48 protein-coding genes (1 of these 48 running past the window's edge) are annotated in these 57,671 nt (G+C 72.6%); 28 read left to right on the forward strand and 20 right to left on the reverse strand.

Going from position 1 to position 57,671, the window contains the following annotated elements; genetic code table 11:
* Nucleotides 1-122: 122 nt before the first annotated feature.
* From ADK52_RS23655 to ADK52_RS23685, 8 genes are all read left to right on the forward strand, one after another.
* Nucleotides 123-776: an HAD family hydrolase gene (locus ADK52_RS23655; RefSeq protein WP_053691849.1), complete on the forward strand. Its 654-nt coding sequence runs from the start codon at nt 123-125 to the stop codon at nt 774-776.
* Nucleotides 777-819: 43 nt separating this feature from the next.
* Complete coding sequence (locus ADK52_RS23660) at nt 820-2,064, forward strand: MFS transporter (protein ID WP_053691850.1); 1,245 nt, start codon at nt 820-822, stop codon at nt 2,062-2,064.
* Nucleotides 2,036-3,184 (forward strand): acetoin utilization protein AcuC, encoded by a 1,149-nt coding sequence (locus ADK52_RS23665; protein WP_053691897.1) that lies wholly within the window; start codon nt 2,036-2,038, stop codon nt 3,182-3,184. Before ADK52_RS23660 ends, ADK52_RS23665 begins: the two co-directional genes overlap by 29 nt.
* A gap of 91 nt (nt 3,185-3,275) precedes the next feature.
* Nucleotides 3,276-4,106 carry a phosphatase gene (locus ADK52_RS23670; protein WP_053691898.1) on the forward strand — a complete coding sequence of 277 codons (831 nt, stop codon included), beginning with the start codon at nt 3,276-3,278 and terminating at the stop codon, nt 4,104-4,106.
* 113 nt (nt 4,107-4,219) lie between these two features.
* Complete coding sequence (locus ADK52_RS23675) at nt 4,220-4,429, forward strand: helix-turn-helix domain-containing protein (RefSeq protein WP_158708561.1); 210 nt, start codon at nt 4,220-4,222, stop codon at nt 4,427-4,429.
* 140 nt (nt 4,430-4,569) lie between these two features.
* Entirely contained in the window at nt 4,570-4,668 is a 99-nt protein-coding gene (locus tag ADK52_RS40440; RefSeq protein WP_003948845.1) for a 30S ribosomal protein bS22, read from the forward strand.
* A 93-nt stretch (nt 4,669-4,761) separates the two neighbouring features.
* Nucleotides 4,762-5,856 carry an NAD-dependent epimerase/dehydratase family protein gene (locus ADK52_RS23680; RefSeq protein WP_053691851.1) on the forward strand — a complete coding sequence of 365 codons (1,095 nt, stop codon included), beginning with the start codon at nt 4,762-4,764 and terminating at the stop codon, nt 5,854-5,856.
* Nucleotides 5,856-6,857, forward strand: a complete 1,002-nt coding sequence (locus ADK52_RS23685; protein ID WP_053691852.1) for a lysophospholipid acyltransferase family protein — start codon at nt 5,856-5,858, stop codon at nt 6,855-6,857. The genes ADK52_RS23680 and ADK52_RS23685 overlap by 1 nt, the downstream gene beginning before the upstream one ends.
* Before the next feature lie 73 nt (nt 6,858-6,930).
* Here the strand turns inward: ADK52_RS23685 and ADK52_RS23690 are convergent, their stop codons facing one another.
* The 3 genes from ADK52_RS23690 to ADK52_RS23700 form a co-directional block, all read right to left on the reverse strand.
* A complete protein-coding gene (locus ADK52_RS23690; protein ID WP_053691853.1) occupies nt 6,931-8,130 on the reverse strand; it encodes a DUF5667 domain-containing protein in 1,200 nt (399 codons plus the stop codon).
* A 289-nt stretch (nt 8,131-8,419) separates the two neighbouring features.
* A complete protein-coding gene (locus tag ADK52_RS23695; RefSeq protein WP_053691854.1) occupies nt 8,420-9,235 on the reverse strand; it encodes an ECF subfamily RNA polymerase sigma factor, BldN family in 816 nt (271 codons plus the stop codon).
* 408 nt (nt 9,236-9,643) lie between these two features.
* Nucleotides 9,644-10,678 carry an HAD family hydrolase gene (locus tag ADK52_RS23700; protein ID WP_063783921.1) on the reverse strand — a complete coding sequence of 345 codons (1,035 nt, stop codon included), beginning with the start codon at nt 10,676-10,678 and terminating at the stop codon, nt 9,644-9,646.
* A 107-nt stretch (nt 10,679-10,785) separates the two neighbouring features.
* On the opposite strand from ADK52_RS23700, the gene ADK52_RS23705 reads away from it, so the two are divergent.
* The 6 genes from ADK52_RS23705 (at nt 10,786) to hemB (ending at nt 17,698) form a co-directional block, all read left to right on the forward strand.
* Nucleotides 10,786-11,064, forward strand: a complete 279-nt coding sequence (locus ADK52_RS23705) for a glutaredoxin family protein (protein ID WP_053691855.1) — start codon at nt 10,786-10,788, stop codon at nt 11,062-11,064.
* Between the two features lie 273 nt (nt 11,065-11,337).
* Nucleotides 11,338-12,180, forward strand: coding sequence for a redox-sensing transcriptional repressor Rex (locus ADK52_RS23710; protein WP_053691856.1), 843 nt, complete (start codon nt 11,338-11,340; stop codon nt 12,178-12,180).
* A complete protein-coding gene (locus ADK52_RS23715; RefSeq protein ID WP_053691857.1) occupies nt 12,177-13,898 on the forward strand; it encodes a glutamyl-tRNA reductase in 1,722 nt (573 codons plus the stop codon). The genes ADK52_RS23710 and ADK52_RS23715 overlap by 4 nt, the downstream gene beginning before the upstream one ends.
* Nucleotides 13,895-14,863 carry a hydroxymethylbilane synthase gene (gene hemC, locus ADK52_RS23720; RefSeq protein ID WP_053691858.1) on the forward strand — a complete coding sequence of 323 codons (969 nt, stop codon included), beginning with the start codon at nt 13,895-13,897 and terminating at the stop codon, nt 14,861-14,863. The genes ADK52_RS23715 and hemC overlap by 4 nt, the downstream gene beginning before the upstream one ends.
* Nucleotides 14,860-16,536: a uroporphyrinogen-III synthase gene (locus ADK52_RS23725; RefSeq protein ID WP_053691859.1), complete on the forward strand. Its 1,677-nt coding sequence runs from the start codon at nt 14,860-14,862 to the stop codon at nt 16,534-16,536. The genes hemC and ADK52_RS23725 overlap by 4 nt, the downstream gene beginning before the upstream one ends.
* A 160-nt stretch (nt 16,537-16,696) precedes the next feature.
* A complete protein-coding gene (hemB, locus tag ADK52_RS23730) occupies nt 16,697-17,698 on the forward strand; it encodes a porphobilinogen synthase (protein WP_053691860.1) in 1,002 nt (333 codons plus the stop codon).
* Between the two features lie 108 nt (nt 17,699-17,806).
* Here the strand turns inward: hemB and ADK52_RS23735 are convergent, their stop codons facing one another.
* The 8 genes from ADK52_RS23735 to ADK52_RS23770 are packed head-to-tail and all read right to left on the reverse strand — an operon-like array spanning nt 17,807 to nt 24,807.
* Nucleotides 17,807-18,157: a hypothetical protein gene (locus tag ADK52_RS23735; RefSeq protein WP_053691861.1), complete on the reverse strand. Its 351-nt coding sequence runs from the start codon at nt 18,155-18,157 to the stop codon at nt 17,807-17,809.
* Nucleotides 18,154-18,738 carry a serine O-acetyltransferase gene (locus ADK52_RS23740; protein ID WP_182508586.1) on the reverse strand — a complete coding sequence of 195 codons (585 nt, stop codon included), beginning with the start codon at nt 18,736-18,738 and terminating at the stop codon, nt 18,154-18,156. Before ADK52_RS23740 ends, ADK52_RS23735 begins: the two co-directional genes overlap by 4 nt.
* On the reverse strand, nt 18,735-19,724 hold the full coding sequence (locus ADK52_RS23745; RefSeq protein ID WP_053691862.1) for an isopenicillin N synthase family dioxygenase: 990 nt from the start codon (nt 19,722-19,724) through the stop codon (nt 18,735-18,737). Before ADK52_RS23745 ends, ADK52_RS23740 begins: the two co-directional genes overlap by 4 nt.
* Nucleotides 19,725-19,757: 33 nt before the next feature.
* Nucleotides 19,758-20,540, reverse strand: coding sequence for a class I SAM-dependent methyltransferase (locus ADK52_RS23750; RefSeq protein WP_053691863.1), 783 nt, complete (start codon nt 20,538-20,540; stop codon nt 19,758-19,760).
* Entirely contained in the window at nt 20,524-21,705 is a 1,182-nt protein-coding gene (locus tag ADK52_RS23755) for a pyridoxal-phosphate dependent enzyme (protein ID WP_053691864.1), read from the reverse strand. The genes ADK52_RS23750 and ADK52_RS23755 overlap by 17 nt, the downstream gene beginning before the upstream one ends.
* The gene (locus ADK52_RS23760) at nt 21,702-22,679 is read right to left on the reverse strand and encodes a formylglycine-generating enzyme family protein (protein WP_053691865.1); all 978 of its coding nucleotides are present in this window, start codon (nt 22,677-22,679) and stop codon (nt 21,702-21,704) included. Before ADK52_RS23760 ends, ADK52_RS23755 begins: the two co-directional genes overlap by 4 nt.
* Nucleotides 22,676-22,945 (reverse strand): hypothetical protein, encoded by a 270-nt coding sequence (locus tag ADK52_RS23765; RefSeq protein ID WP_053691866.1) that lies wholly within the window; start codon nt 22,943-22,945, stop codon nt 22,676-22,678. The genes ADK52_RS23760 and ADK52_RS23765 overlap by 4 nt, the downstream gene beginning before the upstream one ends.
* On the reverse strand, nt 22,942-24,807 hold the full coding sequence (locus tag ADK52_RS23770) for a WD40 repeat domain-containing protein (RefSeq protein WP_053691867.1): 1,866 nt from the start codon (nt 24,805-24,807) through the stop codon (nt 22,942-22,944). The genes ADK52_RS23765 and ADK52_RS23770 overlap by 4 nt, the downstream gene beginning before the upstream one ends.
* Nucleotides 24,808-25,155: 348 nt before the next feature.
* Here ADK52_RS23770 and ADK52_RS23775 point away from each other — a divergent pair, with 348 nt between their 5' ends.
* The 4 genes from ADK52_RS23775 (at nt 25,156) to ADK52_RS23790 (ending at nt 31,789) form a co-directional block, all read left to right on the forward strand.
* Nucleotides 25,156-28,587, forward strand: coding sequence for an ATP-grasp domain-containing protein (locus ADK52_RS23775; protein WP_107090156.1), 3,432 nt, complete (start codon nt 25,156-25,158; stop codon nt 28,585-28,587).
* A complete protein-coding gene (locus tag ADK52_RS42525) occupies nt 28,584-29,135 on the forward strand; it encodes an NADPH-dependent FMN reductase (RefSeq protein ID WP_053691869.1) in 552 nt (183 codons plus the stop codon). The genes ADK52_RS23775 and ADK52_RS42525 overlap by 4 nt, the downstream gene beginning before the upstream one ends.
* Nucleotides 29,136-29,181: 46 nt before the next feature.
* Nucleotides 29,182-30,519, forward strand: a complete 1,338-nt coding sequence (locus tag ADK52_RS23785; protein WP_053691870.1) for an ATP-grasp domain-containing protein — start codon at nt 29,182-29,184, stop codon at nt 30,517-30,519.
* A gap of 70 nt (nt 30,520-30,589) precedes the next feature.
* Nucleotides 30,590-31,789 carry an MFS transporter gene (locus tag ADK52_RS23790; RefSeq protein ID WP_053691871.1) on the forward strand — a complete coding sequence of 400 codons (1,200 nt, stop codon included), beginning with the start codon at nt 30,590-30,592 and terminating at the stop codon, nt 31,787-31,789.
* 78 nt (nt 31,790-31,867) lie between these two features.
* Here the strand turns inward: ADK52_RS23790 and ADK52_RS23795 are convergent, their stop codons facing one another.
* A complete protein-coding gene (locus ADK52_RS23795) occupies nt 31,868-33,049 on the reverse strand; it encodes a transposase (RefSeq protein ID WP_063783922.1) in 1,182 nt (393 codons plus the stop codon).
* A gap of 549 nt (nt 33,050-33,598) precedes the next feature.
* Here ADK52_RS23795 and ADK52_RS23800 point away from each other — a divergent pair.
* The gene (locus tag ADK52_RS23800) at nt 33,599-36,502 is read left to right on the forward strand and encodes an AfsR/SARP family transcriptional regulator (RefSeq protein WP_234344190.1); all 2,904 of its coding nucleotides are present in this window, start codon (nt 33,599-33,601) and stop codon (nt 36,500-36,502) included.
* Nucleotides 36,503-36,587: 85 nt separating this feature from the next.
* Here the strand turns inward: ADK52_RS23800 and ADK52_RS23805 are convergent, their stop codons facing one another.
* The 8 genes from ADK52_RS23805 to ADK52_RS23840 all read right to left on the reverse strand — a co-directional run bounded on the left by ADK52_RS23805 (nt 36,588) and on the right by ADK52_RS23840 (nt 45,260).
* On the reverse strand, nt 36,588-36,782 hold the full coding sequence (locus ADK52_RS23805) for a hypothetical protein (RefSeq protein WP_053691872.1): 195 nt from the start codon (nt 36,780-36,782) through the stop codon (nt 36,588-36,590).
* A gap of 212 nt (nt 36,783-36,994) precedes the next feature.
* Nucleotides 36,995-38,611, reverse strand: a complete 1,617-nt coding sequence (locus tag ADK52_RS23810) for an FAD-dependent monooxygenase (RefSeq protein ID WP_053691873.1) — start codon at nt 38,609-38,611, stop codon at nt 36,995-36,997.
* Nucleotides 38,612-38,627: 16 nt separating this feature from the next.
* Nucleotides 38,628-39,452: an arylamine N-acetyltransferase family protein gene (locus tag ADK52_RS23815; RefSeq protein WP_053691874.1), complete on the reverse strand. Its 825-nt coding sequence runs from the start codon at nt 39,450-39,452 to the stop codon at nt 38,628-38,630.
* Nucleotides 39,453-39,524: 72 nt separating this feature from the next.
* Nucleotides 39,525-40,547, reverse strand: coding sequence for a 3-oxoacyl-ACP synthase III family protein (locus ADK52_RS23820; RefSeq protein ID WP_053691875.1), 1,023 nt, complete (start codon nt 40,545-40,547; stop codon nt 39,525-39,527).
* A gap of 132 nt (nt 40,548-40,679) precedes the next feature.
* Entirely contained in the window at nt 40,680-42,593 is a 1,914-nt protein-coding gene (locus tag ADK52_RS23825; protein ID WP_053691876.1) for an anthranilate synthase family protein, read from the reverse strand.
* Nucleotides 42,590-43,213: an isochorismatase family protein gene (locus tag ADK52_RS23830; protein WP_030160668.1), complete on the reverse strand. Its 624-nt coding sequence runs from the start codon at nt 43,211-43,213 to the stop codon at nt 42,590-42,592. The genes ADK52_RS23825 and ADK52_RS23830 overlap by 4 nt, the downstream gene beginning before the upstream one ends.
* Nucleotides 43,214-43,297: 84 nt before the next feature.
* On the reverse strand, nt 43,298-44,068 hold the full coding sequence (locus ADK52_RS23835) for a 2,3-dihydro-2,3-dihydroxybenzoate dehydrogenase (protein WP_053691877.1): 771 nt from the start codon (nt 44,066-44,068) through the stop codon (nt 43,298-43,300).
* Between the two features lie 19 nt (nt 44,069-44,087).
* Nucleotides 44,088-45,260: a 3-deoxy-7-phosphoheptulonate synthase gene (locus ADK52_RS23840; RefSeq protein WP_053691878.1), complete on the reverse strand. Its 1,173-nt coding sequence runs from the start codon at nt 45,258-45,260 to the stop codon at nt 44,088-44,090.
* Nucleotides 45,261-45,485: 225 nt separating this feature from the next.
* On the opposite strand from ADK52_RS23840, the gene ADK52_RS23845 reads away from it, so the two are divergent.
* The 9 genes from ADK52_RS23845 to ADK52_RS23885 form a co-directional block, all read left to right on the forward strand.
* The gene (locus tag ADK52_RS23845) at nt 45,486-46,466 is read left to right on the forward strand and encodes an NADPH:quinone reductase (RefSeq protein ID WP_053691879.1); all 981 of its coding nucleotides are present in this window, start codon (nt 45,486-45,488) and stop codon (nt 46,464-46,466) included.
* A 176-nt stretch (nt 46,467-46,642) separates the two neighbouring features.
* Nucleotides 46,643-47,185 carry an SRPBCC family protein gene (locus ADK52_RS23850; RefSeq protein ID WP_053691880.1) on the forward strand — a complete coding sequence of 181 codons (543 nt, stop codon included), beginning with the start codon at nt 46,643-46,645 and terminating at the stop codon, nt 47,183-47,185.
* A 97-nt stretch (nt 47,186-47,282) separates the two neighbouring features.
* Nucleotides 47,283-48,911 carry a class I adenylate-forming enzyme family protein gene (locus ADK52_RS23855; protein ID WP_078988553.1) on the forward strand — a complete coding sequence of 543 codons (1,629 nt, stop codon included), beginning with the start codon at nt 47,283-47,285 and terminating at the stop codon, nt 48,909-48,911.
* Between the two features lie 94 nt (nt 48,912-49,005).
* Nucleotides 49,006-50,994 (forward strand): FAD/NAD(P)-binding protein, encoded by a 1,989-nt coding sequence (locus ADK52_RS23860; protein WP_053691881.1) that lies wholly within the window; start codon nt 49,006-49,008, stop codon nt 50,992-50,994.
* Nucleotides 50,991-52,427 (forward strand): lyase family protein, encoded by a 1,437-nt coding sequence (locus ADK52_RS23865; RefSeq protein WP_053691882.1) that lies wholly within the window; start codon nt 50,991-50,993, stop codon nt 52,425-52,427. Before ADK52_RS23860 ends, ADK52_RS23865 begins: the two co-directional genes overlap by 4 nt.
* Nucleotides 52,428-52,449: 22 nt before the next feature.
* Nucleotides 52,450-53,874, forward strand: a complete 1,425-nt coding sequence (locus ADK52_RS23870; RefSeq protein WP_053691883.1) for an MFS transporter — start codon at nt 52,450-52,452, stop codon at nt 53,872-53,874.
* Complete coding sequence (locus ADK52_RS23875; protein WP_078988554.1) at nt 53,867-56,134, forward strand: molybdopterin oxidoreductase family protein; 2,268 nt, start codon at nt 53,867-53,869, stop codon at nt 56,132-56,134. Before ADK52_RS23870 ends, ADK52_RS23875 begins: the two co-directional genes overlap by 8 nt.
* Entirely contained in the window at nt 56,131-57,579 is a 1,449-nt protein-coding gene (locus ADK52_RS23880; RefSeq protein WP_053691884.1) for an FAD-dependent oxidoreductase, read from the forward strand. Before ADK52_RS23875 ends, ADK52_RS23880 begins: the two co-directional genes overlap by 4 nt.
* 39 nt (nt 57,580-57,618) lie before the next feature.
* A protein-coding gene (locus tag ADK52_RS23885; protein ID WP_053691885.1) for an NAD(P)/FAD-dependent oxidoreductase crosses the window boundary here: on the forward strand, nt 57,619-57,671 show its start. The gene runs 1,159 nt beyond the window's last position; the window shows 53 of its 1,212 coding nt (coding positions 1-53); its start codon is at nt 57,619-57,621; its stop codon lies beyond the right edge, outside the window.

The following is a 57,671-nucleotide window of genomic DNA, read 5'->3' on the forward strand; positions in this document are numbered from 1 at the left end:
GCAGGGGGGACCCTGTGGGAGAGTAGGACGCCGCCGAACAATCATTGTAGAAAGCCCCGTACCGGGTATCCGGTACGGGGCTTTTCTGCGTTTACGGCCATCTTTTGCGTAGGGTCGGGGCCATGGGCTACGACCTCGTCATCTTCGACAACGACGGCGTACTGGTGGACAGCGAGCCGGTCGCCAACACGATCCTCGCCGGGTACCTCACCGAGTTGGGGTACCCCACCTCGTACGAGGACTCGATCCGCGACTACATGGGTGCCGCCGTGCACCGGGTGCACGACCTCGTGTTCGAGCGGACCGGGGAGCGGCTGCCCGCCGAGTTCGACGCGACCCTGCACGCGCGGACCTTCGCCGCGTTCGAGCGGGAGCTGACGCCGGTGGCCGGCGCCGTGGACGTGCTCGGCACGCTGACCGCGCACGGGGTGCCGTACTGCCTGGCCTCCTCCGGGAGTCACGAGCGGATCCGGGTCGGACACCGGGCGGCCGGCCTCGACGGGTGGTTCGAGGAGGAGTGGATCTTCAGCTCGCAGGACGTGGGGAAGGGCAAGCCGGCCCCCGACCTGTTCCTGCACGCGGCTCGTTCCATGGGCGTCGAGCCCGCGCGGTGCGTGGTGGTCGAGGACAGCCCGCTCGGGGTGCGGGCGGCCCTCGCCGCGGGGATGGACGTGTACGGGTTCACCGCGATGACGCCCGCCGAGCGGCTGGCCGGGGCCACCGGTGTCTTCGGGGAGATGAAAGAGCTGACGGGGCTTCTGGAACTCCCTGCGTGATCTCTCTACCCACGGGTAGCCCGCGGGCCTACGCTGTGCCGCCATGACAGAAGACGTACGGCTGCGCCGGGGGCGGGGCTCCCTGGGGTTCAGCTTCTTCGTGCAGGGCGTGACCTTCGCCCTCCTCGTGACGCGGATCCCCGCCATCCAGGACCGGTACGGGATATCCGACGGGCTGCTGCCCGCCTTCCTGGCCGCCGTGCCGATCCTCGCCGGGGTCTCCAGCGTCGCCACCGAGCACCTGGTGAAGCGGGTCGGGCCGGCCACCGTACTGCGGTGGGCGCAGCCGCTCGTCCTGCTCGCCCTGCTGGGCGTCGGGGCAGGCACGCAGCTGTGGCACGCGGCGCTGGCGCTGGGGGCGTTCGGGCTGTCGGTCGGTGCGCTCGACGCGTCGATGAACATGCTCGGCGTCAGCCTGCAGCGGGCGTACGGGCGCAGCATCATGCTCGGCTTCCACGCCGCGTACAGCCTGGGCGGGATCGTCGGGGCGTCCGCGGCCTGGGCCGGGGCGCACTGGCACCTGTCGCTGTTCACCTCGTACCTGCCGGCCGTGGTGGTGCTGCTGCCGCTCGCGTTCTACGGGAGCCGGTTCTACGTCGACCAGCAGGACGCCAAGGACGCCAAGGACGCCGAGGACGCCGTCGCGGAGAAGGGGCTCGGGGTCGGCGGGTTCCGGCTGCTGCTGCCGCTGTGCCTGGTGATGGCGTGTGCGTACATCGGGGATTCGACCGTCTCGAACTGGAGCGCCAAGTACCTCCAGGACGTGCTGGGGAGCTCGGAGCAGCTGGCGACGGTTCCGTACAACGTGTACATGGTGACCACGCTGATCGGGCGGGCCGTCGGGGACCTCGGCGTGCGGCGCTTCGGGGCGGTGGCCGTCGTACGGATCGGGACGGTGGTCGCGGCCGGCGGGTTCGCGGTGGTGGCGGCCGCGCCCGGGGCGTGGACGGGGATGCTCGGGTTCACGCTGCTGGGGATCGGGCTGTGCGTGATCGTGCCGCAGACGTTCGCCGCGGCCGGGCGCCTCTTCCCTTCCGCCTCCGACACCGCCATCGCGCGGCTGAACATCTTCAACTACGTCGGCTTCCTGATCGGGTCGCCGCTCGTCGGCGGGATCGGGGACGCCTGGAGCTACCGGGGCGCGATGCTCGTGCCGATGGCGCTGGTCCTCGTGACGCTCTTCCACGCCCGCTCGTTCGGTGCGGAGGTCGCCCGATACGGTGTCGGGCATGAGCGGCGAGCCGGTGACCGGGCTGTTGATGTGGGACGAAGCGGTAACGAGGTATGACTTCGGACCGAGCCATCCGATGGATCCGGTGCGCCTTGCGCTGACCATGGGCCTGGTACGCGCCTTCGGGCTGGACCGGGAGATGGAGGTACGGGCGGCCCGCGCGGCCGGGGACTCCACGCTGCGGCTGGTCCACCGGGAAGACTACGTGGCCGCGGTGCGCGAGGTGTCGGCGGACCCGGGGGTGGCCGACGGGTCCTACGGGCTGGGGACGATGGACGATCCGGCCTTCCACGGGATGCACGAGGCCTCCGCGCTGATCGCGGGGCAGTCGGTGGCGGCGGCGGAGGCGGTCTGGCACGGGGAGGCCGAGCACGCGGTGAACTTCGCGGGCGGGCTGCACCACGCGATGCCGGGCGGGGCGGCCGGGTTCTGCGTCTACAACGACGCGGCGCTGGCGATCGCGCGGCTGCTGGAGCTGGGGGCCGAGCGGGTCGCGTACGTGGATGTGGACGTGCACCACGGTGACGGGGTCCAGACGGTGTTCTGGGACGACCCCCGGGTGCTGACGATCTCGCTGCACGAGCATCCGCGCACGCTGTTCCCGCAGACCGGCTGGCCGGAGGAGACGGGCGGGCCGGCCGCGGAGGGGTCGGCGGTGAACGTGGCGCTGCCGGCCGGGACCGGGGACGAGGGGTGGCTGCGGGCCTTCCACGCGACGGTGCCCGAGCTGCTGGAGGAGTTCCGGCCACAGGTGCTGGTGACCCAGCACGGCGCGGACACGCATTTCGAGGACCCGCTCGCGCATCTGGCGGTGTCACTGGACGCGCAGCGGGCGGTGCAGGAGGCCTGTCACCGGCTCGCCCACGAGTACGCGGGGGGCAGGTGGGTGGCGCTGGGCGGCGGTGGGTACGCGGTCGTGGACGTCGTACCGCGGTCGTGGACGCATCTGGTGGGGATCGCGGCGCACAAGCCGGTCGATCCGCGGGCGGCGGTGCCGGACGCGTGGCGGGACGAGGTGTACGCGCGGACGCGGCAGCCGGCGCCGGCCCGGATGACGGACGGGCGGACGGTGGCGTGGCGGGACTGGGAGGCGGGCTACGATCCGGCCGACCGGATCGATCAGGCCGTTCTGGCGACCCGGCGCGCGGTGTTCCCGTTGCGTGGTCTGCTCACGTAGGGCCTGGGCCGGGCGATGCATCGTTACGCCAACGGTGGGGCTGTTGCCGGGAATTGATGATCGGTCCGGTGGTGTGCGGCAGCATCGGAGGGTGTTGAGCACCGGCGCGCTGCGTGCGCATCTGCTGGCCGCCCGGTTGGCCGGGCCTGTCGCCACGTCACGGGAGGAGAGCCTGCGCAGCTACCGGTTGTTCGCGGCGCGGGATCCGCGGGTGCTGCTGGGGCTGGATCCGGACCGGGGCTGGGGCGAGGGTGACCTGCTGAGGCTGATGGCGGACAAGTGCGGGGTCTCGGCGGATCCGGCGCACGTCAGAGGGCCGGACGTGATCGATCCGGAGCTGACGCTGGCGGGTCTGGAGGCGTTCGCGGAGCGGCTGCGCGAGGCGGCAGGGGCCCGGTCGCCCGTGCTGTTCGGGACGGGGCATCCTCACCGTCTCCTGGGGTTCTACGCCAGTTTGGCGCGGGCCCTGTCGGCGGCGGGATGTGTTGTGCTCACTCCGGCGCAGGGGGTCCGTGTCGACATGGCGACCCGGTTCGGCGTACGCAGGCACAGCATCGATTACGTACGGGGAGTCGCGTTGGTGCGGGAACCCGGCGCGCGGCCGCCGGGGAGTGCCACCGGCGTGCACACCCATTCACCCCTGCCGGTTCGGATCGCGCTGGGGGCCCTCGCGGACGCCGGCGGGCCCTTGCCGGAATTGGTGGTGGGGGATCACGGGTGGGTCTGCGGCGCAGGTCAGCTCGGTGTGGCGGCGATCGGGCTGGCGGATACGGACGACCCGGCGCTGTTCGTCGGAGAGGCGGAGGGGCGCGTGGCGGTGGCCGTTCCGCTTGATGACGCGGTGCGTGCGGACTACTACGGACCACTGATTCGCTATGTACTCGATCGGGCGAGACTGCCGGGTGCGCAGGAGTGGCCGTAGCTCCTCTTCCCCACTCGTATCACACGCCCCTACTCTGGGAGTGAGCGTGCGACGACGAGGAGTAACCGGAGGGGAAGCCGGTGCCCGTCATGCGCGGAAGGTCAAGGTGTGTCATGGCTGCTGGCGAGAGGCCTCTCAGCGAGGTCGTGTTCCTGACCGTGGCAGAGGTTGCCTCGGTGATGCGAGTGTCGAAGATGACCGTGTACCGCTTGGTGCATAACGGTCATCTGCCCGCAATCCGGGTGGGCCGGTCCTTCCGGGTCCCCGAAAACGCGGTTCACGAGTACCTCCGAGAGTCCTATGTGGGGGTGGAGTCGGCCTGAGATTGACCCGCGGTGTCCCTCGGATTACGGGCTCGGAGCTCGGGCGGGTAGGCTAGGCCGACGTAGGTCGTGTGGGCCCAGACGCCCCGCACCGATCTCCGCTAGCGCGGAGATGTTCCGAGAAGTGAGCGAGGGTAGTCGTGGGCTCTGTTATCAAGAAGCGGCGCAAGCGGATGGCTAAGAAGAAGCACCGCAAGCTGCTCAAGCGCACCCGCGTCCAGCGCCGTAACAAGAAGTAAACGGCAGCTGTACGTGTTCTCCGCAGCCCCTCCACCAGACTTTGGTGGAGGGGCTGCGGTGTAGCCGGGGACGACGAGGAAGGCGCGGAGCTCGTGGGGAAGGTCGTGCTCGTAACCGGGGCTGCCCGGCAGCTGGGGGGCCGCTTCGTGCGGCGCGTCCAGCGTGATCCCGAGGTCGATCGGGTCATCGCGGTCGACGCGGTGGCGCCGCCGCACCGGCTCGGGTCGGCGGAGTTCATCCGTACGGACATCAGGCAGTCGTCCATCGCCCGGGTGCTCGCCGAGCACGCCGTGGACACGGTGGTCCATCTCGCCGTGACCGGGGGCGGCTCGGGCGCGGGCGGCACGGGCAGTGCCGTCAAGGAGACCAACGTCATCGGCACGATGCAGCTGCTCGGTGCCTGCCAGAAGTCGCCGACGGTACGGCGGCTCGTGGTGAAGTCCAGTACCAGCGTGTACGGGGGCGCCTCGCGGGATCCGGCCGTTTTCACGGAGACCACGCAGCCCAAGTCGCTGCCCGCGGGCGGCTTCGCCAAGGACGCGGTCGAGGTCGAGTCGTACGTACGGGGCTTCGCGCGCAGGCGGCCGGACGTGGCGGTGTGCGTGCTGCGCTTCGCGAACATCCTGGGGCCGTACGCGGACTCCGCGCTCGCCGAGTACTTCTCGATGTCGGTGATGCCGACGGTGCTGGGGTACGACCCGCGGCTCCAGTTCGTCCACGAGGACGACGTCATGGAGGTGCTGCGGCTGGCGGCGGGGGAGCCCCAGCGCGGGACGCTGAACAGCGGGACCTTCAACATCGCGGGGGACGGGGTGCTGCTGCTGTCGCAGTGCGCGCGCCGGCTGGGGCGGCCGACGGTGCCGCTGCTGCTGCCCGCGGTGACATGGGTGGGGTCGGCGCTGCGGGCGGTGGGGGTCACCGATTTCTCGCCGGAGCAGATCAGACTGCTGACGCACGGGCGGGTCGTGGAGACGTCCCAGATGCGGGAGGTGCTGGGATTCAAGCCCATGTACACGACCGCCGAGACGTTCGCCGATTTCGCGCGCAGCCGGGGGAAGGGGCTGCTGCCGCCGGAGCAGGCGGGGCAGGTCGTGGACCGGGTCGCCGCCGCGCTGAAGGTGAACAGCGTGAACGTGGACACCCTGAACGTCGAGGTTGCCGGAGCCGAAGAGGGAGCGCAGCGATAGTGGCGGACGCCAAGGTCATTCCGTTCGACGAGGACCGGCCGCGCCGGCGGGGCGCCGGGACCCGCAGGGTGCGGGCGGTGCCCGCTCAGGGTGCGGCGGTGGAGGCCGTGGAGGCCGTGGAGCCGGCCGTGGCGGAGCCCGCTGCCGCGGAGTCCGGCGGGGCCGCCTGGGACCGGCGGATCGCCGGAGGGCTGGCGTTCCTGCGGCGCCGGGTCACCGGGGACTACGAGGTCGACGAGTTCGGCTACGACAAGGAGCTGACGGACCAGGTCCTGATGTCCATGATGCGGCCGCTGTTCGACAAGTACTTCCGGGTCGAGGTCAAGGGCATCGAGAACATCCCGGCCGAGGGCGGCGCGCTGATCGTGGCGAACCACTCCGGGACGCTGCCGCTGGACGGGCTGATGATGCAGGTGGCGGTCCACGACCACCACCCGGCGCAGCGGCACCTGCGGCTGCTGGCGGCGGACCTGGTGTTCATGCTGCCGGTGGTGAACGAGCTGGCGCGCAAGGCCGGGCACACGCTGGCGTGCTCGGAGGACGCGCAGCGGCTGCTGGAGGCCGGGGAGCTGGTCGGGGTCATGCCGGAGGGCTTCAAGGGGATAGGGAAGCCGTTCGGAGACCGGTACAAGCTGCAGCGGTTCGGCCGGGGCGGGTTCGTGTCGACGGCGCTGCGGGCGGGGACGCCGATCGTGCCGTGCTCGATCGTGGGGGCGGAGGAGATCTACCCGATGGTCGGCAACGCGAAGACGGTGGCCCGGCTGTTGGGGATTCCGTACTTCCCGATCACGCCGACGTTCCCGTGGCTGGGGCCGCTGGGGGCGGTGCCGCTGCCGACGAAGTGGACGATCCAGTTCGGCGAGCCGATCGCGACGGACGGGTACCCGCCGGAGGCGGCGGAGGACCCGATGCTGATGTTCAACCTGACGGACGAGGTCCGCGAGCAGATCCAGCACACCCTCTACAAGCTGCTGGTGCAGCGGCGGTCCGTGTTCTTCTGAGGGTTCGCTCCCCCCGCGTGACGCGCAGGCTCTCAACCCCGGTCGGGGTTGAGGGCCTGCGGCCGTTCGCGTGTTACTCGGTGTCCTCCGCCTGGATGCCCAGGCCCGGGAGGAGGCCCGGGAGCAGGGGCGGGAGGGTGATCTCCGGTGCCACGCGCTCCGGGGAGGACGAGGGCGCCGGGGTGTTCTGGCCCGTGGGCGGGTGGAGGAGGTCCCCCGTGCCGCCCAGGAGGCCGCCGGGGGCCGGTGAGGGCTTGCCGCCGGCGGTCGCCGGCGGGGTGGGGCTGGCCGAGGGCCCGCCCGCCGCCGGTGTGCTCTGGTGCTGCCCGGCCGGAGTGCTCGGCTTGGCCGGGGCGCCGGTGCCGCCGCGGTTCTGCTCCGGGGGCTTCGGGAGCATGCTCTGCAGCGGCGCCACGTCATCGTCTATGGCCTGGAAGACCGATTCGACCTCCCCGCCCACGTCGGTGAGCTGCGCCGGGAGCTTCTCCCGGAGCCGGCCCCACGCGTCGCGGTGGGAGCGGGAGAAGGACGACAGGGTCTGGATCGGGCCGAGCGAGCCGTCCCGTTCGTAGGCCGCCTGGAGCAGCCGGTGGCCCTCGGCCGCGTCGTGCTTCATGCCCGCGAGGGCCCGGCGGATCGCTCCGAGCGACTCGTGGTCCAGCGCGCCCGACCGGCCGCGCTCCATCAGCCTGCGGGCTTCCGACAGGCGGTTGGAGGCCTGGTCGAGGTAGAGCTCGCCCCGGTCCGCGTCCTCGTCGGCCATGCCGAGCTTCAGGTCCTCCATGCCCCGCTTGACGGGGTAGAGGGAGTCACCGGGCAGGGCGTCCGTGCTGGCAGCGGCCACGCCGCTGAAGGCCCCCGCGGCCACACCCACGGTGAGGCCGCCCGCTGCGATGCCCTTGGACCAGCGGGAGCGGGGCCGCAATTTCCGGAGCGAGGTCGCCCGGTGGGCGCCGCGGCCGGTCCGCTGTTCGGGCACTTGAGGGTCCGAGGCGGCACCGCCCCCGGCCCTCTCTTCCATCACCATGGCCTCCATGGCGGCCACGAGCTGGGCTCGTTGCACCACTTTGACCTCGGGGTCCAGCACTGGGCGCGGCATACGTTCGCCGAGCGCGCTCGCCAGGGCCAACAACCGGTCGTGGTCGGCAGGTTCGGCAGGTGCCTCGGACTGCTCGGCCGCCGGGTCCGGTTCCGAAAGGTCGGATGGGGTCCGATCCTCCAGGGCCTGGGCGAAGGCGTTCGCCCGCCGGTGCGGAGTCACGTTCGCGATCACTGGCGGCACCTCCTCTCGTCATGACGATCGACTCCCCAAGGTGTCCGGAAGGTTGCCTGCCTTGAGCACATCCACACTTTCGAGTGAGCGGCTTCGGGCAGGGCTTGTCCACAGGGAGCCTGCATTCCGCACAACGAGCGGCGCGGCACTTGGGTTACGGACGAAGGATGATCGGACCACAGCGTCATCGAGGGGTCACCGGTTGTGTGGATTGTCAGGAGGGTCGGAAGGTGTGGGGGGCGTGGGGGGTCCGGGTGGTGCGCGGGTGTGGCGGTGCGCGGCGCGGAGGTCAGCGGGCGTCGTCCGGCAGCAGGCGGGCCAGGGTGCGGACCGCCCGGTACTGGAGCGTCTTGATGGCGCCCTCGTTCTTGCCCATCACCCGGGCGGTCTCGGCGACCGACAGGCCCTGGAGGAACCGCAGGGTCACGCACTCCTGCTGCTGGGGATTGAGCTTGCGCACGGCTTCCAGCAGGGCGGCGTTGGAGAGGGACTCCAGGACCGAGTCCTCGGGGGATCGTTCCACCTCGTTCGCGTCCAGCATCTCGCCCGTGGTCACTTCCAGGCGGAAGCGACTGGACTTGAAGTGGTCCGCGACCAGGTTGCGGGCGATCGTCACGAGCCAGGCGCCGAAATCGCGGCCCTGCCAGGTGAAGGTGGAGATACGGCGCAGCGCGCGCAGGAAGGTCTCACTGGTGAGGTCCTCCGCGGTCGCCTTGCCGCCGACGCGGTAGTAGATGTAGCGGTACACCGTGTCGCTGTACTGGTCGTACAGCCGGCCGAAGGCCTCGGCCTCGCCGGCCTGGGCTCGTTCGACCAGGTCCATCATGCGGGCCTGGTCGCTGTCCGCGGTGGGGCGGCGAGCGGCGGGTGCGCTCGTTCCGGTTGCGGCGGTGCCGGCTCCTCCTCCCGCGCGACCGCGTCTGCCCACCGTCGCTCCGCCGTCGGTCAGGGCATAGCAAGGACCGGCCGGGCCGAGGCCGGCAGGGACCGCGGCGGCGAAGGCGGGGACGGCGTACGCGGTGGGGACGAAGCCGCGCAGGTGGTCGAGGACCGTTGCGCGCAGCGTAGCCAGGCCCGAGGCGTCAACCCCGACAGGTGGGTACACGGGACTCCCAGAGGCAGAGCTTCCATCACGTGCAGTGCGGGACCGTTCACCCGTCGTGGCGACAGATGGCCGGTGGCATGCGTTTGAGGAGAATAACGCTTCGTACAGGCAGCGCTACACCCAGTTGCTCAAATCACCGATTCCGACACTTCTGTTGCGTGTCGAAGGCATATTCGGTCGCAATTGGTGATCGGTTCTTGATCGGTTGGGCGCGCGGAATGGACGCTTCCACGCTGGCTCGCGACCGAGTCGGGCATGCGTGAGTGCCGCGTGGGGCGCGGGGGTAGAGGTGGGGGAATGCCTGCCGCGCACCGGGCCGGGGGGACGCGAAAAGCCGCCCGGCGGGCGGCCGGACGGCTTCGGTGCAGGCGGCGGCCGGGTGGCGGCCCCGCGGTGGTGCGCCGCGGTCTACTTGCGGCGGCGGTGCAGGGCGATGGCGGCGGCCGCGCCGCCCGCGATCGCGCCGACCCCGGCGGCGGCCGGGACGCCGACCTTCACGGCCTTGCGGCCGGTCCGATAGTCGCGCAGGCGCCAGTCGTGTGCCCGGGCATGCTTGCGCAGTTTTGTGTCGGGATTGATCGCGTACGGATGCCCGACCAGCGACAGCATCGGAATGTCGTTGTGCGAATCGGAGTACGCGGCGCAGCGTTCGAGGTCGAGTCCCTCGGCGGCGGCCAGGGCGCGGACCGCTTCGGCCTTCGCGGGCCCGTGCAGCGGTTCGCCGACGAGCCGGCCGGTGTAGATGCCGTCGACGGACTCGGCGACCGTGCCGAGCGCCCCGGTCAGGCCGAGGCGGCGGGCGATGATCGTGGCGGTCTCCACGGGCGCCGCCGTGACGAGCCACACCTTCTGGCCGGCGTCGAGGTGGGCCTGGGCCAGGGCGCGGGTGCCCGGCCAGATCCGCTCGGCCATGTACTCGTCGTAGATCTCCTCGCCGATCGCCATGAGTTCGCAGACCTTGTGGCCCTTGACGATGGAGAGGGCGCTGTCGCGGGCGTCCTGCATGTGCTCGGGGTCCTCGACCCCGGCGAGCCGGAACCAGGCCTGCTGCCAGGCGAAGCGGGCGAGCTCGCGGCGGTGGAAGAACTCCCGCTTGTAGAGGCCGCGGCCGAAGTGGAAGATCGCGGCGCCCTGCATGACGGTGTTGTCGAGGTCGAAGAAGGCGGCGGCGAGGTCGTCGCCGGCGACGGGGAACTCGGGCTCGGCCCGTTCCGCTTCCTCGGCCTCGCGCTGGGCCGCCTCCGCCGCCTCGGCGGCCGCCCGGCCGGCGGCCTCCTCGGATTCGGCCGGTGGTCCGGCGTCCGCGTCGATGCCGTCGATGCCGTCGATGCCGTCGAGGGCCTGTGCGGTCTTGCGGGCGGCCTCGGCCGAGGCCTCGCCTGCCAGCACGCTCCGCGCGGTTGCGGAGCGCCTACGGGGGGTGAGCCATCCCAGAGCGGCCATGACGCGAGCATAGCCATTGTGTTCGGGAGTTCCCGAACCCGCGGGATGCCGGGGGCGTGAACTCTTCGGTGCCGTGGTGTTACGAGGCGGCGCGGGAGAATGGGGACATGAGTCCTTTGCTGCGTCGTAAGGAAAAGAAGCGTCCCGGCGAGCGGTTGGTGACGCTCATCGGGAAGCCGGGGTGCCATCTGTGCGATGACGCCCAGGAGGTGATCGAGGAGGTCTGCGCGGAAGTCGGAGCGCAGTGGGAGAAGAAGGACATCTCGCAGGACGAAGAGCTCTACCGGCTGCACTGGGAGCAGATCCCGGTGGTGCTCGTGGACGGCGAGCAGCACACCTTCTGGAGGGTGAACCCGGACCGGTTGCGCCGGGCGTTGGAGGCCTGAGTCTCCCGCCGGTTACCATCGTGGGCGATTTGTGGGGTCTCGGGGGCGTATCGATGAGGAGTGTGTACCGTTTTGCCCGGCTCGGGATTTGAACGGGTTCGGCGTGTTGTGGGTTCCCGTTCCGCACGCCCGGGCCGCGTGACCCCGGTCACTTTGCGCGGACAAAGCGGACACAATCTTTGTGCACGCGTTCACAAAGACATAGCCTGCATTCGACGGGGCGGTCTTGGGACAAGTGACCGCCTGCAGCCCCGCTCATCCCGCAGGAGCATCGTGGCAACTGGCCGAACTCACCGACCGGCGACCCGCAGCCGAGGTATTCCCGAGGCCACTGTCGCCCGGCTTCCGCTGTACTTGCGCGCACTCACCGCGCTCTCCGAGCGATCGGTGCCCACGGTGTCCTCCGAGGAGCTCGCGGCTGCGGCCGGAGTCAACTCCGCCAAGCTCCGCAAGGACTTCTCCTACCTGGGTTCGTACGGGACGCGCGGCGTCGGCTACGACGTCGAGTACCTCGTCTACCAGATCTCCCGCGAACTGGGCCTGACCCAGGACTGGCCGGTCGTGATCGTCGGCATCGGCAACCTCGGTGCGGCCCTCGCCAACTACGGCGGCTTCTCCGCGCGCGGGTTCCGCGTCGCGGCGCTCATCGACGCCGACCCCGCGATGGCCGGAAAGCCGGTCGCGGGCATGCCGGTGCAGCACACCGACGACCTCGAAAAGATCATCGAGGAGAACGGTGTGTCGATCGGCGTCATCGCGACCCCGGCGGGCGCGGCCCAGCAGGTGAGCGAGCGGCTGATCGCCGCCGGTGTCACCTCCATCCTGAACTTCGCGCCGACCGTGCTGTCGGTGCCGGACGGCGTGGACGTACGCAAGGTCGACCTGTCGATCGAGCTGCAGATCCTGGCCTTCCACGAGCAGCGCAAGGCGGGGGAGGAGGCGGCCGCGGCCGGCGCCGGTGCCCCCGTCCCCGACGACGCGGACCTTGCCGACGTCGCGGGCCCCGGTTCCGGTGCGGCCCCCGCCGCGGCCGTCGAGCCGCCGGCCGGGCGGGCCGCCGCCGTCGCGCGCAAGAACGGCCCCGAGGGCGACGTCCCGGCGGTGATGCCGGCATGAGTCTGCTCGTCGTAGGGCTGAGCCACCGCAGTGCGCCGGTGAGCGTGCTGGAGCGTGCCTCGCTGTCCGCCGATGCCAAGGTCAAACTGCTGCACGACACGCTGGCCGCGGAGCCGGCGACGGAGGCGGCGGTGCTCGCCACGTGCAACCGGATCGAGCTGTACGCGGACGTGGACAAGTTCCACGCCGGTGTCGCCGAGCTGTCGACGCTGCTCGCGCAGCACAGCGGGGTGGCGCTGGAGGAGCTCACCCCGTACCTCTACGTCCACTACGAGGACCGGGCCGTCCACCACCTGTTCTCGGTGGCGTGCGGGCTGGACTCGATGGTGGTCGGCGAGGGCCAGATCCTCGGGCAGATCAAGGACGCGCTGGCGCTGGGGCAGGAGCTCCACACGGCCGGGCGCCTGATCAACGACCTCTTCCAGCAGGCGCTGCGCGTCGGCAAGCGGGCGCACTCGGAGACCGGGATCGACCGGGCCGGGCAGTCGCTGGTGACGTTCGGGCTGGAGCAGCTCGCCGTGCACCTTCCGGTGGACGTGTGGGCCAAGGACAAGCGGGCCCTGGTGATCGGGGCCGGGTCGATGTCCTCGCTGGCGGCGGCGACGCTGGCGCGGGTCGGCGTGGCCGAGGTCGTGGTGGCGAACCGGACCGCCGAGCGGGCGGAGCGTTTGGCCGAGATTCTGGTTGCCTCGGGCACCGGGGTGGCGGCCAGGTCCGTTCCGATGGCGTCGGTGGTCGACGAGCTGACACGAGTCGATGTGGTGGTGTCCTGTACCGGGGCCACCGGGCTGGTGCTGACCGGCGAGGACGTCGCGGCCGCTGTGGAGGGCCCCGCAGGGCTCGTCCCCTCTCCGTTCCTTCCCGGTTCCCCGGGGCTCGGTGCCCAGGCCCCCGCGCCTCACGCGCCGGCGGGGCCGGACGGGGCCGGTGCCGGGCTGGTTGACGCCGAGGTCGTGGCGCGGCTGGTGGCCGCCGCCGCGGCCGGGGTGCGGCTGGCCGACGGCGGGGTCGCGCGGACCATCGCGCCCCAGACCGGTGAGCGGGACGGGTGTCCCGTGGACGTGCCGGCCGGGGACGGGCGGGCCGCGCTCACCGGTGTCGACGCCAGCTCCCTCGAACTGCACGGCACCTGGGCCGACCAGGGCGAGGCCGCCGCGCAGCGGCAGCCCCGCAAGGGCGCGCGCAGCCAGGTCGACGTGGCACCCGTACGGCTGGCCCTGCTGGACCTGGCCATGCCGCGCGACATCGACGCCGCGGTGCACCGGATCCCGGGCGTGCGGCTCGTCGACATCGAGTCGCTCGCGGAGGCTTCGGCCGACGCGCCGATGGCGGCCGACGTGGACGCCGTACGCGGGATAGTCGCCGAAGAGGTGGCCGCGTTCGGCGCCGCGCAGCGGGCCGCGCACATCACGCCGACCGTCGTCGCCCTGCGGGCGATGGCCGCCGAGGTCGTGGCCATGGAAGTGGCGCGGCTCGACGGGCGGCTCCCGGACTTGGACGAACGGCAGCGGGCCGAGGTCACCCAGACCGTGCGCCGCGTCGTCGACAAGCTCCTCCACGCGCCGACGGTGCGCGTGAAGCAGCTCGCCAGCGAGCCCGGGGGCGCCGGGTACGCGGAGGCACTGCGCGAACTCTTCGATCTCGACCCGCAGACGGTGGCCTCCGTCAGCCGGGCGGATGCGGCAGACAAGAACGACGACTCAGGACGGGCATCATGAATCCACGTCTCGACCAGCCCCTGCGGCTGGGCACGCGACGCAGCAAGCTGGCCATGTCCCAGTCCGGCCATGTCGCCGACGCGGTACGGGCGATCACCGGCCGGCCCGTCGAGCTCGTGGAGATCACGACGTACGGTGACGTGTCCCGTGAGAACCTCGCGCAGATCGGCGGCACCGGCGTGTTCGTCACGGCGCTGCGCGACGCGCTGCTGCGCGGCGAGGTCGACTTCGCCGTCCACTCGCTGAAGGACCTGCCGACCGCGCAGCCCGAGGAGCTCGTGATCGCGGCCATGCCGCTGCGCGAGGACCCGCGCGACGCGCTCGTCGCCCGTGACGGGCTGACGTTCGAGCAGCTGCCCGACGGCGCCCGCATCGGTACCGGTTCGCCGCGCCGCACGGCGCAGCTGAACCACTACGCGCGCGCCCTCGGCAAGCGCATCGAGACGGTCGCCATCCGCGGGAACGTGGACACGCGGATCGGTTTCGTGCGCGACGGCGAGCTGGACGCCGTCGTCCTCGCCGCCGCCGGGCTGAACCGGATCGGCCGCGGTGACGAGGCGACCGACCTGCTGTCCGTGGACAGCGTGCTGCCGGCTCCGGGCCAGGGCGCCCTGGCCGTGGAGTGCCTCGCGTCCGACGCGGAGCTCATCGCCTCGCTCGCCGAGCTCGACGACCCGCACACCCGGGCCGCCGTGACCGCCGAGCGTTCCCTGCTCGCCGCCCTGGAGGCGGGCTGCAGCGCACCCGTGGGCGCGCTCGCCGATCTTCTGGCCGACGGCCAGGTTGTCAATGAAATGCGCCTGCGCGGCGTCGTCGGAACCCTCGACGGCTCGACGCTCGTGCAGCTGTCCACCACCGGTCCCGTGCCCCAGTCGTACGACGAGGCCATGGCGCTCGGCCGCGAACTCGCGGACGAGATGCTGGCCAAGGGCGCGGCCGGTCTGATGGGGGAGCGATCGCTTTGAACCCCTCACGTCCGACCACCTCCGCTTTTCCGGTCGTCGCCGCACACGGGCACGTCACCTTCCTCGGTGCCGGCCCCGGTGACCCGGGTCTGCTGACGCTCCGCGCCGTCGAGGCGCTCGCGGCCGCGGACGTACTGATCGCGGAGCCCGAGGTGCTCGAGGTCGTACGCACGCATGCGCGCGCGGGAGTGGACACGCCACAGCTGACGATTGCTGACGAAGTGTCAGCAGCCGCCGGTGTCCCGGTGATCCGAGATGCCGCCAATCTTGTCATGGAGGCCGCGCGCTCCGGCAGGCGGGTCGTCCGTGCCGTCACCGGCGACCCCGGGCTCGACGGCAACGCCGCCGAGGAGATGCTCGCCTGCGCGACCGACGGCATCCCCTTCGAGGTGGTGCCCGGTGTCGCGACCGCCGTCGGCGTGCCCGCGTACGCGGGTGTGCCGCTTCGGGGCGGCCGGGGCGACGCGGGCACGGACGTGCGCTTCGTGGACGCGCGCAACGCCTCCGCGCGCTGCTGGAGCGAGGTCGGCGCCAGCGACGGCACCCTCGTCGTCTCGGCGACGCTGGAGACCGTCGCGAGCGCTGCCGCCGAGCTGGTGTCCGCCGGCCGCAAGCCGGAGACCCCGCTCACGGTGACGGTCGCCGGTACGACGACCCGCCAGCGGACCTGGAACGCCACCCTCGGGAGCATCGCCCAGGTGTTCAAGCAGGGCAAGGTGCTCCCGTCGCCCGAGGGCGCCCGGCCGGTCATAGCCGTGGTCGGTGAGCAGGGCGCCGCCGCGCGGCGCGAGGAGCTGGCCTGGTTCGAGTCGAAGCCGCTGTTCGGCTGGCGGGTCCTCGTACCGCGCACGAAGGAGCAGGCCGCTTCGCTCTCCGACCAGCTGCGTTCGTACGGTGCGGTGCCGCACGAGGTGCCGACCATCGCCGTGGAGCCGCCGCGCACCCCGCAGCAGATGGAGCGGGCCGTGAAGGGGCTCGTCACCGGACGCTACGAGTGGATCGCCTTCACCAGCGTGAACGCGGTGAAGGCCGTCCGGGAGAAGTTCGAGGAGTACGGGCTCGACGCCCGGGCCTTCGCGGGCATCAAGGTCGCCGCCGTGGGCGAGCAGACCGCCGCCGCGCTGGTCGAGTTCGGCGTCAAGCCGGACCTGGTGCCGAGCGGCGAGCAGTCCGCGGCCGGGCTGCTGGAGGACTGGCCGCCGTACGACCCGGTCTTCGACCCGATCGACCGCGTCTTCCTGCCGCGGGCCGACATCGCGACCGAGACGCTGGTCGCGGGCCTGATAGAGCTCGGGTGGGAGGTCGACGACGTCACCGCCTACCGGACCGTGCGCGCGTCGCCGCCGCCGGCGGACACCCGCGAGGCGATCAAGGGCGGCGGCTTCGACGCCGTTCTCTTCACCTCGTCGAGCACCGTGCGGAACCTCGTGGGCATCGCGGGCAAGCCGCACAACGTCACCGTCATCGCCTGCATCGGGCCGGCCACGGCCAAGACGGCGGAGGAGCACGGCCTGCGGGTCGACGTCCTGTCGCCGGAGCCGAGCGTGGGCAAGCTGGCGGAGGCCCTGGCCGAGTACGGCGCGGCGCGCCGCGAGGCGGCCAAGGAGGCCGGCGAGTCGGTGTCCCGGCCGAGCGAGCGCCGGCCGGGGGCACGGCGCAGGCGCACCACCTGAGCGGTGGACTTCGGAGCAGGGGGCAGGGGCCCGGACGCCGAGCGTCCGGGCCCCGCCCGTATTCCGGGCCGGGCGGGCGGGCGGGTGGGGCGCGGGGCGCGGACGGGCACGGCCTACGCTGGATCCCGACTGTTCTCGAAGCTCGAAGAGGCGACTGAGTATGAGCGCGTACGGATCCTTCCCCGGCTCGCGGCCCCGCCGGCTGCGCACCACCCCGGCGATGCGGCGGATGGTCGCGGAGAACCGGCTGCACCCCTCGGACCTGATCCTGCCGGCCTTCGTGCGGGAGGGCATCAGCGAGCCCCTGGCCATCTCGGCCATGCCGGGCGTGGTCCAGCACACCCGTGACACGCTGCGCAAGGCCGCGGCCGAGGCCGTGGAGGCGGGGGTCGCGGGGATCATGCTGTTCGGCGTTCCGGCCGACGAGAACAAGGACGCGCTGGGCACGGCGGGCACCGAGCCGGACGGGATCCTGCAGCTCGCGATCCGCGACGTGAAGGCGGAGGTCGGCGACGACCTCGTCATCATGTCGGACCTGTGCCTGGACGAGTACACCGACCACGGGCACTGCGGGGTCCTGGACGCGAACGGGCGCGTCGACAACGACGCCACGCTGGAGCGGTACGCCGAGATGGCGCAGGTCCAGGCGGACGCGGGCGTCCACGTGGTGGGCCCCAGCGGGATGATGGACGGGCAGGTCGGCGTCATCCGCGACGCGCTCGACGAGACCGGGCACGAGGACGTCTCGATCCTCGCGTACACGGCGAAGTACACCTCGGCCTTCTACGGGCCGTTCCGCGAGGCCGTCGCCTCCTCGCTCCAGGGCGACCGCAAGACGTACCAGCAGGACCCGGCGAACGCGCGGGAGTCGCTGCGGGAGCTGGCGCTCGACCTGGAGGAGGGCGCGGACATGGTGATGGTCAAGCCGGCCGGCCCGTACCTGGACATCCTGTACCGGGTCGCGCAGGCGGTGGACGTCCCGGTGGCCGCGTACCAGATCAGCGGCGAGTTCGCGATGATCGAGGCGGCGGCGGAGAAGGGCTGGATCGAGCGCGACCGGGCGATCCTGGAGACCCTGATGGGCATCAAGCGGGCGGGCGCCGACACGATCCTCACGTACTGGGCGACCGAGGTCGCGGGCTGGCTGCGCGAGGCGCGCTGACGTCCCGGACGGGGGCGGGGGCCGGAGCCGGGCCGCGGCTGACCGGCCGCGGTCCTGGCTCCGGCCGCGGTCCTGGCTCCGGCCCCGGTCCTGGCTCCGGCCCCGGTCCTAGCCCCGGCCCCGTTCCTGGCCGCGGTCCCGGTCCTGGGCGCGGCGGTTCACCGACGCGAGCAGGGCCTGGGCCGAGGCGAGGGCGGCGGCGTCGCGCCCGTTTCCCGCGAGGCTGTACGTGATCTCGGCGAGCAGGACCGAGAGCCGGCCGTCGTTCACCCGGGCGAGCGGCTCGGAGCCCTCCCACACGGCGTCCCGTACGGCGTGCTCGGTGATGCAGCCGACCGGGTCGGAGGCGGTCAGCAGCCGCTGGGCGATGGTGCGTTCCAGGTCGGTGGGGACCCAGTCGCCCGTGTCGAGGTCCTTGGCGAGTTCGAGGGTGCGCTCACGGAGTGCGGTCGGCGTCATGAGGTGCTCCTTGAGGGGTGGGCGGCTGCTCGGACGGGGGAGAGGCGGATCGCCCTGCCGGGGGCGGGGAGGTCCCTGAGCACCAGCGAGTGGGCCCGGATCCGGTTGCCGGAGGCGATGGTGACCGGGCCGAGTACGGAGGCGCCGACGCCGATGAGGACGTCGTCGCCGATGACGGGGTGGCGGCGCACGCCGGGTTCGCCGGCGCGGGACCAGCCGCGCGATCCGAGGGTCACCCCGTGGTAGAGCGTCACGTCGTCGCCGACGCGGGCGGTCTCGCCGATGACCACGCCGAAGCCGTGGTCGATGAAGGCCCGCCGGCCGATCCGCGCACCGGCGTGGATCTCCATGCCGGAGAGCAGGCGGCCCGCGAGCGTGAGCAGTCCGGCGGCGAACCGGTGGTCGCGTACGTGGAGGCGGTGCGCGATCCGGTGGAGGGCCAGCCCGTGCCAGGGCGAGTGCAGCAGGGCGTCGCGGCGGCGCGGCCGGGAGGGGTCGCGGGCGACGACCGTGTCGAGGTCTTCGCGGATCTGTCCCAGGAGGGAGATCCGCCGCGGGGTCCCGCGCCCGGCGGCGGTCACGGCCGGCCCGCCGTGGCGTGCGGGGCGGACCGGGAGCGCCGGGAGCGCGGGGCGTGCTGGGCGTGTTGGGAGTCCAGCCGGTTGATCCGGTACATCGTGCGCTGGAACAGGTCCTGCGCGGTTAGGGCCGGGTACCGGTCGGGCTCGCCGTCCGCCGTGCAGCCGCGGAGCGTGGAGAGCACCGTCCACGGGGTGGGGTGGCAGAACTGCACGATGGAGAGCCGGCCGCCGCTCTGCCCGGGTGCGGCGACGACCCGGTGGACGGCGGCCCGGGCCCGGCCGCCGGTGAGCCGTTCCAGGACCATGCCGACGTTGAGGACGGTGTAGCCGTCGGGTGCCCGGACCGGGGTCCACTCGCCGTCGATGAGGACTTCGAGGCCGGCGGCGGTGGCCCGGGGCAGGGCGGTGATCAGGTCGAAGTCCTGGTGCTCCACCATCCATACGTGGTCGGCGGACGGCGCCCGCTCCATCGGCGGGTACCAGGTGGCGCGGTTGACGACGGGGCCGTCCTCCAGCATCTCCTCGAAGTAGCCGGGGGCCGCGCCGAGCGCCCCGGCCAGCCGGCGGACCACGTCGAGCTGGAACCGGGCCGTCCTCAGGTGGAGTTCGCCCAGCGCCGCGCCGATCCCGGGGACCAGGTGGTCGGGGAAGTACGGCTGCGGGTAGCGCGCCGGGTAGCGCTCGCGCAGCGGGTGGGCGGCGGGCAGCGGGGCACCCCAGTGGAACAGCTCCTTCCAGTCGGGGGTGCGGCCCTTCTCGCCCTGCTCGACCAGGGGTGGGAGGTACCCGGACTGCCCGTTGGAGCCGGTCACCCGGCAGTCCGCCTTGACCTCGGCGGGCAGTTCGAAGAACGCGCCGAGCATGGCGTACGCCTCGTCCAGCAGGCCCTCCGGCACCGTGTTGCGCACCAGGAAGAATCCGTCGCGCAGGGCGCTTCGGACGTGCTGGTCGTCGCCCCGGTGGTCGAGTGCGATCTCCTTGAGCATCTCCGGTCCCTCCTCTCTCTCCTCCCGCGCCGCTCAGACCGCGACGAAGGACAGGGTCAGGTACTTGAGCTGGTGGCCCTCGTACGCGAAGTGGCGGTCGATCTCCAGGCTGCCGGTGAAGCGGAAGCCGTTCGCCTCGTAGAGCTCGGTGACGAGCTGCTCGGTGAGCCACCAGTTCAGCCGCCCGTCCGCGAGCGGGTGCGGGGTGATCTCCCCGTCGGGGCTGAGGAACACGCTCACCACCCAGACCCCGCCCGGGCGCAGCATCTTGCGGCCGTGCTCCACCCAGGGGGCCCAGTCCTCGCGGCGCTGGTGGTGCAGGCAGCCGTTGTCGACGAGCAGGTCGAGGCCCTCGGCGTGGAAGGCGAGGAAGTCGCCCTGGTGGAAGCGGATCGAGCCGTGCGCGACTTCGGGGGTGTCCCACACGTCGAGCAGGTCGAGGCCGGTGACCTCGGCCTCCAGCCATTCGGCGAGGGAGGCCGTCTGGAGACCGCGGCCGCAGCCGATGTCCAGGACCCGGGCGGGGCCGGAGCCCGGCTGGTGTTCGTCGGTGGGGGCGGCCGCGATCGCGAAGTGCGTGACGCGGTCGTTGGTGGTCGTCCCCGACCAGGAGTCGCGGTTGTTCTTGTACCACTGCTTGAAGGAGTTGCGGACGACCTCGCGGTAGCCGCAGTAGTTCCGTTCGGCGTGCTCCGCGTCCGCGGCGCTGTGGCCGGGGCCGGGGGCCGTGGCGGTGGCGGTGGCGGTGGCGGTCAGGGCCGCGGGTGTGTCACGGCCCTGAAGGTCACGGTCTTGAATGTCACGCTCCTGCGGCATGCTCCCACTCCTCGATTGTTCCGCGGCTTGCGACGACCGCGACTGCGTTGCGCCCTCGCGGGCCTTGGTCGACTTCCGCGGATGCGGCGAGCCATGCGCCCGCGCCGCTGCCGGAGACGGCGATGCCGTGTTCCCGGCGCAGGTGGCGCATGGCCTGGAGGGCCTGCGGATAGGCGACGGCGGTGAAACTGAAGAAGTCCTGCGGGAACGCGGCGATCAGGGGCTGGCGCAGGCCGTGGCCCAGTCCGCCCGTGCCGCTCATCCGGCGGGCGCCGTCGGGGGCGCGCTCGTCGCCGTAGACGGCCTCGGTGGGGAAGACGGCGAGGGGGCGGCAGTGCGGCCAGGCGCTGCCGAGGGCCATGGCGGTGCCGGCCAGGCTGCCGCCGGTGCCGACGGCCGCGGCCAGTGCGGCCGGTTCGACCCCGTAGCCGGAGAGCTGGCCGATGATCTCCGCGCCGGTGTGCTCGCGGTGCAGGGCGGCGCCCGCGGCCGCGCAGTGCTGGAGCAGCAGGTGCCGGTCCTCGCGTGCGGCGACGCGGACGGCCTCGTCCATCGCGCCGAGGAAGCCGGTGCCCTCGCGGGCCGTGGTGATCTCGGAGCCGTGGCGCCGCAGCTGGTCCAGCAGCCGCGCGGAGGCCCCGTACGGGACCACCAGGTGCAGGTCCAGGCCCAGTTGTCCGCACAGCTCGGCCAGGGCGACGGCGAGGCTGCCGCCCGAGTACTCGGCGAGCCGCAGCCGGGGGGTGCCGGCCGAGGCCACGGCCGCGCACAACAGGGCATACGCGGTACGGGACTTGACGGATCCGGAGGTGTTGGCGGCCTCGGTCTTGAGCCAGACCGTGCCCCGTCCCGCCCGGCTGGGTACCGGGACCAGCGGGGTGGCCCCGATGCCCGGGCGCAGTGCGGCGAGCCGGGGCAGCAGCCGGTGCGCTTCGGCTTCCAGCGGTGCGAAGGCCCGGGTGATGTCGGCCAGGGTCGGGGCCCGGTCGGCCAGGGCGCGGCGGATGTCGGCGAAGCCGGGGTCGGGGCCGGCGGGGTCGGTACCGGCGGTTCCGGGACGGGCGGGGTCGGGGCCCGCGGGTTCGGGGCCGGCGGTTACGGGGCCGGCGGTTACGGGGCCGGCTGCGAGGGCCGGTCCCGGACCGGGGCGGACGGCGGTCGTCATGAGGGCCGCTCGCCGGTGGCGAGGCGGAACCCGACGGGGTACAGCGGCCCGGGGAAGGCGCCGTGGCGGCGCCGGGTGCGGGTCAGGTCGCCGAACCGGGAGAAGGAGCCGCCGCGGGCGATGCGGTAGCTGCCCATCGACTGCACGAGGTGGTCGGCCACGTAGGGACCGTCCGGGTACGGGGCGTACTCGTCGGCGGTGAACTCCTCGACGTTGCCGCCCATGTCGTGGACGCCGTACGGGGAGCGGCCGGCCGGGAACGCGCCGACCGGGGTGGTGGTGTGCACGCCGGACTCGCGGGTGTTGGCCGCCTCCGGGTCGAAGCCGCCGGGCCAGGGGTAGGGCAGGCCGTCGGGGCCCTTGGCGGCGTGCTCCCACTCGGCTTCGGTGGGCAGCCGCCAGGGGTGTCCGGTGCGCTCGGTGAGCCAGGCGGCGTAGGCGTCGGCGTGCTCGGGGCGGATCCCGGCCACCGGGTGGTTGGAGCGGTCCCACGGGTAGGCGCCCAGGTACCAGGTGGTGGGGCGCTCCTCCAGGCCGGTGTCGGCGAGGAAGGCGCGGTACTCGCCGTTGGTCACGGGGTAGGTGGCGATCCAGAAGTCGGCGATCTCCACGGTGTGCTCGGGGCACTCCTTGAGGATCCAGGACTCCTCCACGCCCACGTGCGCCCAGGCGTTGGTGACGTATCCGGCCTCGTTCTCGGGGAGGCCGATGCGGATCCGGCCGCCGGGCACGTGGCGGGTGGCGGGGCCCGCTCCGGTGGTGGGGGAGGGGATGCGCGGGTCGCCGAGCAGGCCGAGGACGTGGCCGGCGGCGAGACGTTCGGCGGTCGGCAGGTCCGGGTCCTCGACGGCGGCGGCGAGCTCCTCGGGGGTGCTGCCGGGCAGCCGGGCGGGGTGCAGCCTGCCGGGGTCGGCGAGGCCGGCGTGTTCCTTGAAGTGCGGGGAGTCCGCGAGGTCTTCGATCGAGAGCGTCATGCCGCGGCCTCCTGGAGCAGCGCGATGGTGTGGCCGGAGAGTTCGGCCTTGGCGGACGGGTAGCGGGAGTTCTCCGCGGTGACGTACGCGCCGGTGGGGATCACCTCGGTGATCTCGATGGCGTGCGCGCGCAGTTCCCGCACGTTGTCGGGGTCGTTCGTGAGCAGTCGGATCCGGGTCAGGCCGAGGGAGTGGAGCATCGCGGGGGCGGCCTTCGTGCCGGCTCGCGACGTGCCGGCTCGCGATGTGTCCGCCGAGGTCGTCATGCGGCCACCTGCTTGCGGTCGGCGCTCTGCGCGATGTCGTCGATGTGGAGGGTGTGCTGGATGTGGGCGCCGTACGCGTCGACGGCGACGAAGACGATCCGGCCGTCCCATCCGGCCACGGCGACGCGCCCGTCGGCGAGCTGGAACATGCAGGACAGGCCCTGGCTGAACCCGGCGAGGACGCGGCCGGAGGCGAGGGTGCCCGCCGAGTCGGCCCAGTCGACCTGCCAGGAGTAGAGGTTGAAGTCGTAGGAGCCGGCGAGGACGGTGGGCTTGCGGGTGTCGCCCAGCAGCGAGACGCACTTGACCGACTCGTCGGAGCCGAGCAGCGTCTGCGGCGCGCCGGTGCTCCAGCCGCCGTCCTCGGTACGGGTGACCCGGCCGACCTTGACGGTGTGGTCGCGCGAGGCGCTGGCGACGACGGAGCCGTCGGGGCCGTGGAGGCCGGCGACCGCGTTGACGAGGTTGCCGTGCTCCCACAGCTTGGTGCGCCCGTGCACGGCGCCCGCCTCGATGGTGCGGTCGGTGGCGGCGGACAGGAAGCCGCCGTCCGGGATCGGGGCCAGGGACTTCACCGATCCGCCGTGCGCCTCGACGCGCTCTTCGAGCCGGAGCGTGGCCGGGTCCAGGACGAGGAACTCGCCGTTGTAGGTGCCCGCGACCAGCCGGCCCCCGTCGACGGTGAGGGAGGGGATCGGCGCGCCGAGGCGCTCGCTGGAGGTGCGGGTGCCGTCGTAGCGGATGACGTGGCCGGAGTAGGTGCCCGCGTAGATCGTGTCGCCGTCGGTGGCGAGGGACAGGATCGGGCCTTCGGTGAGCTCGATCGGGACGGCCCGCCGCTGGGCGCCGTTCTCTATGCGGACGGCGAAGACGGTGCCGGAGTCCCCGCCGATGAGGAGCTCGTCGCCGCGCGCGGCCAGGGCGTTGGGGCCGTGGGTGGCGCGCTCGGGGCCGGACAGTTCGGCCGCCGTGGCCATGTCGTACAGGTGCGGGGCGTTGCGGAAGGAGCCCGCGGCGACGAGGCCCTGGGCGGCGGCGACGGAGCGCGGCCACACGCGGAGGTCGGCGACGGTGTGCCGGCGTTCGCCGGAGCGGTCGAACCAGTGGAGGGAGCCGTCGTAGGCGCCGACGACGAACGCGGAGTCGTCCTCGGCCCAGTCGACGGCGCGGGCGGCGGAACTGGAGACCTCGACGGTCAGTACGTGCTCCAGCTCGCGGGTCAGCAGGTCGACGCGGCCGTCGTCGCGGGCCACGGCGAGGAGGTCGCCGGCCCGGGACCAGGCGCAGCCCTCGATGGAGGAGTCGTAGTGGCGCTTGCGCGCGGGGCCGGAGCCGGAGGCGGGGTCGCTGACGGCGACCAGGCCGTCCTCGCCGACCGTGGCGGCCAGGCCCTCGACGCTGACGGAGACCATCATGCAGTGCGCCTCGTGCGAGCCGACCTCGGTGAGGAAGGTGCCGTCGAGCACGGACCACAGGGTGGCGCGGCCGTCCTCGGAGACGCAGATCAGGCGCTCGCCGTCGGGCAGCCAGGCGACCGAGTTGATGTCGTCGGTGTGCCGGGCCAGGACGTTGACCAGCGTGGCCGGGCCCTCCTGGGGGACGCGCCAGATGCCGACCGTCTTGTCGGCGGAGGCCGTCGCGAGGAGGGTCGGGTCGGCGGGGTTCCAGGCGGAGGAGTTGACGAGGCGGCGGTGGCGCAGCGTCGCGGTCTCGGTGGGGTGGGCGGGGTCGGCGGTGTTCCAGACGATCACGGTTCCGTCGTAGGACGAGGTCGCGAGGCGGGAGCCGTCCGGGCTGAAGGCCACGTGGGTGATCGGGGCCGCGTGTCCGGTCCCCGATTTCGGGATGGAGATGGTGCGCACGCTGTCTCTGTCCTTTTCTTCGGTGACCGGGAAGGCCGTTTATGAGGCGAATGGAGAGGTGGGTGTCCAGTTTCCTGTATGCACACTAATTGCTGCCGCAAGGAGCTTCGAAGGGCTGTCGGGCAATGTGGGAAGTCGTGCGACCTGATGGATTCGAATTCTTCTATTTGACATGTCGTGGCAGGTCAGGGTGGGTGTCACCGGTATCGGGACGGGAGCGAAACGGGAACGGAACAGGATTGAAAAGGGAAGACGTGATGGAGTGAGCGGGATTATCCGGCTGTCGCTTGCCCTGTAGTCCGCGCCCCCCGATGCTTCGATGAGAAGAGGACTCAAGGGGCTGAGCTCATGCATGTTGTTCTGTTGGAGACGGCATACGTCAGAGGCTTTGACGTCGTGGCGGACATGGCCGGCGACGGGATCGAGGTCACCTTCGTCACGGAGCGCCTGGACGCCTACCGCGCCAATGCCGGGTTCGAGCTGCTCGAACGCGCGGCGCGGGTGGTGGAGGTGCCGGACCTGTCCGGCGGCCAGGACCTGGCCGCCCTGCTGCGCGGACGGCTCGGTCCCCACCCGGTCGACGGCGTGATCTGCCGCGACGAGAACCTCCTGCACGGCGCGGCGCGGTTCGCCCGCGACCTGGGCCTGCCCCACGAGTCACTGGAGGCGGCGCGGCTGCTCGGCGACAAGTCGGCCGTACGGGAACGGCTCGGGAAGGCCGGGATCGGCAGCCTGCGCTGGCGCCGGGCGGTCACCGAGGAGGAGGGGCTGGCGGCGGTCGACGAGATCGGGCTGCCGTGCGTGATCAAGCCGCCGTCCGGCCGGTATTCGGTCGGGGTCACCGTGGCGTGGACCCGTGAGCAGGCCGCCGCCGGGCTGGCCGCGGTACTGGGGGCCCCGTACGGAGATGGCGACGGTGGCGGTGGCGGTGGCGGTGGCGAGCGCCCCGTCGCGCTCGTCGAGGAGTACGCCGTCGGGCGCCACGTCAGCGCCGAACTGCTCGTCCAGGACGGGCGCGTGGTCCTGTACGGCTTCGCCGAGCGCATCCCGGCGGCCCCCGGCACCACGGCCGAGCTCGGCGGGCACTTCCCGGCCCGCTTCCCGGGCATGGGCGCCGCACGGCGGTTCGTCCTCGACACCGTGGAGGCGCTCGGGGTCCGGGCGAGCGCGCTCCACGTGGAGCTGCTCGTCACGCCGACCGGCCCGGAGCTGATCGAGGTGAACGGCCGGATCGCCGGGCACGTGGTGACCCGGCAGATGTCGCTGGCCCTGGACCGCTCGGTCGCCCGCGACCTGGTCGCGCTCGCCACCGGTGCGCCGGTCGAGGACGCGGCCCCGCCGGTGACCACCGTGGCCCTGCACGCCCTGTGGAGTGCGGCCGACGGGATCGTGCGCGGCACGGTCCCCGCGTTCCGCGAGCTGCCGGCCGGGGTGGTCGACTGCGAGGTGACCGTCGGGCCCGGGGACCGGGTGCCGGCGCTGGGCACCAACCATGACCGGTTCGGGTACCTGATGGTGCGCGGAGCCGACGCGGCGACGGCCGTGCGGGTCGCCGCGGAGGCGGCGGCCCTGGTGCAGGAGTCGCTGCGCATCGAGCCGCTCGCCGCCGCGGAGCGGGAGCCGGCGCCGGAACACGACTCCGCCGGCGGCGAGCACGTGGTGCTGCTGCTGGACGGAGGGGACCCGGTCGAGCGGATCGTGGCCGCGGCCGGGGCGGTGACCGCGCGGCTGACCGTACTGCGGCGCGACGAGCTCACCTTCGACGCGGTGCGCGCCCGGTTCCTGGCGGAGCACGAGCGCCGGCCGGTGGCCGCGGTCCTGTCCTGGTCGGGCGCGTACGAGCGCGAGGCGCGGGAACTGCGCGCGCTGGCCGCCGGAGCCGCCCGGGCCGGCGGGGCGGGGAGCGAGGAACTCGGGGAGCTCGACGGGCTGCTGGAGGAGCTCGCCTTCGTCAGCGACCCCGTGCGCACCGTGCTGGCCCTCGCGGCCGCCGGAGGCCGGGTGGACGTACTCGCCTCGATCGACGAGAGCGGCGACCACGCCGCCGAGGACGGCAGCTCCGAGCGGCGCCTGACCGCCGGCCCGGTGCCCGCGCGGCTGCTGGCACGCACCGAGGAGGCCGTGCGCGACGCCGGGATCGAGGGGCCCGCCCGGGTCGTGTTCGGGGCGCGCGACACGCGCCCCCTGGTCCTGCCCGGCTTCGACCGGCAGGTCCTCGACCTCTACGACGCCGCCCACCGGCGGAGCCTGGTGACGGCCGCCGCCGAGAGCGCGCTGGGCCGGCCGGTGCGCGCCGCCCTGCCCGACGCGGGGCGGGTCGCGATCCAGCGCCACGTCCTGTCCGGGCCGGGCCGCTTCCGCGTGGTCGCCGCGACCGCAGCCGAGCAGCTGTACGACACGCCCGAGCTGGCGTCCGTACGGACCCCGCTCGATCGCGAGGGCGTCCACAGCGGGCCGGTCGTCCGCCTGGAGTACACCGTGGCGGCGCCGGACACCGTCCGCGCCGAGCAGGCGGTGGCCCGGATCGAGCGCTCGCTGCTGTGGAAGACCGAGCCGGCCGACCGTACCCACGTCCTGCTGCTGGACCGGATCGGCCCCCGGGTGTGGACCCGCGACGACGGCTCGCCGCTGCTGGACCCGGACCGCTTCCGGGTCAGCGTGCTGAGCTCGGCCGCGGGCAACACCACGGGCAGCGCCGCCGACTTCGCCGCCCGGACGGACGTCTTCGATCCGGACGGGGTACGGGCCCTGGCGGGCGCGGTGCACGCGCTGTACCCGGTGGACCGGGTCGCCACCGTCTCCGAGCGGCTGCTGGAGCCGGCCGCGGAGCTGCGCGCCCGGCTGGGCACGCCGGGCAGCGACCCGGCCACCGCGCGCAAGTTCGTGGACAAGGCGGTGATGAAGCGCATCGCCCGGCGGGCGGGCATCCGTGCCGCCGAGGGGCACCTCGTCCACACCCCGGAGGACGTCACCGACCTGTTCGCCCGGCACGGCCGGGTCGTGGTCAAGCCGCGCGACGGTTCGGGCTCGTTCGGGGTGTCGGTGCTCACCGACGCCCGGCAGGTCGAGCGGTGGGTGCGCGAGGAGTTCAGCCCCGGCACCCACCTGTGCGAGGGGTTCGTGGCGGGCGACATGTGCCACATCGACGCCGTCGTCTACGAGGGCGAGGTGATCTGGGACGTGTCCCGGTACGTGAGCGACACCCTGGCGGTGTCCCGGGTGGAGCCGCTCTCCTCCGTCTCGGTCGCCGACCCGGCCGTGCGCGCGGCGGCCCGCGAACTGCTCGGCCAGGTCGTCGACGCCTGGCAGGTCTCCGCCGGGGTGCTCCACCTGGAGGCCTTCCTGGACGAGTCCGGGTTCACCTTCTGCGAGGTGGCCGGCCGCCCGGGCGGTGCGGGCGTCCGCGAGGCCTTCCTGGCCACCACCGGCATCGACCTCTTCCACGCCAAGATCCTCACCGACGTGGGCCTCGACCCGAGGGCCGGCCGCCTCGCCCCGGTGGGCGCGTACGCGGGCTGGACCGTGCACTTCACGGTGGGCGGGATCCTGCTGGACTTCGACGACTCGGCGGTGGCGCAGGACGCGTACTACCGGAACGTGCCGTACCGGATCGGGGACGTGGTCCCCGCGCAGCCGTTCTCGGGTACGGGCGCGAGCACGCACGTCTTCGCCCACGACTCGCACGAGGAGGTCCAGCGGCTGGTCGCGCGCGCCGAACGCGAGGTGCGCCTGGTGATCGGCCTGGAGCCGGAGCCGGGGTCCGCGGGGGCCGGGCGGTGATACTCGGCATCCTCGGCAGCGCCTCCGCGGACTCGGTGTCGCGCCGGGTCCTGGAGCTGGCCGCCCAGCGGATCAGGGCGGCCGGGGCGGCGTACGAACTCCTCGACCTGAGCGTCGAGTTCCCCGGGCGCCACCGGATCGACGACTACGACGACCCGCCCCCCTACAGCCAGACGGCGGCGATCCGCGCCCGGATCGCCGGGGCGAGCGGCGCCGTCATCGCCACGCCGGTCTACCACGGCTCCTACAGCGGGCTGCTCAAGAACGCCCTGGACCACCTCACCGGCGACGCGCTGGCCGACCGGCCCGTGGGGCTGATCGCCGCGGGCGGCGGTCCGCGCGGCGCGGGGACCGCGTGCGACCAGATGCGGGCGGTGGTCCGGGCGATGGGCGGCTGGGCCGTGCCCACCCATGTGGCCTCCGCCCGCAGCGACTTCACTCCGGGGCGCCCGCTGGAGGAGCTGCACATCCGGTTGGACCGCCTGGTGGGCGAACTGCTCTCGTTCCGCTCCGCCCGCCGCATCCCGGCACCGCTCGTCAGCCACTGACCCCCTACTCCAGCGAAGCGAAGCCCGTCACACGAAAGGACGCGCCATGACCCCCCGCTCCGCCCGCCCGTCCGCCGGCTCCGAGGACCAGCCGCACCTGCTGCTGATCTCGGGCATCGGCGGCCACCCGCCCGCCGAGGCGCTCGACTCCCTCTCCCGGCTCAGCCCGGCGGTCTCCGTCGTCCACATCGCGGCCTGGGGCGACCCGGAACCGGTGCGCGCCGACTGGGCCGCCCGCGGACTGCGGGGAGAGTTCCTGACCGCGGCCGACCTCGACGACGCGGTGGCCGTCGGCCTCGCCCTCCACGGGCGGTACCCGCTGTCGGGGGTGGTCACCTACTCGGAACTGCTGCTGCGCCCGCAGGCCGAGCTGGCCGAACGCCTCGGGCTGCCGGGCAACGCGCCGGAGGCGGTGACCGTCGCCCAGTCCAAGTCCCGGCAGCGGCAGGTCTTCGCCGAACACGGCGTGCCCTCCCCGCGGTTCGCGGAGATCCGGGAGGAGGGGGATCTGGCGGAGGCCGCCCGCGGCATCGGCCTGCCGGCCGTCTTCAAGCCCTCGCTCGGCGCCGGCAGCCAGAGCGTGCGGCTGGTGCGCACGTACGAGGAACTGCTGGAGGCCTACCGCGACGGCCGGGCCACCGTCTCGGCCTTCCTCCAGAGCGAGGACGTCTTCCTGCTGGAAGAGCGCCTCGAACTGGAGGCGGACGGAGACAGTGGCTGGGCGGCGTACTGCAGCGTGGAATCGCTGCTCGCGGCCGGCGAGCGGCACCACCTGGCCGTCTCCGACCGGCTGGAGCTGCGCCACGGCTACGCCGAGGAGGGCGCGTCGATGCCGTCGAGGCTCGACCCCGCCGTCCAGGCGGCCGCCGTCGACTGCGCGGACCGGGCGATCCGGGCCATCGGGCTGACCACCGGGGCCGTGCACACGGAGATCGCGCTGACCCCGCGGGGGCCGCGCGTCATCGAGGTCAACGCCCGTGCGGGCGGACCGATGCCGGTCATGTTCGAGGTCGGCGCCGGGTACGACTACGCCGAGCAGATCGGCCGCAGCGCGCTGGGCCTCGCGCCGGACACCGTGCCGGAGTTCACCCGGACGGCGCTGCTGAGGATGGTGCCGATCCCGGCGGGCGAGTGGCTGGTGGCCGCGCAGACCCCGACGGAGGAGCTGATGGCGGCCTTCCCCGAACTGGCCTACGTGAAGCCCCGGTTCGGGCCGGGGCAGCGGGCGAGCCGGAGCCGGACCCTGCACCTGGCGACGTTCATGATCGGCGCGCCCACGCCCGGGCGGGCCCTGGAGCTCGCCGAACGCGTCGAGCGGGCGCTCGGCATCGAACTCGTGGAGGCCGGCGCGCCGTCCGAGCCCGCCCCGGTCCGGGCCACCTAGCCGTGGACGGACCCACCCACCCCGGCCCGACTCCGCAATCCCGCCTACTCATGACGTGGGGATCGCTCCGATGAAGAAACGCATCTACGCCACTGGACTCTCCGACGCCGTCGGACTCGGAATGTACCTGTCCCTGTCCGTCCTCTTCTTCCACAAGGCCGTGGACCTGCCCAACGCCGAGATCGGTCTGGTCCTCGGCGTCGCCGGCGTCACCTCGCTGCTGGGCGCCATGCCCATCGCGCGGGCCGCCGAGCGCTTCGGCACCCGTACCGTGCTGACCGTCCTGTTCCTGGTCCGCGCCGCCGCCTTCCTCGCGCTGGCCACGGCCTCCTCCTTCATCGCCGCCCTGCTCGCCTCGGCGGTCGCCGGGGTGCTGAGCCGGGGCATCAGCCCGCTGATCGAATCGGGCCTGATCGCCCGTGCCAGCAACGAGGAGGCGGTCGGAGCGCTCGCCCGGCTCCGCTCGCTGCGCAACGCCGGCATGGCCGCGGGCGCGCTGCCCTCCGGGGCGGCCATCGCGATCGGCGAGGCCTGGGCCTACCGGGCGGTGATGGTGCTCTCCGCCGCCTTGTTCATCGGCTGCGCCGTGGTCTGCCGGACCTTCGGTGACGGCGGGCGCCCGGCCGGGGCCGCGCAGGGCGGCCCCTCACGCGGCAGCGTCCTGCGCGACCGGGCCTTCCTCCGCATCACCGTCCTGTACGGGGCCCTGACCATGTCGGCGCTCGTCCTCGGACTCGGCGTCCCGCTGTGGGTGGTCCAGCAGACGCAGGCTCCCGCCTGGACCGTGACCCTGGTCCAGGTCCTCAACACCGCCGTCGTCGTCGCGCTCCAGGTCCGGATCAGCAAGGGGTCCGAGGACTTCGCCACCGCCCGCAGGATGATGCGGCGCGGCGGGCTGCTGTCGGCTCTGGCAGCGGGGGTCGTACCGCTGACGGCGTTCGGCGGTACGACCACGAACCTGGCCCTGGTGGTCGCAGCCGCGCTGCTCTTCTCCCTCGGGGAGCTGTTCATCGTGTCCGGCACCACCGGCGTCGCCCTGCTGCACATCCCCGAGGGCCGCAAGACCGGCTACCTCGCCGCCTTCAACCTCGGGTTCGCCGTCACCACCGTCGTGGGACCCCCTCTCATCACCAGTTCCGTCGGCTGGGGCGGCTGGGCCTGGCTGGGCTGGGCGGTCTACTTCACCGCCGTCGCCCTGGCCACGACGCGCCTCCCGCAGCCGGCCCCGGCCGCCGGGAAGGCGCCGCAGACCGCGGGAAGCCCCGCGTGATGCGGGCCGAGGGAGCACGGGAGCGGGCCCCGAACATTCCCCTCTGCGCGGCGTACCGTCATCCTCGGACGACACGCCTCAGCCCATCTGCCGCTGCGGCCGGTTCGCCGACGGAGTGCCGGACGAACTCTCCGCCCGAGTGCGGCCAGCGGCGTGGTCGGCGGCGATCGCGACGCTGTGGGCGGCCGAGGAGAGCGTGAGGTGGCGGTGCCAGCCCTTGAAGGAGCGGCCGGCGAAATCGCGCAGACCGGCCCGCTCGCCGGTGTCGGCGCTGTCGAAGGCCGTCCGCCGGCTGAGCTTGGCCAGCCGCATCAGCCCGTCGAGCGAGGTGGTGGTGAGGTCCGTGAGCCACAACTCGCTCGGCGGGCCGTTGCGGTTGGTCCACTCGCCCATCAGCAGCCACTGCTGCGGACCGGAGGGCGAGCGGCGCGGCTGCGGCAGCTCGACGCGTATGCCCGCGACCAGGGTGCTGCGCACGACGGGCGTTCCCGAGGAGGGGTCCAGCCATTCGACGGGCCGGCGCAGTCCGCGCACGTGCTGGAGCATGTCCGACACCGGTATGGGGCCGGCGCCGTACCCGGGCATCGCCGTGTCGGCGACCCGCAGCTGGTCCATGGCCCGCATCCGGGCCATGACGGGAACGCCCGCGGCGTGGAAGCGGCTCAGCACGGCGCTGCTGACGAAGTCACGGGAGGGCAGCACCACCGGGCGGCGCTCCACCCCGCCCCAGGCGAGGACTTCGAGGGCGGAGGCCGTGGCGCACTCGCCCGGCGACTCCTCGTCGACCCAGTCCGGGATGTCCGCCCGGCGGCGCTTCTCCTCGTCCTGGAGCCAGGAAGGGGAGAGGTACAGCCGCCAGTTGACCGGGGCGCTCATCGCCTCCGAGGCCATCCACAGGCCGAAGGAGTGCTGGCCGTGCACGGAGTGCCCCAGCTCCGGGACGAACCGGCGGTCTATGCCCGCCGACTGCTCGCCGGCCTTCTGGATCGGCATGGACTGGACGACCCAGGCCTTGGGCTGGACCATCTCCTCCGCGTACCGGGCGAGCGCGGCGCGCATCGGGGCCCAGTTCCAGGTGGATTCGCTGATGAAGTGGTGCAGCGACTGCTCGGTGCCCGCTCCGCCGACGACTCCGGCCATGTTGCGGATCGACTTGCGTCCGTCCGCGTAGAGGAGTCCCCGCAGGTACTGCTCGCCGCGGGCGCGCTGGTCGCTGCGGCGCAGCGACCTGAACAGCTGGGGGGCCAGTTCCGAGATCATCGCTTCGACGATCTGGGCTCTGTGGTCCGCCGTCGTGGTCGACGGAAGGACGGGTGGGGAGTGGGGAGCCTGTGCCGGAGGGGTGGCTACAGGTGCTTGGTAGGCGCTGTGCGCGGCGGCAGGCCGGGTGCCGGAATGGTTCGCCGCGCGCCGCACGGTCCGCCGGCTGGCGCCGAGGCCGAAAGTCTTCATCGCTGCTCCTGAGTCCGAGTCAGGACGCAACTGTCGGAGGTGTCGTTCCCGCTTCGTTCCCGCTTCGCTACCGCTTCCCCCCGTAAGCTCTTAGGATCCTGCTGAAGGCTCTTCAGCAGGGGGCATTGAGGGGGATGGGGCAAGGAGGCCATGGCTAATTCGGTGGAAAGCCAGGTGCGTTTCAATATTCTCGGACCGCTTGAAGGGTGGACAGCAGGGCACCGGTTAAAGCTCGGCGGCCAAATTCACGAACGAGTTCTTGCCACTCTGCTGCTCGAACCGGGAAATATTGTCCCGGTTGTCCGCCTTGTGGAGGCGGTGTGGGATGAGGAACCGCCGGTAACCGCTTCCCACCAGGTGCGCAAGGCCGTCGCCGACCTGCGGCGCCGGATCCCGGGGGGCGGGAAGCTGATCGTCACGGACGGTCCGGGCTACCGCGTTCAGGTGACCCGCGATCAGCTCGACCTGCTCCTGTTCAACGGGCACATCCGGGAGGCCCGGCACGCCGCCTCCGGGGACCGCCCCGAAGCCGCGGCCGACGAACTGCGTGCCGCCCTGGCCCTGTGGCGCGGCCCGGTGATGTCCGGAGCCGGCGGCTCGGTGGTCGAGGCCGCGGGCGCGGTACTGGAAGAACGCCGGCTGGGCGCCGCCGAGCAGCTCTTCGAACTGCGCCTGGCACTGGGCGAGGCCGGTGAACTCATCGGCGACCTGCGCACCCTCATCGCACAGCACCCGCTGCGGGAGTCGCTGCGCGGCCACCTGATCCTGGCGATGTACCGCTCCGGGCGGCAGGCCGAGGCGCTCGCCGAGTACGCCAAGGTCCGCGAACTGCTCGTGGAGGAACTCGGCATAGACCCCAGCGCGCAGCTCACCAAGATGTACGAGGACATCCTGCGCGCCTCCCCCGACCTGGCCGGCCCGGCCACCCGGTCGGTCCCCGTGGCCGGCCCGCCCGCGTCCCGGTCCCCGGCGCCGGACGCGGAAACCAGAGGATCCGCGCCGTCCGGGCTCGGGAGCAGCCGCTACCCGACCCTCGCCTCACTGCACGGCGCCCCCTGCACCCTGCCGCCCGGGGTTCCCGACTTCACCGGTCGCGAGCGCGAGCTGGCCGAGGTGCTGGAGGCGTGCCGGCAGGACGCGGGGGAAGGGCCCCGGGTCGTCGCGATCGACGGCATGGGCGGCTGCGGCAAGACCTCGCTGGCGGTGCGGACGGCCTACCAGCTGGCCGAGGAGTACCCGGACGGCCAGCTCTACGCCGACCTGCGCGGCTTCACGCCCGGCGAGAAGCCGCAGCGGCCGGCCGCCACCCTCGGCGGCCTGCTGCGCACCCTCGGAGTGGCCGCCGACAGCATTCCCGACGACGAGGCGGGCCTGATAGGCCTGTGGCGGGCCACCCTGACGGGCCGCCGCCTGCTGTTCCTGTTCGACAACGCCCTGGACGCCGGCCAGGTGCTGCCCCTGCTCCCGTCCTCGACCGAATGCCTGGTGCTGGTCACCAGCCGGGCCAGGCTGCTCGATCTGGACGGCGCGGACTGGATCTCGCTGGGCGTGATGGAGCCGGAGGAGAGCCGGCTGATGCTCACCGAGCTCCTCGGCGACGACCGGGTGGCCCGGGAGCCGGAGGCCGCCGCCGAACTCGCCGATCTGTGCGGTCACCTGCCGCTGGCCCTGAGGCTGGCGGTGGCGCGCCTGCGCAACCGCCCGCGCTGGACCGTCCGCTACCTGGTCGAACGGCTGGAGGACGAGACCCGGCGACTGGACGAGCTGAGCGCGGGCGAACGCAGCGTCGCGGCGACCCTGAGCCTGTCGTACAAGGCCCTGGAGCCGGAGCTCCAGGGCGCGTTCTGCCTGCTCGGCCTGCACCCGGGAGCCGAGGTCGACGTCTATTCGGCTGCGGCCCTGCTGGAGACGGGGGTCCGGGACGCGGAGGACATGCTGGAGGACCTCCTCGACATGCACCTGCTGGTGCAGAACGACCCGGGGATGTACGCCTTCCACGACCTGGTGCGCACGTACGCGCTCTCGCTCGGCGAGGGGAGGAGCGGGCGGGAGGCCCGGGAGGCCGACGGCCGGCTGCTCGGCTACTACACGGCGGCGACCGAGGCCGCGTGCACGCTGCTGTTCCCCAGCCGCCGCAGCATGCACGTGGATGCGCCCGACACCGCGTACGCGCTGCCGCCGATGCGCCGCGAGGACCGCACCCTGGAGTGGTTCGACCGGGAGTCCGCGGGCATCCAGACCCTCCTGGCGCGGGGCGGCCACGAGGAGAGTCCGCGGCTGGTGTTCGCCCTGGCCCGCAACGCGTCCTTCCACCTGAACCTGCGCGGACGGTTCGCCGAGTTCGAGGCGGTGTGCCGGGCGGGCCTCGTCGCGACGCGCAGCATCGGCGATCCCCTGCTCATCTGCCAGACCCTCAACAACCTCGGGGTGGCGTGCTGGAAGCTGGGCCGGCTCAACGAGGCCGTGGAGGCCGCGGAGGAAGCGCTGGACTGGGCCAGGAAGGCCGGCGGCCCGGACGATGAGACGGTAGCCCTCGGGCTGCTGGGGATCGCGCACTACGCGCTGGGGGACCTGGCGAGCTCGTACGACTACACGACGCAGGCGGTGGGGGAGCTCAAGGGAGGGGACCGCACCAAGCTTCCGCAGCAGCAGGCGGAGGACCTCAACAACGTCGGCACGGTCTGCCTGGCGCTCGGCCAGTACGAGCAGGCGCTCGAGGCCGCGCGACAGGCGATCGAGCTGTGCCGTGCCTTCCGGTTCCCGGAGCAGGAGGCCCTGGCTTGGACGACTCTGGCCCTGGCGTACTGCGGTACGTGTGCGTTCGATGAAGCGGAGTCCAGCCTCTCGCGGGCGCGGAACACGGGCTCTTCCTGCCCGGACGAGGTTCTCGTACTCATCTGCGCTGTTTCTTCGGACCTCTGCGACCGGCGCGGCGACGCGCGGCGGTCGCAGGAGCAGGAGGCCACGGCCCTGGAGCTGCTCAACTCGACGATCTCACCGCAGCGGCGCTCCAGGGTGGACAACGTCCTGGCGCTCAAGCACAACCGCAACGGCCGGTACGAAGAGGCCTTGCGTCTGCACGAGCGCGCGTTCACGTGTGCCGAGGGCATGGGCTACCGGGTCGAGATGGCCCACGCGCTGGACGGGATGGCGGTCGCGGCCGGGGAGCTGGGCCTGCCGAACGCGGCCCAGTACCGGGAGCGGGCCGACGCGCTCTTCGAGGCCATGGGGGTGCCGCCCGAGGGGCGGCGCACCCTCTGACCGCAGCGCGGGTGCGCCGGCGGTACGGCAAAAGCAGTGGGCCCCGTCCGTTTCGGACGGGGCCCACTGCTTGCGCGGGGGTGGATCAGGCACCCGTGGGGGTCGCCGGGGGGGTGGTCGGAGGGTTGGTCGGGGCGACGCCCGGGCCCTTGGTGTCGGCCAGCACGGAGTGCCCCCCCTTCGTGCCGTCGGCGTGGTGGTCCTGCTCGACTGCCGCACCCAGGCCCAGGGCGAGGGCGACCGCGAAGATACCGACCAGACCAGCGAGCTTGCCGCGCATTTCGAACCCCTTGTTTGTGTGGAAATCCCGTGTCGCTTTCGACATGACAGAGATTCGCAACGGGGCTTCCTGCTCCAGTCCCTCTCCGTTCCCGCTTGAGTGGGCGGTGGTATGGGAACGGAACGGGAACGGGCAGTCTAACGAGAAAACCGGGGGGCTATCCGGTATTTCTTTGGCCGGATATCGTCGTTCGGATATCGGTGGATTGTCATTCAGGAAAGGGAGAGTCGAAGTTCCGCTTCGAGTCGTCCCAGATCCCGCGCATGGCCGTGGGCAGCGATATGACCGTCCGGCCGGATCAGGTAGTACCCCGCGGAGCGACATCCGGCCTGCGCGGCGGCGTCGCGGCGGCGTACCGTCACTTGTCGCAACAGAGGCCATTGCGCCACGATGTGGCCCAATTCCTCCTCCCAGGCCCTGTTCCCGTCCGGGACGACCACCAAGTTCCAGCCGTGCGGATCCGCGGCCGGTCCGGAGATCCCGTAAGCGAGCGCCAGACGGCGCGGGAAGACCGCCCCGACCTCCAGGGCGCCGGGCAGCGAGCGCCGTACGCGGCAGCCCGTCCAGCCCGAGGGCTGCTGGGTGTCGCGGACCGGCGGGTACGAGAGCCGGCGGCCGGCCATCACCGGGGCGTAGAACTCCGAGACGATCCCGGTCCGGTCGAGGAGCCGGAACGCGGCGTCGCGCGCCGCCACCGAGGCCTTGGACTTGAACAGCCAGGCCCTGGTCTGGAAGTCGGTGTCGCGCACCAGCTGCCGGGTGACCTCCGCCCGCTCCTCGCCGTAAGAGGCGAGCAGCGAGGAGGGGGACTCGCCCCGGATCACCGAGGCCAGCTTCCAGGCGAGGTTGTGCGCGTCCTGGAGGCCGTTGTTCATGCCCTGCCCGCCGGCCGGGCTGTGCACGTGGGCGGCGTCGCCGGCCAGGAAGACCCGGCCGCGCTGGAACTCGCTCGCCCGCCGGGCGTGAACCCGGAACACGGCCTTCCAAACCGCCTCCTTGATCCGTACGCCGCGCGGCCCGCGCTCGTCGATGACGGCCTGCATCATCGCGGTGTCGACCTCGCCGCCGCCCTGGGGCATCACCGACAGGAACCTGAAGATCCCGCCCGGGATGGGCACGATCACCAGCGCCCCGTTCGCGGACTGGTAGAAGTGGCACTCGTCCGGAGGTAGGTACCCATCGATGCGCGCATCAATGAGTGCGAAGGCCATCTCGTACGTCGATCCCTCGAATCCGACGCCGAGCTGGCCCCGGACGGCGCTGCCGGCGCCGTCGGCGCCGACGATGAACGGCACCTTCAGCCGCTGCAGCCCCTCGGGGGTCTCCAGCACCGCCGTCACGCCGTCGGTGGCCTCGATCCGGCCGGAGTAGTCCAGCCCGTCCAGGGCCAGCAGCCGCACCCCGCGCTCGATCTTGCCGCCGAGTGCCTGCAGCCGCTCGGTGAGCAGCCGCTCGGTGACGTGCTGGGGCAGGGTGCGGCACGCCAGGTCGTCGGAGAACCCGAAGGAGGCCAGCGGGCGCCGTTCGGAGAAGTAGCTCAGCGTGTTGATCCGTACGGACTCCTCGTCGACCACGCCGCCCAGACCGGTGTCCTCGAGGATGTCGAGGGCGCGCGGCCAGACGGACAGGGCCTTGGGGGTCAGCATGGGTTCGACGGCACGGTCGATCACGCGGACCCGGATGCCGCGCCGCAGCAGTTCGACGGCGGTCAGCAGGCCGGTGGGGCCGGCCCCGACCACCAGGACGTCCAGGTCGGACGCCCCGGCGGCGGCGGGTACCGCTTCGCCCTCTCTCGTGGGCCGGCTCTCGCCGGCTATCAGGTCAGCCATGGCCTCTGGGACTCTCTCAGTCGGTGCGGACGCCGGTGGTGGTGGAGTTCTCCGGCTCGGTGGGCAGGCGGTCGAGGCTGATGCCGAAGTGGGTCTTGTAGGCGGCGATGACCTCGGCGTCGTCCTGGAGGACGGTCTTCGAGCGCTGGTCGCCGTCGACGACGTTCAGGTGGCGGCCCTTGAGGGTCACCAGGCCGGTCTCGGTGCGGATGGAGCAGAACAGGGCCTGCATGAAGGAGGAGTCGGGCGCCGTGCGGTACCACCACAGCGACGGGCCGTAGTCCTCGATGCGGACCGGGGTCTCGACGACCTGGTACAGCGGGCGGCCGCCGAGCCACAGGTCCACGGTGCCCGGCTGCCCCTCGACGTCCTTGAGCTGGTACTCGCCGTGCGGGTCGCTCTGGACCTCGCGGCTGGTGAAGTCGAGCGGGAAGCGGCTGTTGCGGCCGAAGCCGGTGTCGACGAGGTACACCTTGTCGCCGATGGTGACCTTCAGGGCGAGGTGGCCGAGGAACGGGCCGAGGCCCTCCGGCCGGTGCACGCGGCCCGGCAGGATGTCGACCTCGTAGCCCAGGGCCTCCAGCACGAAGCCGAGCGCCGGGTTGACCTCGTAGCAGCCGCCGCCGCGGTGGTCGATCGCCACCTTGTCGACGGAGCGCTGATCCATGTGGATCTCGCGGCCTTCGAGGTGGTAGTCGAGGTTCTCGAACGGCACGGACAGCACGGCGCGTTCGGCCAGGTGCCGCAGTCCGGCGAGGTCGGGCTGCGCGGGGCGGCTCGCGCCGATCCGGGTGAGGTAGGCGTCGACCCGGGCGTCGTCGATCGGGGTTGCGTCCAGCATGGAATCTCCTTGAAGGGTGTCGCCCCCCGGGGGAGCGGGGGAGGGCGGGGAGGGAGGGGTCCGCGGGAGGGGCTACCAGCGGACGAGCGACAGACCCAGGGCCATGCCGCCGCCGAAGCCCGCGAGCAGGACCAGGTCGCCGTCGGCCAGCCGGCCGGAGCGGGCCGCGCGGTCGAGGGTGATCGGGACCGAGGCGGCGCCGGTGTTGCCGTACCTCTCGTACGTCGTCCAGGTGCGTTCGGTGCCCACTCCGATTTCCTCGGAGAGGTTTTCCAGCATGTGTCCGTTGGCCTGGTGCGGAACGAAATGCGCGATGTCCGCGGTGGTGAGGCCGCGCTCCGAGAGGAATGCGTGGATGGCGGGCGGGACGTTCGCGGCGACGAAATCGCGGACGCCCCGGCCGTTCATGGTGAAGTACTGAAGTCCCTCGGCGAGGGTTTCGGCGGTGGTCGGAATGCGGCTGCCGCCGCCGGGGACCTCGATCAGGTGCCGGTCGGCCGCGAAACTGGCCAGCCGGTTCGCGAGGATGCCGCGTCCTTCCCCGGCCGCCGGGCCGAGGACGACCGCGCCGGCGCCGTCACCGAACAGGATCGTGGTGCGCCGGTCCTCGCGGTTGAGGATCCGGGAGTACACGTCGGCGCCGATGACCAGGGCGTAGCCCTCGCCGGTCGAGGCCGCGAGCATGCCCTGTGCCGTGGTCAGGGCGAACAGGAAGCCCGTGCAGACGCCGTTGACGTCGAAGGCGGCGGTGCCCTGGTCCGCGCCGAGCTCGCCGGCGACCACGGCCGCCGTCGGCGGCTGGGGCTGGTCGGGGGTGGACGTCGCCACCACGATGAGGGACAGCTGACGGGCGCGGATCCCGGCGCTCTCCAGTGCCGCCCGCCCCGCGATCACCGCGAGATCGGATGTTGCTTCATCGGGCTTCGCCCAACGCCGTTCGCGTATTCCCGTCTTGCCGAGTATCCATTCGTGATCGACTCCGGCCGGCGCTCCGACTTCTTCGTTGGAAACGACATGAGCCGGTACGTACGACCCCGTACCGAGCACGCCCACCGAAAAAGCATTGCGCGCACCGTGATTTCCCGTCGTGATCATTTCTACGACTCCTCAACACTGCGTGAAACTCATGGTTCCGTCCCGGGGAAATGCCGACAACGGCGTCCGTGGGACCTTGTCAGGTACGGGGTCGCGGGGCGGTCCGGGCGGGCCGGACCGCCCCGCGCCGCGTCAGGCGGCGAGCATCCGCGCCGTCAGCGAGGACAGGAGGTCCCCGGTGATGCGCGGTCCGTTCTGGGTCAGCACCGACTCGGCGTGGAACTGCATCGACGCGAAGTGCGGGCCGCGCAGCGCGTGCACCTCCCCGGTCTGCGGATCGCGGCTGATGTCCACGAGCCCGACACCGGGGACGACGGCCGAGTCGACCAGGGAGCGGGCGGCGAAGGTGTTGTAGAAGCCGACCCGTTCCGGTCTGCCGAAGAAGTCGATCTCCTTCTGCACGCCCTGGTTGGGCTCGCCGCGGCGGACCAGATCGAAGCCGAGCGCGGTGGACAGCACCTGGTGGCTGAGGCAGACGGCCAGGAAGGGCCGCCGCTCGTCCAGCAGGTTCCGTATCGCCGTGCGCAGGTGGTCGATCTTGGGGTGGGAGCCGTCCCGGGGGTCGCCCGGGCCGGGGCCCATCACCACCAGGTCGTGCCCGTCGAACGAGTACGCCTCGTCGTAGCGGCGGATCGTCACGTCCAGGCCGATGGAGTCCAGTTGGCGGGCGATCATCGCCGTGAACGTGTCCTCGGCGTCCACCACCAGCACCGTTCGGCCGGCCAGCTCGGGATCCACGGCCGCCCGGTCCTGGTCCTCCTTGAGCCAGTAGCCGGCGATCGTGCGGTTGCGGTCCTCCAGTGCGGCGCGGACGGTGGGATGGGTGGCGAACCGGGTCGGGCCGCCCCCCGATTCGAGGGCCGCGAGCAGCCCGGCGGCCTTGGCCGCGGTCTCGGCCACCTCCGACCACGGGTCGGAGTGGCGCACCAGGGTGGCGCCGACCCCGATGCGGACCTCGCCGCCGGCGCCGATGTCGGCCGTGCGGATCAGGATGGACGAGTCCAGCGCGTCCCCGCCCTGCTCGTCGCGGCCGATCAGCGCCAGTACGCCGCTGTAGTAACCGCGGCCCTGGGGCTCGTACTTGGCGATCACCTGGGCCGCGCTCTCCAGCGGGCTGCCGGTGACGGTCGGGGCGAACAGGGTCTCGCGCAGGATCTCCTCCGGGGGGCGCGTACTGCGGCCCTCGATGAAGTACTCGGTGTGGGCGAGGCGGGCCATCTCCTTGAGGTACGGCCCGTCGACGCGGGCACCGCCCTCGCAGATCCGGGCCATCATCTTCAGTTCCTCGTCCACCACCATGTAGAGCTCGTCGACCTCCTTGGTGTCGGCGAGGAAGTCCATGACCTCCGGCAGCGAGGGCCCGGCCGCCGGATAGCGGTAGGTGCCGCTGATCGGGTTCATGACGGCGGTGCCCTCGCGGAGGCTGACGTGCCGCTCGGGACTGGCGCCGACGAGCGTGCGCTCGCCGGTGTGCACGACGAAGGTCCAGTACGCGCCCGACTCCTTCTCCAGCAGCCGCCGGAAGAGGGTCAGCGCGTGGCCGGTGGAGTACGCGCGGATGCCGGTGGTCCAGGACCGCTTGAGGACGAAGTTGGCGCCCGCGCCCTCGCCGATCTCGTCCGCGATCACCCGGCGCACGGTGTCCGCGTACTCCTCGTCGGAGACGTCGAACGCTCCTCCTTCGAGTTCGATCGGCAGGTCGGGGATCCGGGAGAGCGCCTCGACGAGCGAGATCCGCTCCTGCCCGGTGACGGTCATCGCGACCAGCGGGGTGTCCTCGTCGGGGGCGGCGAAGCCCCGCTCGGAGATCTGCCGGTACGGGATCAGCGCGAGCACCTCGTGCCGGGAGCCGCCGGCGGCCGGAGCGGCCGGAGCGGCCGCGGCGTCCGCGGCACCTGACGCACGCAGCTGCGCCAGCGAGTCCACGGTGGCGCTCTCGCCGATGATCACGTCGAGGATCCCGGGGCCGGTGGCCTCGGGGCGGTAGAGGAGGGCGAAGGGGGGCGGGTTGGGGCCCAGGACGCGGGCCAGCAGCGGTGAGGTCATCCGGCGATCTCCTTGGCGGTGGTGACGACCGCGCACCGCTTGGACGCGTAGTCGATGGCCAGCCGGTGCTCCAGCTCGCTGAAGTCGCCGATCGCGTCCGCGACCAGGAAGGTCTGGATGTCGTGGCTGAAGGACTCGATGGCCGTGGTCAGCACGCCGACGTGCGCGTAGACACCGCAGATGACGAGCTGGTCCCGGCCGGCGGCGCGCATGCGCTCCAGCAGGTCGGTGTTGAAGAAGGCGCTGTAGCGCCACTTGGTGCAGACCCAGTCCTCGGGGGCGGGGGCGAGCGCGGGGACGACCTCGCGGTCCTCGGGCGTCGTACGCATACCGGGACCCCAGATGTCCGCGAGCAGCCCGCGCTGCTCGGGGGTCATGCCGCCCGGCTGGGCGGTGTAGGCGACGGGCGCGCCGTGGGCCTTGAAGTGCTCACGCAGCAGTACGGCGTTGTCGGTCAGCTCGGCGCGCAGTCCTTCGGGGAAGGGTGCGAGGAAGTAGCGCTGCATGTCGTGGACGAGCAGCACGGCTCGTTCCGGGTCGAACGACCACTGCGGTACGGACGGGGGGATGTCTCCCGCGGTCGGGAGGGGATAGGGCTCGATGGTCGGTATGCCGGCCATGAATGTCCTCTCGGATGTCTGTTCCTCAAAAGGGCTGCGCTGGGGCGGAAGGGGGGACGGGTGGGCGTGCCGGGCGGGTCGGGCTCAGGCGCCGAGCGTGGCTCCGCCGTCCACGGTGAGGACGTGCAGGGTGATGTGTGCCGCGCGGTCGGAGAGCAGGAACAGCACGGATTCGGCAATGTCGTTGGTCCGGGCGAGCTTGCCCAGCGGGATGCCGACCTTGAAGGAATCGGGGCTGCCCGCGATGGTCCTCGCGGGGCCCTGCTCGTCCTCCCACATGGAGGCGAGCATCGCCGTGTCGGTGGATCCGGGGGCGACGACGTTGCAGCGGATGTTGTGCTTGGCCACTTCCAGGCCGAGCGTCTTGGTCAGCATGGTCGCGGCGGCCTTGGACGCGCCGTAGGCCCCCATGGCGGTACGCGGGGTGCCCGACGCGTTCGAGGCGACGGTGACGATGGCCCCGCGGTTGCGGGGGATCATCCGGTTGACGGCGGCGCGGGACAGCCGGAAGACGCCGCTGACGTTGACCTCGAAGGTCTGCAGCCAGTCCTCGTCGCTGAAGTCCCGTACCTCGCCCAGGCGCAGGATCCCCGCCGTGTTGACGAGGAAGTCCAGCGGGCCGAGTTCGGACTCGACCGTGTCCACCACGGCCTCGACCTGCTCGGTGACGGTGACGTCGGCCGGGTGGGCGTGGACGTCCAGTCCGTCGGCGGCCAGCTTCTCCACCGACTCCCGCAGCCGGTCGGCGTCCCGGTCCACGGCGGCCACCGTCGCGCCCTCCTCGGCGAGCAGGCGGGCTACGGCAAGGCCGATACCTCCCGCGGCTCCTGTGACGAGGGCGACCTTGTTCTCCATGTCCAATCTCCCTGCTGGTTCAGGCTCGCCACTGCGTCACCACGGCGTAGGCCTGGTTCGGATTGAGGCGGGGGTCGCACAGGCTCGTGTACTTCTCTCCGACCGTGTCCAGCCGGTCCTCACCGGTCGCGCACTCGGTGACGTCGTCCGGGGTGGTCTCCAGGTGGAGCCCGCCCGCGATCCCGCCGCCCTGGGCCACGGCCGTCTGGAAGCCCTGGATCTCCTTGACGACGGTGGTGACGAGACGGGTCTTGTGACCGCCGGGGGCGGAGAAGGTGTTGCCGTGCATGGGGTCGGTCAGCCAGATCACGGGGTGTCCGGCCTGCCGGACCGCGTCCACGAGCGCCGGCAGGCGCTCGGCGACCAGGTCGGCGCCCATGCGGGCGATCAGGGTGAGGCGGCCGGGCTCGCGCCAGGGGTCGAGGCGCCGGCAGAGCTCGATGAGCTCCTCCGGCTCCATCGACGGGCCCACCTTGCAGGCGACCGGGTTGACGACCCCGGCCAGCATGTCCACGTGGGGGCCGTCGATCTGGCGGGTGCGCTCGCCGATCCACGGGAAGTGGGTCGAGGTCAGCATCGGGCTGCCCTCCTCGTCCCAGCGCATCATGGGCAGTTCGTAGTCGAGGAGCAGCGCCTCGTGGCTGGTCCACACCGGCGGGCAGATGCCGGAGCGGCGGGCCGGGTCGGTCCAGCCGAGGTGGGCCATGGCCTGCGCGGCGGCGCGGTAGCCGGAGAGCAGGCGGAAGGGGTCGGGCAGGCGGTCGGCCAGGCCGGCGTCGGGGCCGTTGACCATGTGGCCGCGGTAGACGGGCAGTTCGACCCCGTCCACGACCTCGGTCGGGCGCGAGCGCGGCTTGGCGAACTGGCCGGCGAGCCGCCCGATCCGGACCACCGGCTTGTGCGTGATCATCTTCAGGGTGCCGGCGAGCATGTCCAGGAGGGCGGACTTGCGCGCGATGTAGCCCGCGTCGCACTCCGCCGGGTCCTCGGCGCAGTCGCCCGCCTGGACGATGAAGGCCTCGCCGGCGGCCACCCGTGCGAGGTGGGAGCGCAGGCGGCGGACGTCTCCGGCATTGACCAGAGCGGGACGCTGGGAAAGGTCGTCCTTTACTTTGGCCAGGTCGGGGAAATCGGCCCAGTCGGGCTGTTGGAGGGCCGACGCTTTTCTGACGGTGAGTGAAGCTGTAACCACAGGAAACTCCCAGGAAATGGGCCCAAGTCTGGCGTATGGGCAGAACTGAGGGGTGGCGGATTATCGATGCTGCTGGGTAATTGGGGCGGCACCCACCGGGCGATGGTCACTCCGTCAGGTGGGGCGGCCGCACCTGACAAAGCCGCCGGTGATCGGTTAACTCACACCTGACTGAAAAGCGGCACGGGGTTTCCTGTGGCGGCCGCTGCGAACAGAATCCGAACCATGCATGCCGCCTATATCGAACAGCTGGGTCCCGCGGAGCTCATCCGCTTCGGTGAGCTGCCCGCTCCGCAGCCGGGGCCGTCCGACGTGCTCGTCGAGGTCGACGTCGTGTCCGTCAACCACGTCGACACCTTCGTCCGCTCGGGTGCCTGGCGCACCCCGCTCGCCTTCCCCTTCGTGATCGGCAGGGACCTGGTCGGTACGGTGCTGGCCGCCGGCCCCGAGGTCGCCCACCGCTTCGCGCCGGGGGACCGGGTCTGGTGCAACAGCCTCGGGCACGACGGCCGCCAGGGCGCGGCCGCCGAGCAGGCCGTCGTCCCGGCCGACCGGCTCTACCCGCTGCCCGAGGGGGTGGACCCGGTCGACGCGGTGGCCCTCGCGCACCCCGCCGTCACGGCCTACCTGGCCCTCTTCGACCAGGGGCAGATCAGCGCCGGCGACACCGTGCTGGTGCTGGGGGCCGCGGGCAACGTGGGCAGTGCGCTGGTCACGATGGCCGCCCAGGCCGGAGCCCGGGTCATCGCCACGTCCTCGCCGCGCGACTTCGACTACGTACGGGAGCTCGGCGCGGCCGAGGTCATCGACTACAACGACCCCGACGTGCCGGGCCGGATCCGGGAACTCAGCCCGGACGGGGTGGACATCCACGTCGACACCTCGGCCCGCAACGACCTGGACACCGCGGTGGACCTGCTCGCCAGCCGCGGCCGGATCGTGCTGCTCTCGGGGATGCGGACCCGTCCCGTGCTGCCGGTGGGACCGCTCTACCTCAAGGACTGTTCGGTCCGCGGGTTCGCCATCTCGCACGCCACCGCGGGCCGGCTGGCCGCCGCCGCGGCCCACGTCAACAAGCTGACGGCGGCCGGGCTGCTGCGGCCGCGCGGCACCGAGGTGCTGCCGCTGTCGGAGGCGGCGCAGGCACACCGCCTGCTGGACGAGGGCAAGGTGACGGGAAAGCTGGTGCTGCGCGCCCGTTCCTGACGTAAAAAGCTACGGGAAAAGCTGCGGAAATAAGCTTTCGGCGGCGCCGTGGAACCATTATCCCGGCGCCGCTCCCGCATGTCTTGAATTTCCTTGTGCAATACACGGGTAAAAGACCTGATGGACCCGCGATAAGAGCCTTGAGCGGTGAATGCGCGAGCAGCAGTATTTCGGCCATGACGAACTCCATCATCGACTCGACCCCGCTTTTCGAGGTCCGCGCGGACATTCCCGTCGCGGCCACCGCGCAGGAGATCTACGACGTCGTCAGCGACCTGACCCGGAGCGCCGAGTGGAGCCCGGAATGCCAGGGCGGCGAGTGGATTTCCGGTGAACCCTCCAGCGTCGGCGCGATTTTCCGCGGCGAGAACCTGCGCGCCGAGGACGTCGTCGGCTGGGCCCCGCTGGTCCGCGGCACCTGGTACACCGAGGCCCGCATCACGGCGGCCGAGCCCGGCCGCACCTTCCGCTGGGTGATGCTGACCCACGCCCAGGAGGACCAGGAGTCCATCTGGGGCTTCGACATCGAGCCGGCGCAGCAGGGCTCGGTCCTCGTCCACCACTTCCGCATGGGCAAGGCGACGGCCGGCATCCACAAGATCGTCGCCGACCTCGACGAGGTCCAGCGCAAGCAGTTCATCACCGACTGGACCGAGAAGCTCGAAGGGGACCTCGACGCCACCCTCGCCCGCATCCGCGACGTCGTCGAAGGCCGCTGAGCCTGCGTTGTCGCACCCGGACGCCGGCACCGGCCTCCCACCCGGTGCCGGCCCACTCCCCGTACGCCATCGAAGACACTCTTGAGAGAACGAGGCCATGCTTCTCCAGCGCATAGGAAACAAGGGCATCCGGCTGGGTACGCTCTTCGACCGAGCGGCCGCCCGCACCCCCGCGGGCCTCGTGGTCATGGACCACGACCTGGACATCGCCCCGCAGCTCGGGCGCCGCCCCACCTTCACCGAACTCGCGGACCTGATCGACGACTTCGCCTCCCGCCTGTGGTCGGTCGGCGTACGGCCCAACCACCACGTCGTCGTGCACAAGTCCGACGGCTTCGACATCTCCCTGCTGGCCTGCGCGATCGCCCGCATCGGCGCGATCCCGGCCCTGCTGTCCCCGAAGCTGGACGGCGAGACGGTCGCGACGCTGGTCCGCCGCATCGACCACCCCTTCCTGATCACCGACCAGGAAAAGCTCGACCACAACCTGCCGGCCGAGATCTTCGACATCACGGCCGAGGTGCTGCTGACCACGGGTTCCTTCGGCAAGGCCATCGAACTGGCCTCGCTCGCGGGTGCCACGCGCGTCCCGGCCATCCCGATGCCGCCGGACCACCCCACCCTGATCACGCACACCTCGGGCACCACCGGAACCCCGAAGCTCGCCGTCCACACCGGCCACACCTTCGAGGCCCGCTACCGCCCGCAGGCCACGGTCTTCTCGGCCGTCGCCAAGCGCGAACCCGTCGCCGTGCACGTCTCGTTCGTCCACTCGCGGATGTTCACGGCGATGCCGATCTCGATCCTCCAGGGCCACACCCTGATCGTCCTCAAGGAGGACGACCCGGAGACCGTCGGCGACATCTTCTCCCAGGTCCCGCCCGGGTTCATCGAGGCCCACCCCAACACCTTCCTGCGCTGGGAGGAGCTGGCCGAGGACCCCCGCGGGCCCCTCGCCAACGTCAAGTACTTCAGCTCCACCTTCGACGCGATCCACCCGCGCACGGTCAGCATCCTGCTCAAGGCGAGCAAGCGGAAGAACGCGCTCTTCGCCCAGGCCTACGGCCAGAGCGAGGTCGGCCCCATCGCGGCCCGCACCTACACCCGCAAGGGCGGCGCGGACTTCGACGGCCGTTGCGTCGGATCCCCGTTCCCCGGCATGACCGGCGTCCGCGTCGTCAGCCGCGACGGCAACCCCGTCACCAAGACGAACCCCGGCTTCATCGAGATCAAGTCCGACGGCCGCATCATCACCTACCTCTCCGAGCACGAGCGCTGGGAGAAGCAGGTCCACGACGGCTGGTGGCGCATGGGCGACCTGGGCTACCGCACCAAGTGGGGCTGCCTGCACCTGCTCGACCGCGAGGTCGACGAGATCCCGGGCATCGGCTCGACCCTGGAGATCGAGGACAAGCTCTTCACCCGGCTGCACGAGCTCATCGAGGTCATCATCATCCCCGGCGCCGACGGCGTCCCGGTCCCCGTCGTCTGCACCCGCGACGACAAGCCGCTCGACCTGATCGCGTGGAAGTCCGCGGTCATCGGCCTGCCGAAGCTCGCCGCCCCGGTCCAGTGGCGCCTCGAGGACGTCCCGCAGACCGCCACCACCAAGATCAAGCGCCTCGAACTCGCGCGACTGGTCGCGGGCGGGACGGACGGCGAGACCGGAACCGACACCGAGGCCGCAACCGCAACCGGAACCGAGGTCAAAGCCGACGCCGCCTGAGCGCCCCGGTGAAGCCCGCCGCGCCACCGCGCCCGGCCCGCCACCGCACAGGCCCGGCTCCCACCCTGCATACCCACAGCATCGGAGATATCGCATGAGCAGCTCGTCCGTAGAGATAGCCGTCGTCGGCGCAGGCCCCCGCGGCCTGTCCGTCGTCGAGCGCCTGGTCGCCAACGAGCGGGAGAACCCCGTCCACGACTCGGTCGCCATCCACGTCGTGGACCCGGCCGCGCCCGGCGCCGGCCAGGTCTGGCGCTCCGGCCAGTCCCGCCACCTGCTGATGAACACCGTCGCCTGCCAGATCACCGTCTACACCGACGACAGCTGCAAGATCGACGGCCCGATCGAGCCCGGTCCGACCCTGTTCGAGTGGGCCAAGTCCCTCTCCGTGCTGGGCCAGTTCGGCGACTACGACGAGGGCACCCTCGCCGAGGCCGCGGCCATGGGCCCGGACACGTACCCGACCCGCGCCTTCTACGGGAACTACCTCAGCGAGTGCTTCCAGCGCGTCATCGTCGGCGCCCCCAAGCACGTCACCGTCCACGTCCACCGCTCGCGCGCCGTGGCCATCGCCGACACCCTCGGCATCTCCGGCGGCCCGCAGGGCGTCCGGCTCCAGGACGGCACCCGCCTCAACGACCTCGACGCCATCATCCTGGCCCAGGGCCACGTCCCGGCCCGGCTGACCCCGCGCGAGGCGCGCACCGCGTCCCTGGCGCGCATCCACTACCTGACCTACCTGACGCCGGGCAACCCCGCCGACAAGGACCTCGCGGCGATCAAGCCCGGCCAGACGGTGCTCGTCCGCGGCCTGGGCCTGAACTTCTTCGACTACATGGCCCTGTTCAGCCACGGCCGCGGCGGCTCCTTCGTCCGCGACGAGGACGGCAAGCTCACCTACCAGCCGTCCGGGCAGGAACCCCGGCTCTACGCCTTCTCCCGGCGCGGCATCCCGTACCACGCCCGCGGCGACAACGAGAAGGGCGCGTACGGCCGCTACTTCCCCAAGCTGCTGACCCCGGACTACGTGCGCGCCCTGCGCGAGCGGGCCGCCTCCGGCGGCCGGGTCACCTTCAAGGAAGACCTGTGGCCCTTCATCTCCCTGGAGGTCGAGAGCGTCTACTACGGCGCCCTGCTCGCCGCGAACGGCCAGCCGGAGGAGCGCGAGGCGTTCACCGAGCGCTACCTGGAGACCGAGGACAACGAGGCCCGCGGCTGGCTGCTCGCCGAGTACGGCATCCCCGAGGAGCAGCACTGGAGCTGGGAGAAGCTCTCCGTCCCCTACGGCGACAGGCAGTTCGCCGACCGTGACGACTTCCAGAGCTGGCTGGTGGGGTACCTCGCGGCCGACGTCGCCGCCGCCCGCCAGGGCAACATCAGCGGCCCGGTCAAGTCGGCCCTTGACGTCCTGCGCGACCTGCGCAACGAGGTCCGGCTCGCCGTCGACCACGGCGGCCTCGACGGGGACTCGCACCGCGACGACCTGGAGGGCTGGTACACCCCGCTCAACGGCTTCCTCTCCATCGGCCCGCCGGCCACCCGCATCGAGGAGATGATCGCCCTCATCGAGGCCGGCATCCTGACGATCACCGGCCCCGGCACCCAGGTCCGCATCGACACCGACGCCCAGACGTACGTGGCCGCGTCCACGTCGGTGCCCGGCCCGCAGATCAAGGCGCAGGTGCTCATCGAGTCCCGGCTGCCCGAGCCCGACCTGCGGCGCACCTCCGACCCGCTGCTCCAGCACCTGCTGGACACCGACCAGGCCAAGCCGTACGTCATCTCGGGCGAGCAGGGCGGCTACCAGACCGGCGGCCTCGCGGTCACCGAGCGCCCGTACCGGCTCATCGACGCGCGCGGCACCGCCCACGCGCGCCGCTTCGCCTACGGGGTGCCGACCGAGTCCGTGCACTGGGTCACGGCCGCCGGCATCCGGCCCGGCGTGGACTCGGTGACGCTCGGCGACTCCGACGCCATCGCCCGCGCCGTCCTGGCCCTGCCGCCGCTCGCGAGCCTGCCGGCCGGGATCCGCGCGGTGACCAACGTGTCGGCCGACGACACCCTGCCCGGCGTGATCGTATGACCGACGAGGGTCTTCTCGTGGACGCCGGCCTGCTCTCTCCGGTGCGGGCCGGCACCGCGGTCGAGGCGGCCGTCGGCGACCGGGCATGGCTGCAGGCCATGCTCGACGCCGAGGCCGCCCTGGCCCGGGCCCAGGCGAGCCTCGGCACCCTCCCGGGGGAAGCCGCGGCCGTCATCACCGAAGCCGCCCGGGCCGAGCGGTTCGACCTGAGGGCCCTCGCGCTCGCCTCGCGGGAGACCGCGAACCCGGTGGTGGGCCTGGTCCAGGCCCTCACCGCGGTGGTCCGCGGCATCGATCCGAAAGCCGCGGACTTCGTCCACCGGGGCTCCACCAGCCAGGACATCTTCGACACCGGCGCCATGCTGGTGGCGGCCAGGGCCCTGCGCCTGGTCCGGGCGGACCTCGCCCGGACCGCGCAGGCCCTGGCGGGCCTCGCCCGCACCCACCGCGACACCCTGATGCCGGGCCGCACCCTGGCCCTGCACGCCGTCCCCACCACCTTCGGGCTCAAGGCCGCGGGCTGGCGCGCCCTGGTCCTCGACGCCGACGCCCGCCTGGCCCGCGTCCTGGACGAGGGCCTGCCGGTCTCGCTCGGCGGGGCCGCGGGCACCCTCGCCGGCTACCTCGAGTACGCCGACATCGACCGCCCCGACGTGGCGGCCGACACCGCCCACCCCTACCTCGACCGGCTCGTCGACGCCTTCGCCGCCGAGACCGGACTCGCCCGCCCGGTGCTGCCCTGGCACGCCCTGCGCACCCCCCTCGCCGATCTCGCCGCCGCGCTGGCCTTCACCGCCGGCGCCCTCGGCAAGATCGCGGTCGACGTGCAGGCGCTGACCCGGACCGAGGTGGGCGAGGTCGCCGAACCCACCGCGGCCGGCCGCGGCAGCTCCTCGGCCATGCCGCACAAGCGCAACCCGGTGCTCGCCACGCTGATCCGGTCGGCGGCCCTCCAAGTTCCGGTGATCGCCGCCGGACTGACCCAGTGCCTGGTCACCGAGGACGAGCGCGCCGCCGGCGTCTGGCACGCCGAGTGGCAGCTGCTGCGCGAGTGCCTGCGGCTGGCCGGCGGCGCCGCCCACACCGCGGTGGAACTCGCCGAGGGGCTGGAGGTCCGGTCCGGCCGGATGCGCGAGAACCTCGACCTCACCGGCGGCCAGGTGGTCTCCGAGCGGATCGCCGCCCGCCTCGCCCCGCGCCTGGGCAAGGCCGCCGCGAAGCAGCTGCTGACCGAGGCCTCGGCCACCGCCGCCGCCGGCGGGCAGCCCCTGGGCACCGTGCTCACCGGGATGTCCGCGTCCGGGCACGGACTCGACGCGCAGTACATCGCGCAGCTCTGCGACCCGGCCGGGTACAGCGGCGCCGCCGGCGCCCTCGTCGACCGCGCGCTGGCCGGCGTACCCCAGTCGCCACCCCGCGGACCAACCGTCTGACAGACAAGGGAGAAACCAGGTCATGAGTGCCGAGAGAGCAGCCACGCGATCAGCCAAGGGGCGCTGGATCGAGGACTGGGACGCCGAGGACGAGCAGTACTGGGAGCGGGGCGGCAAGCGCATCGCCCTGCGCAACCTCTACCTGTCCGTCGTCTCCGAGCACATCGGCTTCTCCATCTGGAGCATGTGGTCGGTCCTGGTGCTGTTCATGACGCCCAGGATCGGCCTCGGCTTCGCGCCCGACGAGAAGTTCCTCCTCGTCGTCACCCCCACGCTCGTCGGCGCCCTCCTGCGCCCCTCGTACAGCTACGCCGTCACCCGGTTCGGCGGCCGCAACTGGACCGTCTTCGCCTCGGCGATCCTGCTGGTGCCGGCCACGCTCACCGTGTTCTTCATCCAGCGCCCCGGCACTCCGCTCTGGGTGTTCCTGCTGATCAGCGCACTCGGCGGGGTCGGCGGCGGCAATTTCGCCTCCTCGATGACCAACATCACCGGCTTCTTCCCGCGCCGCCACCAGGGCTGGGCCCTCGGCCTCAACGCGGGCGGCGGCAACCTCGGCGTCGCCGCCGTCCAGCTGCTGGGCCTGCTCGTCATCTCCACCGCGGGTGACACCCACCCGGCGTACATCGCCGCCTGCTACCTGCCGCTCATCGTGCTCGTCTCCCTCGTCTGCGCGTTGAAGATGGACAACATCGCGACCGTACGGACCGACCCGGGCGCCCAGCGCGAGGCCCTCGCCCAGCGCGACACCTGGCTCATCTCCCTCCTCTACATCGGCACCTTCGGCTCGTTCATCGGCTACGGGTTCGCCTTCGGGCTGGTCCTGCAGACCCAGTTCGGCTCCACTCCGCTCCAGGCGGCCTCGTACACCTTCCTCGGCCCGCTGCTCGGCTCCTTCTCCCGCCCCCTCGGCGGCTGGCTCGCCGACCGGTTCGGCGGCGCCCGCATCACCCTCATCACCTTCGCCGGCATGGGAGCCGGCACCGGGGTGCTGCTCCTCGCCTCGGCGCGCGACTCCCTGACGATCTTCATCGCCGGATTCACCGCCCTCTTCGTCCTCAGCGGCATCGGCAACGGCTCCACCTACAAGCTGATCCCCGCGGCCTTCACCCGCCAGGCCGAGGCCCGCATCGTGGAAGGCCAGGACGCCACCCGCGCCTTCGCCGCCGCCCGCCGCCTGTCGGGCGCCGCCATCGGCATCTCGGGCGCGATCGGCGCGCTCGGCGGAGTCGCCATCAACCTCGCCTTCCGCGGCGCCTACAGCGGCGGCGCGAGCAACGGCACCCCCGCCTTCCTGTCCTTCCTCGGCTACTACGCCCTCTGCGCCGCCGTCGTCTGGACGGTGTACGTACGCCGCGAGCGGGCCGGCGCCCCGGCCCCGCAGCAGCAGCCGCAGCAGCAGACGGCGGCGGCCGCCGCCACCCGCCCGGAGAACGTCCGTGTCTGACCGTCCCGGGCCCGCCGACGCCGACGAGTCCGGGACGGTACGGACCCACTGCCCGTACTGCGCCCTGCAATGCGGCACCCTGCTGAGCCGCGCCGACCCGGCGGGCGGAGCAGAGGTCCGGCCCGACCCGGAGTTCCCCGTCAACAGCGGCGGCCTGTGCCAGAAGGGCTGGACCGCCCCCGCCCTGCTCACCACCCCCGACCGGATCCGGACCCCCATGGTCCGGGACGCCGGCGGGACCCTGCGCCCCACCGACTGGGAGACCGCCCTCGACACGGTGGCCGCCGGCCTCGGCCGGATCCGCGCCGAGCACGGCCCCGACGCCGTCGGCGTGTTCGGCGGCGGCGGCCTCACCAACGAAAAGGCCTACCTCCTCGGCAAGTTCGCCCGCCTCGCCCTCGGCACCAGCCAGATCGACTACAACGGCCGCTTCTGCATGTCCTCGGCGGCCGCCGCCGGGAACGCCGCCTTCGGCCTGGACCGCGGACTGCCCTTCCCCGTCACCGACTTGGCGGCCGCCGACACGATCCTGCTCGCCGGGGCCAACCCCGCCGAGACGATGCCCCCGCTGATGCGCCACCTCAGCGCCGCCCGGCTGATCGTCATCGACCCCCGCCGCACCCCCACCGCCGCCCGCGCGGCCCTGCACCTCCAGCCGCGCCCCGGCACCGACCTGGCCCTCGCCCTCGGCCTGATGCACATCCTCGTCGTCGACGGCCACGCCGACCGGGCCTACGTGGAGCGCCGCACCACCGGCTTCGAGGCCGCGTGGAAGCGCGCCGCCTCGTGGTGGCCCGAGCGCGTGGAGAAGGTCACCGGCGTACCCGTCAGCGACCAGCGCGAGGCCGTGCGGATGCTCGCCGCCGCCGACCGCGCGTACGTCCTCACCGGACGCGGCGCCGAACAGCACAGCAAGGGCACCGACACCGTCGCCGCCTTCATCAACATCGCGCTCGCGCTCGGCCTGCCCGGCCGCGAGGGCGGCGGATACGGCTGCCTCACCGGCCAGGGCAACGGCCAGGGCGGCCGCGAGCACGGCCAGAAGGCCGACCAGCTGCCCGGCTACCGGATGATCACCGACCCGGCGGCCCGCGCGCACGTGGCGCAGGTCTGGGGCGTCGACCCCGGACTCATCCCGGGCCCGGGCCGCAGCGCCTACGAACTCCTCAGCGCCCTCGGCACCGACACCGGCCCGCGCGCCCTGCTCGTCTTCGGCGCCAACCCGGTGGTCTCCGCCCCGCGCGCCGACCGCGTCGCCGAGCGCCTGGCCTCCCTGGACCTGCTCGTCGTCGCCGACTTCGTACCCTCCGAGACCGCGCGCATGGCCGACGTGGTGCTGCCCGTCACCCAGTGGGCCGAGGAGGAGGGCACCCTGACCAACCTCGAAGGCCGCGTCCTGCGCCGGCGCCGACTGCTCGACCCGCCGCCCGGGGCCCGCTCCGACCTCGCCGTCCTGCGCGCCCTCGCCACCCGGCTGGGCGACCTCCCCGAGCGCTACCCGGACGAACCCAGGGCCGTCTTCGAGGAGTTGGGCCGCGCTTCCCGGGGCGGTCCCGCCGACTACTCGGGGATCAGCTACGAACGCCTCGACGCGGGCGAGACCCTGCACTGGCCCTGCCCCGGGACCCCCGACGGCGAGCCCTCCCACCCCGGCACCCCCCGGCTCTTCCTCGACCGGTTCGCCCACCCCGACGGCCGGGCCCGCTTCGCCGAGGTGGAACACCGCCCGCCCGCCGAGGAAACCCACGCCGAGCACCCGCTGTACGCCACCACCGGCCGGGTCCTGGCCCAGTACCAGTCCGGTGCGCAGACCCGCCGGGTGCCCCAGCTGACCGCCGCCGCCCCCGAGGTGCACGTCGAGGTGCATCCCGACACGGCCGCCCGGGCCGGCCTGACCGAAGGCGGCCACGCCCGGGTCAGCTCCGCGCGCGGCACCACGCTCGCCCGGGTGCGCCTGGACCCCACCCTGCGCGCCGACACCGTCTTCCTGCCGTTCCACTTCCCGGGCGCCGGCCGGGCCAACCTGCTCACCAACGACGCCCTCGACCCGCGCAGCCGCATGCCCGAGTTCAAGGTGTGCGCGGTCCGGATCGAACCGGCGGACCTCGAATTCCCCGAGACGGACGCCGAGAGGGGCTTCGAGGACGACGGAATCCAGGACGACGGCACCGCCACCGACGGCATCGGCACCGGCGTCGTGCTCGCCACCGCCACGGCCCCCGGCCACGGCCCCGCACTCCTCCAGGACGCCCGCCCATGACCACGCACTCCACCGCGCCGCTCCTCGTCATCGGCAACGGCCCGGCCGCCCACCAGATCCTCGACCGGCTGCGCCACTTCGGCTGCGAGGACCCCGTCACCGTCCTCGGCGCCGAGGACACCCCGGCCTACCACCGGGCCCTGCTCACCTCCGCCCTCGACGGCAGCCTGCCGGTCGAGGCGATGGAGCTGCCCCCGCCGCCCGGCGACACCACGATCCGCACCGGCGTCTGCGCCGTCCGCATCGACCGGGTCCGCCGCCGCGTGCACACCGCGGACGGGGACGTCTTCCCGTACGCCCGGCTGATCCTGGCCACCGGAGCCACCCCGCGCGTTCCCGGCCTGCCCGGCCTGCGCACCCCCGACGGGAGCCCGGCCGCCGGGGTCGCCGTCCTGCGCACCCTCGCCGACTGCGCGCGGCTCACCGCCCCGGCCGTGGTGGCCGCCCGGGCCCCCGTGACCATCCTGGGAGCCGGATCCCTGGGCGTGGAAGCCGCGTTCGCGCTGGCCCTCAAGGACCGCCCGGTCACCCTCGTCCACCCCGGCCCCTGGCCGATGGACCACCTCCTGGACGCGGCCGCGGGCGCCCTCGTACGCGACCGGCTCAGCGCCGCCGGCGTCGAGCTCGTCGCGGGCAGCCCCGCCACCGCCTACACCCCCGCCACCGACCGCGCCCCCGCCGCCCTCACCCTCGCCGACGGCGCCACCCTGCCCGCCGACACCCTGCTGCTGTGCACGGGCGTCCTGCCCGAGACCGGCCTGGCCCGCACCGCCGGCCTGGCCGTCCGCACCGGCATCCTCGTCGACGACTGCATGCGCACCGACGACCCGCTGATCCACGCCATCGGCGACTGCGCCGAACACCGCGGCAACCGCGGCGGATCCCTGGCCTCCGGCTGGGCCCAGGCCGAGGCCCTGGCCCGCCACCTCGCCTCCGGCGCCCGCGGCGTGGCCCCGGCCCGCCGCGTCCTGCGGCCCCGTATCGCAGGCCCCGGCCTCGTGGTCCTCGGCCTCCCCGGCAGCGCCCCCTGCGACGAGACGATCACCCTCAACGACCCGGCGAACGGCCGCTACGCGCGCCTGGAGCTGACTGGCGAACGCATCACCGCCGGGGTCCTCCTCGGGTTCGACCGGGCCATCGCCACCACGACCGAGCTGTACGTCCACGACGCGCCCGTCCCGCGCGACCGGCTCAGCCTGCTCCTGGGCCGCGCACCCCGCCTGGCCAAGGCCGGCTCCGCCGAGATCACGCCCGAAACCGTCGTCTGCCTGTGCAACAACGTCACCCATCAGGACCTCACCCGGGCCTGGCACGCCGGAGCGCACGGGCTCGCCGAGCTCGCCGACGCCACCCGCGCGACCACCGGCTGCGGTGGCTGCGCCCGCCAGGTGGAGTCACTCTGCACCGCCCTGGCCTCCAGCAGCGCTGCCGCGACCGGCAGTTGACCCCGCGCGGAGGCCCTCACCCCGCAAAGGACACCACGTATGACCACCCGAACCCTCGTCGTCATCGGACACGGCATGACCGGCCACCGCCT

Source organism: Streptomyces sp. WM6372, assembly GCF_001279655.1.
In the GTDB taxonomy this organism is placed as follows: domain Bacteria; phylum Actinomycetota; class Actinomycetes; order Streptomycetales; family Streptomycetaceae; genus Streptomyces.

Coding starts and splice junctions, on each gene's coding strand:
- ADK52_RS23655 (WP_053691849.1), top strand. CDS start 123: ATGGGCTACGACCTCGTCATCTTCGACAACGACGGCGTACTGGTGGAC.
- ADK52_RS23660 (WP_053691850.1), top strand. CDS start 820: ATGACAGAAGACGTACGGCTGCGCCGGGGGCGGGGCTCCCTGGGGTTC.
- ADK52_RS23665 (WP_053691897.1), top strand. CDS start 2,036: ATGTGGGACGAAGCGGTAACGAGGTATGACTTCGGACCGAGCCATCCG.
- ADK52_RS23675 (WP_158708561.1), top strand. CDS start 4,220: ATGGCTGCTGGCGAGAGGCCTCTCAGCGAGGTCGTGTTCCTGACCGTG.
- ADK52_RS23700 (WP_063783921.1), bottom strand. CDS start 10,678: ATGGCCGCTCTGGGATGGCTCACCCCCCGTAGGCGCTCCGCAACCGCG.
- ADK52_RS23705 (WP_053691855.1), top strand. CDS start 10,786: ATGAGTCCTTTGCTGCGTCGTAAGGAAAAGAAGCGTCCCGGCGAGCGG.
- ADK52_RS23715 (WP_053691857.1), top strand. CDS start 12,177: ATGAGTCTGCTCGTCGTAGGGCTGAGCCACCGCAGTGCGCCGGTGAGC.
- hemC (WP_053691858.1), top strand. CDS start 13,895: ATGAATCCACGTCTCGACCAGCCCCTGCGGCTGGGCACGCGACGCAGC.
- hemB (WP_053691860.1), top strand. CDS start 16,697: ATGAGCGCGTACGGATCCTTCCCCGGCTCGCGGCCCCGCCGGCTGCGC.
- ADK52_RS23735 (WP_053691861.1), bottom strand. CDS start 18,157: ATGACGCCGACCGCACTCCGTGAGCGCACCCTCGAACTCGCCAAGGAC.
- ADK52_RS23745 (WP_053691862.1), bottom strand. CDS start 19,724: ATGCTCAAGGAGATCGCACTCGACCACCGGGGCGACGACCAGCACGTC.
- ADK52_RS23750 (WP_053691863.1), bottom strand. CDS start 20,540: ATGCCGCAGGAGCGTGACATTCAAGACCGTGACCTTCAGGGCCGTGAC.
- ADK52_RS23755 (WP_053691864.1), bottom strand. CDS start 21,705: ATGACGACCGCCGTCCGCCCCGGTCCGGGACCGGCCCTCGCAGCCGGC.
- ADK52_RS23760 (WP_053691865.1), bottom strand. CDS start 22,679: ATGACGCTCTCGATCGAAGACCTCGCGGACTCCCCGCACTTCAAGGAA.
- ADK52_RS23765 (WP_053691866.1), bottom strand. CDS start 22,945: ATGACGACCTCGGCGGACACATCGCGAGCCGGCACGTCGCGAGCCGGC.
- ADK52_RS23775 (WP_107090156.1), top strand. CDS start 25,156: ATGCATGTTGTTCTGTTGGAGACGGCATACGTCAGAGGCTTTGACGTC.
- ADK52_RS23785 (WP_053691870.1), top strand. CDS start 29,182: ATGACCCCCCGCTCCGCCCGCCCGTCCGCCGGCTCCGAGGACCAGCCG.
- ADK52_RS23790 (WP_053691871.1), top strand. CDS start 30,590: ATGAAGAAACGCATCTACGCCACTGGACTCTCCGACGCCGTCGGACTC.
- ADK52_RS23795 (WP_063783922.1), bottom strand. CDS start 33,049: ATGATCTCGGAACTGGCCCCCCAGCTGTTCAGGTCGCTGCGCCGCAGC.
- ADK52_RS23805 (WP_053691872.1), bottom strand. CDS start 36,782: ATGCGCGGCAAGCTCGCTGGTCTGGTCGGTATCTTCGCGGTCGCCCTC.
- ADK52_RS23810 (WP_053691873.1), bottom strand. CDS start 38,611: ATGGCTGACCTGATAGCCGGCGAGAGCCGGCCCACGAGAGAGGGCGAA.
- ADK52_RS23815 (WP_053691874.1), bottom strand. CDS start 39,452: ATGCTGGACGCAACCCCGATCGACGACGCCCGGGTCGACGCCTACCTC.
- ADK52_RS23820 (WP_053691875.1), bottom strand. CDS start 40,547: ATGATCACGACGGGAAATCACGGTGCGCGCAATGCTTTTTCGGTGGGC.
- ADK52_RS23825 (WP_053691876.1), bottom strand. CDS start 42,593: ATGACCTCACCGCTGCTGGCCCGCGTCCTGGGCCCCAACCCGCCCCCC.
- ADK52_RS23830 (WP_030160668.1), bottom strand. CDS start 43,213: ATGGCCGGCATACCGACCATCGAGCCCTATCCCCTCCCGACCGCGGGA.
- ADK52_RS23835 (WP_053691877.1), bottom strand. CDS start 44,068: ATGGAGAACAAGGTCGCCCTCGTCACAGGAGCCGCGGGAGGTATCGGC.
- ADK52_RS23845 (WP_053691879.1), top strand. CDS start 45,486: ATGCATGCCGCCTATATCGAACAGCTGGGTCCCGCGGAGCTCATCCGC.
- ADK52_RS23850 (WP_053691880.1), top strand. CDS start 46,643: ATGACGAACTCCATCATCGACTCGACCCCGCTTTTCGAGGTCCGCGCG.
- ADK52_RS23855 (WP_078988553.1), top strand. CDS start 47,283: ATGCTTCTCCAGCGCATAGGAAACAAGGGCATCCGGCTGGGTACGCTC.
- ADK52_RS23860 (WP_053691881.1), top strand. CDS start 49,006: ATGAGCAGCTCGTCCGTAGAGATAGCCGTCGTCGGCGCAGGCCCCCGC.
- ADK52_RS23865 (WP_053691882.1), top strand. CDS start 50,991: ATGACCGACGAGGGTCTTCTCGTGGACGCCGGCCTGCTCTCTCCGGTG.
- ADK52_RS23870 (WP_053691883.1), top strand. CDS start 52,450: ATGAGTGCCGAGAGAGCAGCCACGCGATCAGCCAAGGGGCGCTGGATC.
- ADK52_RS23880 (WP_053691884.1), top strand. CDS start 56,131: ATGACCACGCACTCCACCGCGCCGCTCCTCGTCATCGGCAACGGCCCG.